Here is a 57671-nt window from a genome sequence, read left to right as displayed (position 1 = left end):
AATATAACGAGATTGGAGCTTCCATCGCATCATATGTTTTTTGCTGTAATGCAGTGTAAAGTTCACCAAATGCAAATGGTGATGCGTTTGCTCCGAATGATGAAAATGTATCTGTATGAACTGGGTTTTCTAAAGTTCTAAATTTCAAGCCTTTTAAGTCTGCAGGTGATTCAATCGGTCCATTATTATTTGACATATGGCGGAAGCCGTTTTCAGCAAAAACAAGACCTTTTAAATCATTTTTCTCTAAATCACTTAGTAATTCTTGTCCAAGTTCCCCATCAAGAGCTTTGTAGGCAGCTTCATGATCATTGAATAGGAATGGCAGGTCAAACACTAAGAATTTTTTGTTAAATGAAGCAAGTGGTGCTAGAGCAGGGATGGTCATTTCGATATTTCCAAGCTGTACAGCTTCAATAGCTTCACGATCTGATCCATAAAGTTGTCCATTTGGAAACAGTTCTACTTTCAAACGGCCGTTTGATTCCTTCTCAAGTTTTTCTTTAAACGTAACAGCAGCAAGATGTGTGGATTGTTCTTCGGATACTAAGTAAGCAATACGGATTGTGTGAACTTTATCATCTCCACTCTCACTTGAGGAGCTTTCCTTCGGACGTCCACAGCCTGAGATGACTAGCAAGCTGATGAGTAGTAGTGCGAGCAATTTTTTCATTTATTTTCCTCCTTTTGGAAATAGCTTAAGAATCGTTTTTCAACGTTTTGCAAATGTTCAAGCATTTTCTCTTTTGCAGACGATACATTTTTAGCTTCAAGAGCCTCGGTTAGCTTTACATGTTCTTGGTATGCATCGTACGCGCTTACGTGCAGTGTGTTCGATAGTACGAGGAATGCACGGTTGACTCCAGTGTTCATCTGATGGATCATTTCTTTGAATTTCTTATTTCCGTTTCTCGATGCAAGAATCAAGTGGAATTCGCGGTCTAATTCGATGAATTCATGGTAATTATTATTTGATATCGCTTCCAATTGACGTGTTAAGTTTTTCTTTAATTCACTCAATAAGTCCTCGTCTGATTTAGAAATAATTTTCCCAATATTATGAATTTCGAGCACGCGCCGCAATTCCATATATTCAAGTGAATCTTCCTTAGTGAAGGTGGCGACGATAGCTGGACGTCCTTTTTGCAGAACGATGAGGCCTTCCATTGCTAACCGTCTTAGTGCTTCCCGAAGAGGAGTACGGCTAATGCCGAGATCAGTTGCCAGCCTTTCCTCCGGTAATTCTTCCTCTGGTGCAAGTTCAGCCGAGGTAATTGCTTTCTTTAATAAGTTATAAGCTTGATCAGCTAATGAAACATTTTGAGTAATTTTTTTCAAAATCACTCCTCCTAACATTTTTCAGTATACTGTATACAGGAATATTAAATTATGTTAATCTATTTGTAAATAGGAATATTCAAATAATTAATTAATTTCAAAAAACAGAAGGTGTTTATCGTGTTTATTCAACAACTAATAAAGCTTCTTGGAAGTGATAAAGTTAGCCAAAGTGAAACTGAATTGTTCCGTCATAGCCATGATGAATCGTTTCATAAGGCAGTTGAGCCGGATGTAGTTTGTTTTCCTGAGAGTCGGAAAGATGTTGAAATGATTATGGATGTAGCACGTGAGTATAAAGTTCCTGTAACTCCCTTTGGTGCCGGATCAGGCTTAGAAGGACAAGCTATTCCTGTTAAAAAAGGGATTTCCATTAATTTTGAAAAAATGAATAATGTAGTTAATTTTTTACCAGAAGATTTAATGATTACTGTGCAGCCGGGAATGACACGCTTACAATTGAATAAACTGGTCAATCGGCACGGTTTGATGTTCCCAATTGACCCAGGAGCGGATGCAACGATTGGCGGGATGGTAGCAACGAATGCGAGCGGTACGACAGCAGTTCGCTACGGATCAACACGAGATCAGCTGCTTGATTTAGAAGTTGTATTAGCTAATGGAACAGTCATTCACTCAGGGTCTCATGCAAAAAAATCATCCTCTGGCTACCATTTGACAGGGCTGTTTGCTGGTTCAGAAGGTACGTTAGGCATCATTACTGAAATAACATTAAGACTTCATGGGATTCCTGAACATACGGTGGCGGCGCGATGCACGTTTGACACGCCAGAAGCATGTGCAGAAGCAGCTAAGACGGTTTTACTTAGCGGTATTCCGGTGATGCGAATGGAGCTAGTTGATGCAGAGAGTATTTCACAAGTGAATGCATATGGAGGCTATCATTTTCCGATTCGTCATTCTTTGTTTTTTGAATTCGCAGGCACGAGGACAGCTGCCCTGGAAGAGGTAAAAATAGTAGAGCAATTAATGTGCGAGCTTGGTTGTGGGAATTGGGAAGTCGCAGGTGGATCGAAGGAACGGATGGAGCTGTGGAAAGCCCGTCATGAAATGGCGTACGCTTACCGCCATATTAAAGGAATGGCCAATACAGGAGCGGATGTGTGTGTCCCAATATCGCGACTGCCAGAGCTTGTCGTATATGCAAGAAAGTTAATTGATGAAAGTGGTTTGACCGGTGGTGTTTTGGGGCATGTCGGCGATGGGAATTTTCATACAATTGTCCTTTATGATCCAAACGTAGCAGGTGAAATAGAAAAGGCTGAGTATACGAATGAAGCACTCGCATTAAGAGCGATTGAAGTAGGCGGCACATGCACAGGTGAACATGGAGTCGGGCTTGGAAAAATGAAATTCCAAGAGATTGAGCACGGAGAAGCGACAATTATTATGAAGCAAGTGAAGAAAATGTTCGATCCAGAAGGCTTGTTAAATCCAGGGAAAATATTCAACTTGGATTAATGTAAAGGTATTTTGGTTGCATATTGAAGTTAATATATTGTTAAAAGGATTAAATATTGTTTATTTGGTAAAAAGAGATTATTTAGGAGAGGCTTTCATTAATAAATAACGATGTTTATTCACTCTCCTAGGTTCATTCATTTACCAATAATCCCTTCTTTTTGTTTAAAAAGGAGGGATTGTTTTGGTTCAATTATTTTTCTTATAGTACTACAATACATATCATTCATTTGTCGAATATTCAACAAGCGTCTCTTTATATCCCTTTGTTATCACGCAATTCCACAATTGTACCTTCTGGAGCTTTTATTTTACAAAGGGAACCATTTTCAACACGGTAAATAATCTCTCCCTCTTTTCGAATAAAATTCGCATTCATCTCTTGTAAGCGTTTCACTTCCTGGACGAGGTTTTCAACCCATATGCAAAAGTGAACAATCCCTTGGCTGTTAGGATTATTATCAGCAAGAACTTCATTATTTTTACCAGTTTGCAGCTCGATATAAAAATGATCTAGTTTTAGCCAACTATTAAACTCTCTTCCATGAAAGTCGGGAGATTCTTGAACGATTTCAAATCCAAAAGCTTCCGTATAAAACTTTAATGTTTCCAGATACGTATTGGTTTGTATACATATATGATGAACGTATTTTTTTACCTTCATGTTCTTAGCCCCTTCTTAATTAATCAGCTGGTTAAAAAACTTTCCCCTTATTCTCTTTTGTTGACTTAGCATCTCGAATGGCTTCCTTTACCTTTAACAAGTCATATTGAGAAGCAGCTGCCATGAGTGTTAATTTTTGTTCTTTTATGAGTGTAATCAAATGATGAAATGCTTCTTGCTAAGTTTGCACAGATACTTGTTGATTCCAATGGCGTAGATGAAATAACTTAACATTTTCTTTTATCTTAAGTGAAATGTTTTTCCAATCAACTGGTACTCTTGATAATAAACCAATTGTTAAAAAATCCCCATTAGGTCGAACAGAAAATGCTAATTCAGTACCATCTGCACCTCCTATGGAATCAATTGCTGCCGTTGCACCGCATCCATTTGTTAATTCCATAACAGTACTTTGTAATGATGTATCTGACGTATTGATTACATTGGAAGCACCTAATTGTGGTAGCTCTTTTGTATAAAGATGATTTCTCGTTACAGCAATCAGCCGAAAACCGAGAATATTAGATAATTGTGCAAAAATACGACCAATAGAAGATCCGCAAGCATTTACCAATAATACATCCCCTGGTCCTAAGCTCAGTATCTCTGTACAAATAATCCAGACAGTTAACGGATTTATGTATAATTGCGAAGCGGTGTAATCATCAATTGTAGCGTACTTTGTGTTAAATGGTTTCGTTTTGGAACACCTGATAGCTTCTTACTATTTTCTAATTTCATGGCTTGGTCATTCTTTTCAACGCGAGTACTTGGGGCGATCATGAAGGGGCAAATGCAAAGGATGAATTGGATGCAAAAATCGGTCTCATGAAAGCCTTATGAGACCACTCATCAAAGAAAATGAACAAAAATCGGTCTCATGAAAGCCTTATGAGACCACTCATCAAAGGAAATGAGCAAAAATCGGTCTCATGAAAGTCTCATGAGACCACTCCTCAAAGGAAATGAACAAAAATCGGTCTCATGAAAGCACTATGAGACCACTCATCAAAGGAAATGAACAAAAATCGGTCTCATGAAAGCTTTATGAGACCACTCATCAAAGGAAATGAACAAAAATCGGTCTCATGAAAGCCTTATGAGACCACCCCTGTTTATCTTTTAGAATATACCGGCCTTGTTTGGATGAAATATGAGAAGCATCGCAGGTTACTGCCCTTAATTATTATTTTTTATGGGGAATAGTTAAGCTCGTCCATCCCTCTGATTTTAACTGTTTAGCTATATAAATGATTTGACCTACATGATAGGAATAGTGATACATTTGTCTCTCAATTGCCTCAATGAGAGTGTGAGGTTCATTCCGAATAAATATCTTCCGAAGCAGCTGCTCCTCTTCGATAGATTCAAGTGCATTTAGGAATACATTCCATCCTTTTTCCCAGACCTCATATAACTCATTACGATTTGAAATAGTATGCTCAAATTCTCCATCTCGGTCCCGGTCAGGTTTTTCACCATCAGAATTTAAAAAATCTGTCCAACGAGAAACCATATTACCGCTCATATGCTTCACAATGATTGAAATGCTATTGGAGTTATCATTCGGAAACCAGAACAGCATTTCTTCATCAAGTTGTTCGAATGTCTTTTCAGCCGTATTTTTCATCTCTCTAAACCGTAATTTAATAACCCTTAAATATTCGGAAGATATTTCATTATGAGTATTTGTCATATTAAATCACTCCTTTGCTATTTTTTTATTAATATAAATGAATTCTTTATTAAATCCCTTTGTCCTGCTTTTCGAACTTCGAAAAACAGATTAAATGCTAAAAAGCGGGAAAATTGATAAAATTGGTTTAATGCTATAATAATGACAAATTTATGATAAAAAGGACTATTCTTCGGAGGTGCAGATGATGGAAATAGATCAGTTAAAAAAGGTTATCGAAGAACTGCCAGAAGGAGAAGTAAAGTCATTATTGTTCCATATTCTCCTAAGAGTAAATCATATAGGGGAGAAGGGTTATTCAGAAACAGAGTTTGTGGATGATGTGAAAAGTATATATAAAACGATTTTGGATATAACGAAAGAAAGGTCGGAATCGAAGCAAGCCAGTACTTGTCAAAGGATTCATATTCTTTTTGGTGGATCTCCTGAGGGTAGTTTAAAGGTAGCATTAAAGGAAATGGGTGTGTTTGAAAAGGAAAGAGTTATCTCCTTTTGGAATTTATTTTCGGTTGGACCTATCTGGCAGCTGCATGAAGAGGTTGGAAAAGAAGCCAGATTTGCTTGGATGAAAGAAGCATTGAATGATAAACATGAGGAGTTTCAAGAGTATTTACTGAGATTTCATCAGACAGTTCATCAAATTATGTCCATTCCAGCAGATGTCCCTATTTCCCTATGGACTGCTGAAAACGCGCATGAGCAGACAGGCCTGCGCTTTGTTTTGCATTTATTAAAGGATAAGCCTAATGATATTAAAGTGATTAATACCACTTTGGCATATACAGAACATTTTAAGCAAGCCGATATAAAATACGTAGTATTGCATTCAGGGGAAATACCACCTGAAAAACTCCAAACCATTTATGAGCACAGTAAGCAGAAGTATTCCTTGTCGAATCTTGAAAGACAGCAATATGAACAAGAATGGCTTCATCTCTCAGATAATCGGGAATCATTACGAATATGGCGAAACGGAAAAATTCAGAGTGTATGTATTGACTATTATGACCAATACATCATCAATTTGGCGAAAAAGCTTCGACGCGAACGAGAGTCAGAGGAGTTTATGAAATCAGCGAGATTAATTGGAGAAGCGTTAGGACATTTAGATCAATATATAGGTGACGATTTCTTGGAATATCGGGTGAGAAAGCTGATAGAAAATGGCGTTTTTGAGATGGAAGGAAGCTTAAAAGCCATGAGATACTACGGAGTTAAATTGAGTTAGAAAAAGGTGTAATATGATATATACGATAATGATATTCATTTTTGCAGGAATTGCTGAAATCGGCGGAGGATATTTAGTCTGGCTATGGCTACGTGAAGGCAAGCCATATTGGTACGGCATAATTGGCGGGATCATTTTGGTCCTATATGGGATTATTCCTACTTTGCAAAACTTTCCTACATTCGGAAGAGTGTATGCGGCCTATGGTGGCGTATTTATTATTCTTTCGGTTTTGTGGGGATGGGGAGTCGATAAAAAAACACCTGATACGTTCGATTGGATTGGAGCGGTCATATGTTTAATTGGAGTATCCATCATGCTTTGGAGTCCAAGGCAGTAGACAAAAATAAAAGTCGTGGCTTATTTTTTGGCTGTGTTAAAGCACAGTGTTGATAATGCTATTTTGTTGTTGATTTTCTCTGTAGGCGCGAGACCTCGAAAATGCATTCGCATTTCCTTCGTACGATGTTTAATGGGGGGAGATTATTCAACGTCCTGCGGGAAAAGCGAGTCAAAGGGAGACCCCGCAGGAGCGATAGCGACGAGGAGGCTTCCGGACCGACCACTATGCTTTAGTGCCTGCAGCGGAAATCAACAAGGAAGTTTAACATAGCCATTTTTTAAAAGATTCATAAAGTTTTCAAAAATGAGTATATAGAACCATTTATTCGAAGTTATAATAATAAAAAAGTAATGGGAAGCATAGAATGTTCATCTGTAATTTGGGCGCTTGGGTGGATATTGAGCGAGTAGCGCAACCGACCCTATAATTTGGAGGTTAATATGGCTATTCTCTGGAAGAAAAAACCCAGGCAATACTTCTTAGAAAACATAAATCATACAGATGGAAAAATTGAAGTAACAGTTCCTCATATTCTTTTAAAAATAAAAATGATTGATCTAACTATTGAAGATTTACAAATTATTAATCGGATGCAAGGACTTATAAAAGAAAATATAGACCGATTGGTCAGTGATTTTTATAAAACCATTTTACAAGTTGAGGAATTGAAAAAAATTATTGAAAAGCATAGCAGTGTTGAAAGGTTAAGAACTACTTTAAAAACTCACTTAATTGAGCTGTTTGATGGTAAAATTGACGAGGATTTTATCGAGAAAAGATTAAAGGTAGCAAAAATGCATTATTATATTGGCTTAAAGCCTGCTTGGTATATGGGAGCTTTTCAAAACCTTCAAAAAAAATTGTTTGACATCATATTTGAGAATGTCCCTGACGGGATGGAAATAAAAACCATTTTAATGGCCGTTACAAAAATCTTTAGCTTAGAACAGCAAATTGTACTAGAGTCATATGAGCAAGAAAGAGCGAACGTAAGAGAACAAGAACACCAGCAAGTCAGGAATGAGATAAAAAATAAAATCATTGAAGTGAGCACAGATCTCGTTGCGACAGTAGAACAAACTACTGCATCAGTAGGAAGTTTATTAGGTAGCAGTAAAAAGGTAAACGAGCTAGTGACACATACGGAAAATCAATCGTTATTAACGGAGAAATATATCACTGAAGGTCAAAAGGAAATAACACATTTAGTAGGCCAAATTCAATCGATTAATAATGATATTGAGAATATGAATGAAATGGTTAAGAATCTTTTGTCCTCCTCTCAGCAAATAAAAGATGTCATAAATATTGTTCAAGCCATTGCAGACCAGACTAATTTGCTTGCCTTAAACTCTGCCATTGAAGCGGCTAGGGCAGGCGAACAAGGGAAGGGATTTGCTGTAGTAGCAGATGAGGTTAGAAAGCTTGCAGTTAGAACGAAAGAATCGATAGGTACGATTGAGGAGCTAATTTCACTGTCTAATACCTATACAAATCAGGTCGATACGGCGCTTAGAAATGTAAATGTCGCGGCAGTAGAAGGACGAAGTAAATCAGCGAAGACAAGGGAAGCCTTTGATCAAATTACAACGTCAATGAAAAATAGTGTAAAACAAGTTTCGGATGTAAAGGTTCAAATCAATTATATTGTAGAAACGATTCATGAATTTGGTCAAGCGATGTCTACTGTGTCTTCATCAGCTGAAAATCTAAACAATACAGCAAGCCTTGCATAAGGATTTTATCGCAGATTAACGGGCAGTAAGACCCCCACTACAAGATTGCGAGAGAATCAAAGAAACCTAAGTGGGGGATCAACTGCCCGTAAATGCCCGACGACGGACACGATGTCCTAGTCAGGCGAAAGCCACAGGACGTGGCGTTTTGAGCGTGATTGGTTCAACTAACCATCAGTGGGGGATGAAAGCCGACTAAGAACGCCACATCCTGTGGCAACGTCGGCACTAGCACGTCCTGTGCGTCGAAAAACCCCCACTGATGGAAGTTTCACTTTATCCCTTGACTTTCCTTTATTTCTATCCTATAATGCAAAAAAACAATTATTTTCCAAATGAAATGAATAAGGCTTAGATAAGGACATGAATCATTCTTACTTTTCTTTCCAGAGATCAGGGGCATGGGCTGAAACCCTTGAAGAAAGAGATTGATTTACCACCTTGGAGCTATTATGGGGAAAAGCGAATCCTTAGTATCCATAATCGGGAAGACCGTTATCTATTTGAGCGTAAAGTCTATTTGTGCTTTACGGAATTAGGGTGGCACCACGACCGCACTCGTCCCTTGTTTTGGGATGGGTGCGTTTTTTATTTTAGCTTTGTAAATGTTACCGTAAAACAGAAAAAAGGCATGAAAAGGTAACGAATAAAGCCTAATCGTTACCGCGAAACAGGAAAAAGGCATGAAAAGGTAACGAATAAAGCCTAATCGTTACCGTGAAACAGGAAAAGGGCATGAAAAGGTAACGAATAAAGCCTAATCGTTACCGCGAAACAGAAAAAGACAGGAAAAAGGTAACAAAAAAAGCTTCAAAGTTACCATCAAACAAAATAAGCCGTCAAACGTTTCAAAGGAAGCCTTTTACTAAAAAAATACTATGCGACGAAAAGGACACGAATCTTTCTTACTTTTCTTTCCAGAGAACAGGGTCATCGGCTGGAAGCCCTAAAGAAAAGAGATTGGTTTACCACCTTGGAGCAATTATGGGGAACAGTAAATCCTTAGTAACCATAATCGGGAAGACCGTTATCTATTCGAGCGTAAAGCCAATTTTGTGCTTTACGGAATTAGGGTGGTACCACGACCGCATTCGTCCCTTGCTATGGGATGAGTGCGGTTTTTTTATTTTGGATTTAGGAATTTATCCCTCATCGTGGCCGTGGTACTGAAAAAGTAAGGGAAAGATGACAAAGAAAGGTTCATTGTTCCTGAAAAAGAGAAAAGAAGGAGAAAGCGGTTACAAAGAAAGAGTCAATGAACCCGGAAAGCAGTGAAAGACCCTAAAGCGGTCACAAAGAAAGAGTCAATGAACCCGGAAAGCAATGAAAGACCCTAAAGCGGTCACAAAGAAAGAGTCAATGAACCCGGAAAGCAATGAAAGACCCTAAAGCGGTCACAAAGAAAGAGTCAATGAACCCGGAAAGCAGTGAAAGACCCTAAAGCGGTTACAAAGAAAGAGTCAATGAACCCGGAAAGCAATGAAAGACCCTAAAGCGGTCACAAAGAAAGAGTCAATGAACCCGGAAAGCAGTGAAAGACCCTAAAGCGGTCACAAAGAAAGAGTCAATGAACCCGGAAAGCAGTGAAAGACCCTAAAGCGGTCACAAAGAAAGAGTCAATGAATCCGGAAAGCAGTGAAGGATCCTAAAACGGTCACAAAGAAAGAGTCAATGAACACGGAAAGCAGTGAAGGATCATAAAACGGTCACAAAGAAATCCATTGTTTCCGGAAAACAAAAATAGTGCTATACCAACGATACAAATCCTGCGAAGCCTTTTATTTAAAAGTCAATATTATGCATTGAAAAGGACACGAACCTTTCTTCACTTTCTTAAACAGAGAACAGGGTCATCGGCTGGAAGCCCTGAAGAAAAGAGATTGGTTTACCACCTTGGAGCTATTATGGGGAACAGCAAATCCTTAGTATCCATAATCGGGAAGACCGTTATCTATTTGAGTGTAAAGTCTATTTTTGTGCTTTACGGAATTAGGGTGGCACCACGACCGCATTCGTCCCTTGCTATGGGATGAGTGCGGTTTTTTTATATAAAAAAATTAATTAGGAGGCATATATGTCAATGGAAATGGAAGTAGAAAAGCGTAATCATCGAAAATTAGGGCAGCAGCTGGAGCTGTTTATGTCAATGGAGGAAGCACCAGGAATGCCCTTCTTCTTACCAAAAGGAATGGTCATTCGGAATGAGCTTGAACATTTATGGAAACAAAGGCATCAACAGGTTGGGTATCAAGAAATAAAGACACCGATTATGATGAAGCAAGAGCTTTGGGAACAGTCAGGCCATTGGGAGCATTACCACGAAAATATGTATTTTTCCCATGTTGATGAGCAGAATTATGCGATTAGACCAATGAATTGTCCAGGTTCTGTACTCATTTTCAATAGTAAGAGAAGGAGCTATCGAGAACTTCCTATTCGTTTTGCGGAACTTGGGTTAGTTCATCGGCATGAGCTTTCAGGTTCTTTAAATGGTCTGCTAAGAGTTCGCTCCTTCACTCAAGATGATGCACATCTATTTGTTCGAGAAGACCAGATTGAGTCTGAAATTGAGAAAGTGCTGGATTTAATTGATGAATTCTATTCGACATTTGGTTTTAGTTATAAGATAGAGCTTTCTACTCGGCCAGAAGATTTTATGGGTTCAGTAGAAATATGGGACAGGGCTGAATCAGCTCTGGAAAAAGTATTAAAGAAAAAAGAATTGCCTTATCAAATCAATCATGGTGATGGAGCTTTTTATGGTCCTAAGATCGATTTTCATATTCTAGATTCACTAGGAAGAAGCTGGCAGTGTGGTACAGTTCAGCTTGATTTCCAAATGCCTGAAAAGTTTCATTGCCAATATATCGGCGAGGTTAATAAACCTCATCGCCCCATCATGATTCATAGAGCGATTTATGGTTCGATCGAACGGTTTATGGCGATATTAATTGAACATTTTGCTGGTGATTTTCCGTTTTGGCTATCTCCAGTGCAAGCGAAGATTTTGCCGATTTCAGATGCCCATTTATCATACGCCTATCAAATTAAACAAGATTTGGAACTAGCGGGATTTCGAATTGAAGTCGATGATAGGGTAGAAAAGGTTGGGCTAAAAATAAGAGAAGCCGAAAAACAAAAAGTTCCTTATATGATCATTATTGGCGATCAAGAAGTAGAGAATGAATCCATAGCCTTAAGAAAGCATAAAGATGGGAATATTGGACAAATGAGTATCCAAGACATTATTGCAAGGTTCAGCGAAGAAAAAGTTAACAGACAATAGAATGTTAAAAGATCCTAAGAGGCATTGAGTCTCTTAGGATCTCTAATAAAAGGTTTTCGTTTAAGGTGCAACTAATTTCTACCTTAATCCTATCCGGGTCTTCAAAGTAGACGGCGTAGTGCTCCTTACTGCCAGCAAAGGGATGCTTATCAGTATAAAGGATGTTTATGTTCTTTTCTTTTAACTTGGATGTGATATCGTCAACCTGTTTGCGTGAACTTGCATGAAAAGCTAGATGGTTAAGACCTACTCGACGTCTATGATAGGGGATGTCAAGAAACCTTTCCTCCGTCTGAACGAAAATAATGTAAGTTTCGCCTAATTTCCAGCTTCGACCTTTTTCCCATTCCTGATAGAGGCTATATCCTAAATCTTCTAGAAACCAACTCCAAAAATCAATCGTGCTCTTTAAATTAGAAACATATATTTCAATATGATGAATGAGCCCTTGTGACAACTGACAACCTCCTGAATATGCCTATAATAAATTGCTCTTATTAATTCGCTTAAACAACAAGAATTCCCTTTAATCGAAGTAATTAATCTTCACTATCTAACCAAACATCCTCTACATGCTTTTTCTTTTGCTGCTTATTGATTTTCCGGTATTCCTTCGATTTAAAGATGATATCAAAGTCATAGTTGTCAGGGTACAGCTCTTTGCCTTTAATATATAGCTTTAATCGCTTATGATTGATTGTCCGCTTTTCATTTTGTATTTGAACGATATAGTTTCCTTGTGAGTCTGGCCCTTTATAAATAATCCCCATTTCATTGGTTTCAGTAACAAGAACATTATCTCCCTGTTCAAAAAGAGCAAATGGTTCTGTACCCGTAGGAAGGGGCTGCTTTTTCGCAGATTTCCTTGCGTATTTATTAACTGCAATCTGTTTTTGATAATCCGGAGCCTTCAGAATGATTTCATCGATTTCTTCCCGATAGCTTCTGATATTTTTATAGGTAATTTGGTGGGCTTTCTCGATCAATTCCGGATGCATGCCGAGCTTGATGGCAATGTCAAAAGCCTGACTGTTGCCGCTTTGCCCGAGCAGAAGCCTATATGTTGGCTTTAGTGTACCGATATCGAATTCCATCATTCCATTGAGAAAACCGCTTGTTTTTTCAGCAAAGTCCTTCATTTCGCTATAGTGCGTCGTAGCAAACAAAGTCGCTCCTTTTTGGTAAAGCTGCTCAAGAATAACGATCGCCAGCGCCATGCCTTCGCTTGGATCTGTCCCTGATCCTAGTTCATCAAGAAGGACTAGCGAGCGGTCATTCGTGATTCGAAGGATGTCGATGATATTAACAAGTCTTGAGATGAATGTACTTAAGTTCTGTTCAATGCTTTGACCATCGCCAATGTCGACGAAAATATGCTGAAAAATGGCGAGCTCACTTCCAGGATTTGCTGGAATAGGCAGTCCTGTTTGCGCCATCATGGTAAGTAAACCAACTGTCTTCAATGTGACCGTCTTTCCTCCTGTATTAGGTCCAGTTACCACTAATGCCCGATGATCTTCACCAAACTGAATGGATAGAGGAACAGCCTTCTCACCAAGCATCGGATGCCGAGCTTCTTTTAAATCAATGATATAATCCTCGTTTAATAATGGTGTTGTTCCTCCGATTTTTCGGCTATAGGCAGCCTTGGCAAACAGGACATCATAATGATGCATCGTTTCCATGGCGATAGCAATCTTGTGCTCATGCTGTAGCACCTCGTCGGTTAATTCGTATAAAATTCTTTCTGTTTCCTGCTCTTCTGCCATACGTAATAGCTCAATCTCTTCCTGAATGGAACTGAGTTCTGTCGGTTCCATATACAAGGTAGAGCCTGAAGCAGAGGAGTCAAGAACCGTTCCCTGCACCTTTGCCCGATATTCCCTTTTCACCGAAAGGGCAATCCGGCCATTTCGTTCAACGACAATTGTATCCTGCAGAAATGAGGCATACCTCTTTGATTTTACTAGCTGCTGTGCCTTTTCCTTCAGCTTATCTGATTGAATCGAAAGCTGTCTTCGCAAATAGGCTAAATCGCTTGAGGCATGATGATCCACTTGTCCGTGCCGTATACAGCGGCTAATTTCTTCTTCCAACTGTCGCACATCCCCAATCGATTCCGCATACAAGCTCACATTAGGTGCTGCAAACTGTTTATCCTTCATGAATTGCTTCAGTTTTGAACAATGCTGCAAAAACGATAGGACATACGTAAACTGATCAGCACGAATATAGATTCCTTTTCGCGCCTGATTCAAATAAAGCTCCATTTCATCCAGTGTGTGGATTGGGACACTGCTGCTGATTTTTATAATTTCTTCCGCCTCAGCGACCTCCCTTAAAGCTTGCTCCATCCGTCGCATATCCGGCAATGGGCGGAGTGCAAGAATAGTCTTCTTTCCCCGGTTTGTCTTCGCAAAATGAGTGATCTCCTCTAGAATTTCCTGATATCCTAAAACATCAATTGTTTGTTGATTCATCCTGAATCCTCCTTTTTATTTAAAAAAATGAAACTTTTTCAGCGCAAAAGCTTTTCCTATAAAAAAAACCGCCATGAACGAATCGCTCATGACGGCTAGAAGAAATGTAAACATGTATTGGCACCCGAACTTGAGTACAGCAAAAAAGGACGAAAATGACACGATTTCCGATTTCTTTGTACACAAAAAAGCTATGACAAAACATGCCATAGCTGGTTTACCAATCTTCTATGCTATGATGCGTGTTCTTAACCTTCCTTGAAAAAGCCCATACTTAATAAACCAGTGATTAGACCAGTTTTTTGCTTCATTCAAGGCCGTATTAAAATAACGTTTAGTTAAGAACATTCACACTCATAAAACAAACTCCTCTGCTGAGTTTACATTTTTATACAAATTAAGTATACCTCGGTTGTGTTTGAGAGGTCAATACAAGATTGACGAATTAAATGAAAGGTAATGTTCCGGTAATGTTTGAGTTATTTGGAGGTTATTTCCTAATTGTAAAATAAAATTAGATTCTTAATGGTGACAGGATGGCTGGGCTTCGGACTAGGGAGCAGCCTTAGTGAGATTAATAGGGGGAGTTTAAATGGAAGATAAAAGTTCAGGACAAGGAAAGGACTTTACTGATTCATGGTGGTTTCTTTTCATATGTGTAAGTATTACAGGGTTGATTGTGATGCTTGGTCGTTAATCATATGAAAGCCTATACACAAAAAACCCATTTGATAGTGATAGAGTATTTCACCATCAAATGCTTTTTTTTATTATTTTCAAATATAAAATTATCCGGTAGATTTCTGGATAGGAGCAGTTTCCTTGTTAGTTTGTAAAGCTTTGAGTTTCCTCAAAATAAATACAAGTACAAAGATTCCTAACAAGCATGTAGCTGTTCCTGCACCGATCATGACAACTGAAACACTCGTTAATTTTGCTAAAAGTGCTCCGATTGCTGGAGCAATTAGCATCGAAAAGGTTTGCATGGACATAGCTGCTGCTGATACTCTGCCCATCATCTGTTTTGGTGTTTCTGATTGCAGTACATAGCCGTATGGAACTGCTTCGCCTGATCCAAGCAAACCAAGAAAAAATGCTCCGATTATCCAGACTAAATGTGGCAGATTTAGAATCCCCATACTACCGAGTCCAACGGAGATTATTAAAGTTCCACTAAATAGGGCGGATATGGACATCAGATGAATTGGGTTGTTTTTCCAACTTGTCCACTGTCCTAATAAAAGTGAGCCGACTACACTTCCGAGCCCAACACTGCTGATGAGAAGGCCAAAATTTTCTTTTGTAAAACCGAGGTCCTGAGCAAGGAAAACAAAAAGACCATCATATAGAAAAATAATAAAGAAAGCAACCGAGGATAGAATAATTGAAATCTTTAATAATGGTGTTTTTGCTATATGTATAAGGCCATCAAATAAATCTTTCCAATAGCTGCTTTTTTGTGGGTTATCATTCGTTGTTTCCATTTCTTCGACATAAGCTTTTTCATCTAGCTTCGGCATCATCATTAAGAATATGATAGCGATCAGAAATCCAGCTGCTTCAAACAGAAAAGGACTTTTAACACCAAAGAAGGCAATGATAGCTCCTCCAAGAGCAGGTCCTAAAATTTTCATAGTATTAACAGAAAGCTGACTAAGTGTGACTGCTTCTGGCAGCTGCTCATCGGGCACTGTCATTCGTATCGTACTCTGTCTTGCTGGGTCGTAAAGTGCTGCAGCAGTACCTTTTAAAAATACAAATAATAATAAATAGTAGAGATTAGGTGCAAAGAAGAGACCACCTACAAAAATAATTCTTAAAATTAGGCAGACAATCATGACTATCTTTTTAGGAAGCCGGTCAACAAATACACTAGCAAATGGACCAATGATTACCCACGGCAGGCCAAGAGCAATAATGACAGATGCAACGGCAGTTTCGTCCAGTCCCCAGTGATAGGCGACAATTACCTGTAAAGCAACAAAGTCAAACCAATTACCTAAGTCAGAAAAGACTTGTGCCCCAAATAATGAGCGATAAGCACGAATTTTAAGCGGTTTAAACATGCCTGCTCCCATAAATTATGTCTCCTTTTCTCCATTAATGGCCTTTCTTCTTCTTTCCAAAAGCTTTTCAGTGTTTTGGTTCGGGTCTTGCCCATTTGGCAGGTCATCATTTTCAAGTGCATAAATCGATTCCTCAATCCATCTCAACTCAGCTTCCAAACGAATTTCTGCATAACGGATAGAAAGCATTGCGGTCCTGCTGACATAAGAATAGCCGTTGGTTGGCCAATCCTGGACAAAATTTAAAAGATCTTCAGTTTCTTCTTTTCTTTTTTGCAGGTGGCCAATTAATATAGAGAAATCCATGTCGTCGTGCCAAGTGGCCATTTTCATAAACAGCTCATCCTTAATGACAGGATAAGCTGGAGGGAGCTGCAGCCAATTTTCAAATTCCTCCCATCCTTTTGGTGTAAGTTCGTAAAGTTTCTTTTTTCGGCCATCTTCATCCTGTTCAATAGGGTAGATGAATCCTTCTTCCTCGAGCTTTTTCAATTTAGGATAAATACTGCCATAGCTCATTCCCCAAAAAAGTCCTGCAGCTTTATGTTCAAATTCAGACTTAATATCGTACCCTGTGCTCGGCCAAAAGCTTAAAATAGCAAGTATTGTATGTTCAACTGACAATGGTTTGTCTCCTTTCAATGTATCATATTGATATATCATCGCGATATATCAATATGATACATCGAAAGTGAATAGGAGTGCAACAAAAAAAAGCTGAATTCAAAAAAAGGCAAAATGCTTTTGAAGTAAACTAAATTTTTTAGGTTCATTCATGCCTGTCATCACTCGAATGCTAGTTGATTACATAGAAAAGCCGACATTAATGATCGTTTGGGTATATAGGTTAAAAGTTTCCTCAAACGAAAAAAAAAGACAGAGCTTAAATGAATAAGGCTCTGTCTTTCATCCTTCAAGAAATCATTCAGAAAAATATTATGAAGGTAAAATAGGTTCAACGAAGTCACATACATTACCTGCATAGTTAAATCTTGCGATTACTTTTTCATTTCAGCTCCAACAAAAGTTGCTAATTGGCTCGTACTAAATACTACGGCTCCATTTACGTGTTGAGCAGCAATCATTTGAGGCTGTTTTGAATCTTTCTTCATGGAAAGCACCATCAATTTTTTATCATTGACAATAGTTTTTATTACAGGCAACTGAATTTCTACAGCAGCATTTACTTGATTTACAACAGTAGATGCTCCTTTTGTTTCAGTTACAAAGCTAAATCCGTACATATCAGTAACGATAGTAGCATCTTTACCTACTGGCACGGCCTCACCTTTCATTAGGTTTATGCTAAAGCGAGTCTTATCTGGAGCGGATTGTGTTAATTGGCTCATAACTTCTGTCGGAACTTTCGCTTTTACATCCCCTGTTTGGAAGACAACGGATTTCTTAGACTGCTCTAAGGTTGTCAAAATAGCATTTGACATTTCTGCTTGAACGATTTCGGCAGAAGCAGTAATTGCAGGAAGTGTAATGACGACTTCCGTTGTATTAGGATCATTCACTTGGTCTGCGATATCCTCTTCTGTCACAACAATAATCGTAGGGTCGATTGGTGGTTCGGTTGAAGTACCGTCCTTCACTTTAAGAGTAACTGTTTGTTCAGCAGCGTTTTGAGCGATGTCGTTTACATTTAGTTTCAACGTATTTTCGCCAGCAGTTAGTCCAGTTAATGAGAACGCGAATGAACCATCTTGATTTAATGTAACTGGTTTCGTGTCAACAACATTACCAGTTTTATCTTTTAGTTCATAGTTGACTGTTAAATGATCGTTTACGTCATAGTCGTCTCCAAATACACTTTCAACGAGCAATTTGAAATCAATAAATTTATCCTTAATGGAACCTGTTACTTCGTAAGTTGATCCTTCTAACTCTCCATTAACTGGAGTTATATTGATTTTAGGAGCAGATGTTTTCACATAAATAGGGCCTGCCCAATCAGAGCTAATGCCTCCTAATGGATTAAGTGCAGCGAGATCGAGTGTGTATACTCCTTCAGGTGCTTGCTTTTTAATAAAAGTTCCCCATTCTGTATAGGAGCCGTCAAAAGTAACGCTCTTTGGTCCTACCGTTGTTCTATTTACACCTAAGATGTATCCTACTGTGCCATCCCCATAATAACCGCCGTCTTGATTCGATGCATCCCATAATGCAATTTGCGTGGTGCTATGTTCATTATGGAATTCATATCTAACAGTAGTGGAATCAAGTTTACCATCTCTATTTGGAGAGATAGCATTATGATCTACGGAATAATGCTTTATTCCAGAAAGAATATTAGGTGAAAAATCAGCAGCAAATGGCAGAATTAAGTTTGTAGTACCATTTGTAATATGAATGTAACCTTGAATTTCTGCACCTGAAACAGTTGCAGTTGCTGGTACATGAAGGGTAACGTTTAGCACTTGTTCACCAGATAAGGTGAAGGATTCTTGATCAAGTGAAACTTGTGCCTCAGACAATGGGCCAGATGGTAATTTTGTCACTTCAACAGAAGCTTCATAGTTACTAGATCCACTTGTAAGATTTTTAACTTTGATTTGTTTTGTTACTGTTGTCGCTTGGTTAGGATTAGGTGGTACTTTACCAAAAGTAACAGTTCCTTTAATATTATCAATTGTTGCATTGTTCGATACAGTTGTGTCTAAGGAGTATGCTAAAGCTTCTGCTTGAACGGCTTTTAATGGCTGTACAAGCCCTGGACCTTGTGCAAACACATCAAAGCTTCCAGTGTCCAGTAATTTTGCAGTATTTGAGATTGCAACTTTAATATCAGCTGGTGTCCAATCAGGGTTCTTTGATTTTAACAATGCTGCAATTCCAGCTACATGAGGTGTAGCCATGCTTGTACCAGATGAACGGTCATAAGATTTTGAATAGTCTGCATCCGGGTTTTCTTTTCCGTATGCTGGCACTGAGGACATAATATTTGTTCCTGGCGCAACTACATCTGGCTTGATATCAAAAACTGGATTGGCTGGTCCGCGAGAACTGGAATTATTTATTGCGTCGCCTTCTGTTGAGCCATTCGTATAGTTGCTAAACGTAACTTTACCTGGTGAGCTTGCTAATGCTTGTCTAAATGCCTTACCTTCTCCAGTTGCCATATCAAACGAAGGAATAAATTCGAAAGAAGTACTTAAGTAAACATTAGCGGGTCCTGCACCATCTACGTTATTATGAATGATAGTAGCAATCGCACCTGCTTTTTTAGCAGCTGCAATTTTATCAACGAATGCAATTTCACCACGTGAAATTAAAGCCACTTTCCCTTTCACATCAATGCCAACAAAATCAGATTCTCTACCAACACCTGGAATTGCAACGACGTCATATGTTCCAGATAATGTAGATTGTGGATCTTCACCGTATGTCCAACCCATTAAATTAATGTTGGAATCAGCCTTGTAAGCACCAGCTTCTGTTGATACTTTTGCTTGCATTGTTTTCTCAGGAAGTGTTGAGTTTCCAACCGAAATTGCAAGAGCAGATGTGGCGGGGTTTCCGATCGTTCCCCTATTCGGACCGCTATTACCTGTCGCAATGACAGCTGTTACACCAGCAAGTGTGGCATTATTGATTGCGATTGCATCAGAAGCAGTCTGGCTGTTTTGGCTTCCTCCTAAAGATAAGTTAATGATATCCATGTCTTCTACAACAGACTTATCTATTGCCGCAATGATTCCAGAAGTAGAACCGCTTCCGTATGCACCAAGTACTCGATAAGCATATAGTTCAACCTTTGGAGCAAGCCCTTTAATACCATATGCATTCTTACCTTGAGCAGCAATCGTACCAGCTACATGAGTTCCATGAGATGTGTAGAAAGCTCGTCCATCCTGATTAAATTCAGGTTTGTTTGATGGTCGTTCTGAAGGTGAAGTTTCGTAAGGATCATTATCTGCGCGTGTGCCTACATAGTCATTTGGATTATGTTTAACGAAGTTATAGCCGCCTTTATAAACACCTTCAAACTCTGGATGATGATAATCGATACCTGTATCAAGAACGGCTACTTTTACATTTTGCCCTTCGATTCCCATATTCCAAAGCTCTGGAACTTGCAGATGAGGAGCGCTGTCCGTCATCATAATCCCTACTTGATCATCTTGATCAGCATCTCCGAGAGCGTGGACTTCTAAATCGGGTTCTATTGTAAGAACGCCTTTAAGATTAAGGAGGGCTTTTACTTTATCCCCTCTTAATTTAAGTGACATTCCATTGAAAGCTTCGCTATATTCAAAACCTTTTTTATAATTAATCTTGAATTCTCCTAATTGCTGTTCAAATTTTCTATGCTGCGCCTTAACTTTATTTCTAATTTGATCTTTTTTAGATTCAGAAATGCTATTTTTACCTTGAGTCTTATTTTTCCCAATTTCAAGTGCAACAGATGGTTCTGATAATTGAACAATTACTGATATTTCTTCGCTGTCACTAATGTTTTCTAATAGTGGGTGAAGAGTCGGCTCTTGTTTTCGCAGTGCCTCTTGATCAGCAATAACTCCTCTCATCTCCAAAATGCTTTCGTCTACATTAACAGACTTTTTAGCATTCTTTTCTTCAGCAGATGCAAAAATAGGGTTTAATAGAGAAATAATGAGGGTAAAGACTAGTAAACTACTAAATAGTTTTAAAAACCTTTTCTGCTTCAAAACAATTCCCCTTTGCCTTTTATTTTTTTTAAGCTATAACTAGCTTTCTATCCTCCTTCCAAAAAATGATCGAACTTATCTGAATAGTTCGAAACTTATAATAGCATAGTCTGTTTGGTGAAATGTCGGGAAAAATGTCGTAGAATCCAAATTTTTTCTATATAACGTACGAATATGGTTATTTTGTTCTGTGTGAAGAATTGTTAAAATAGGTATTTAGTATCGTAAACATAAAAAAACACCATCTTCAGTTTTTATTCCAATCTGAAGCAATGGTGTTTTTTCCGATTCTTAAATTAACTATTTTGCCTTTGTTCGACAAAACGGACTAGATTGAATACGAAGCTATAAAAACTTCTTCAATTATCATATTTTCATAGAAGCTATTTATGTCATTTAAGGTTAAATCTGCATAAATGAAATGGCTTTAACCAAGTAAGTGCTATAAAAGCAGTTATCTGATAAAATCATTCATTTTATCTGGAAATTTCCCCTTAATTAGAAAGAGATTGTACTACTGCAACAAAATTTTTTACTCCTTCACTTACTCCTATTCAAGACCGGTAAGTTGCTTTGTGCATCTATTCGGTCACGATTAACACATTTTCGTGACCAGTTAGGTGCTTATTTCATCTTTACGGTCACGATTAACTCCTATTCGTGACCAGTTAAGTGCTTATTTCATCATTACGGTCACGATTAACTCCTATTCGTGACCAGTTAAGTGCTTATTTCATCATTACGGTCACGATTAACTCCTATTCGTGACCGGTTAAGTGCTTATTTCATCATTACGGTCACGATTAACTCCTATTCGTGACCGGTTAGGTGCTTATTTCATCTTTACGATCACGATTAACACTTTTTCGTGACCGGTTAAGTGCTTATTTCATCATTACGGTCACGATTAACTCCTTTTTATGACCGGTTAGTTGTGTTTTTCATCTTGTATGATTTATCCTGTTTTTAAAAATAATCCCTGTTAGAAAAGCCGTTGAGATAATCATTCGTTTTTTCACTCTGATGGTATCAGGATTTAATAATGAAAAAATACGGGAACAGCTTGGGGAGATTTTAGAGAAGGAAAATAATGCATTGTTCAATCATTTAAAAAGAATGTGGACTCAATCACCGATAAAAGGAATTTCTTTTGAAACTTGGGGAGTATTATTTAATGCAATGATTGATGGATTAGCAATACAGGCACTATTAATCAAGGATTTCCCTGTTGAAAAGGTTTATGATGGACTTGAACAACTAGTTAAATCATTAACCAGGCAACCGACTCAGGAGGAGATCAAATGAAAATCTAACCACCACTATATCTTTCCCCAATTGAGTGAATCACAAATAATAGCCTTTACTGTCTGGATGTCATTTGCTTACGCATTTTACTTAATCATTCTAAATATAATAAATGAGTTGAAGAAGAGAAGGAGAATGGTGGTCTAAGAGAGTATTTAAATAGAAGAACCATTTTGAAGTGGAATTATAATAGAAAATAAAAGGATGTGTGTGTCATTAAGGCAATTATTTTTGACTTTGATGGAACTTTAGCGAATACACTGCCAATATGTTATTTTGCTTTTCAGAATGTCTTCATGGATTTTGATAAAAAAGATCTATCCGCGGATCAAATAAGGGCAATGTTTGGACCTTCAGAAACTGGCATTATCAGAGAAAATCTTAGTAATCCAAATAAGGAGCAAGCAATTGAATTGTATTATGAGAGGTATTTACAATATCATGATCAATTAGTTGATCCAAATAAAGAAGTTGATGATTTATTAAGGTATTTAAAGGATCAAGGTATTAAATTAGGGATTGTCACTGGAAAAGCAAAAAGGAGTTTGGATATTTCTTTAAAAGCTCTTCAAATGGAAAGTTTCTTTGATGCTGTGATAACTGGTGATGACGTTATTAATCCTAAACCACATCCAGAAGGTGTAATAAAAGCTTTGTCTCTTTTAGGTGTGGAACGAAATGAAGCCATTTTCATCGGAGATAGTGATGCTGATATACTTGCAGGGGTTCAAGCGAATGTTTATACAGTAGGAGTTCAATGGCTGCCTGAATATCAAACATCGAATTTTACTGTGGAACCTAATTCCGTTTTCACATGTGTTGCTGAATTCACTGAATCTATAAAATTAGGTTTTCCTATTAGTAATAAATGAGAAAAAAAAAAGACAGAGGCATACTTATGAAAAGCTCCAAAACGATAATGTAATGTTGTTTTAAAAAAGGAAAATATATCTTAATTTTTAGCTAGATATAAACGGCAAGGCTATCTTGCCGTTTTTTTCTGTGTCAAAAAGGAATATGCGGACCCAAAAGTTTTTTATCCGACTAAGTAAAACTTTCGACATATTTCCTGGGAAACAACAATATAATAATAATTTGATAGGATTGATATCCCTTAAATGCTAAAATTTGTATCAAAAGGAGGTATTTTTCCGAAATATAGGTAGTTTAGGATAATTTCGTAGAATAGATGTGAGGAATGGATAATGAAAAGAATTTCTTTGCGTATGAAAATGTTTATCTTTTCTTTTATTCTAGTTGTTTTCTCCGTTGTTACAAGTGGATGGATGATGATTTTAAATATATCTACAGCTTTTGAGAAGGAGCTTGGGGCACGGGCAATTGCGATTGCAAGAACAGTAGCACAATTACCTGAAATTAAAAGTTATGTGGGCAAGGAGGGGGGATCAGAAATCATTCAACCAATTGCAGAGAGAGTTCGATTAGCAACGGATGTCGACTATATCGTCATTTTTGATATGGAGAGAATTCGGTATTCCCATCCTTCTGAAAGTAAGCTAGGGACGCCTTTTGAAGGAGGAGATGAGCGGGCTGCATTATCTGAGCACGAATACATATCCAAAGCACAAGGGGTGTTAGGGTTTGCTATTCGAGCATTTGTACCAATTATGAATGATGAAGGAGTGAAGCAGGTTGGCGTTGTGACGGTCGGTATTTTGTCTCCAACTATTCAAAGTTTAATTGTCGAATATCGTAATGACATGCTTTTATCTTTGTTTTGGGGATTATTTATTGGTCTTATTGGTTCAATTTTTATAGCCAATCATCTAAAGAAACAAACCTTAAATCTTGAGCCTTATGAAATTGCCCGTTTAGTTGAAGAACGCTCAAGTATGATGCAGGCGATGGATTTAGGTATCCTAGCGACAGATGAGCAGGCAAGGATTATCTTTATGAATCGTTTAGCGAAGCAGTACACGAACTTTTATGGTCATTCAATCATGCTAAGGGAACTGTTTCCTGATACTTGGCTGGCTAAGGAATCTCAAAAAAGTAATGAAGTAATTTACCGTCCTTTACTTTGCCATGGCGTTATGTATTTAGTAAGGATTTATCCAATTAAGGTTAAAGACCGTCCAGTCGGTTCCTTAATTATGATGACTGATAGAAAAGAAGCTCATTTTCTTGCAGAAGAGCTAACTGGTATAAAAACCCTTGTTGAAGCATTGCGTGCTCAAAACCATGAATATATGAATAAATTACACAGTATTGCCGGATTAATTCAGTTAGAACGGACAGAAGATGCTTTAAACATGATTGTTGATGAAATTTCTGATGAACAGAATGTGGTTCAGTATTTGAAAGATAATATTTCTGATTATTCAGTTCTTGGGCTTTTGCTTGGGAAAAGATCTCGTGCAAAAGAACTTGGTGTCTCACTAATTATAGATCAAGAATCCTTTTTATTAGAGATCATGAATGGACTTTCAAGTGGTGATATGGTAACGATTTTAGGAAATCTATTAGATAATGCAATGGAAGCTTGTTTAAATTTAGAAGAAAAGACTATAACCCTATATCTGCAGAGTAATACGACATTTCTATTTATTGAAGTTCAGGACAATGGAATTGGATTGCCAGACGAAGCAGAGAGAATCTTTGAATATGGGTTCAGTACGAAGCAGAAGGAAGGAAGAGGGATCGGATTAGCTTTAGTTAAACAGATTGTAGATTCCAACAAAGGTAGAATTTTCGTAAGGTCACAAATTGATTCTGGAACGATTATTACTGTAAAAGTGGGGATGGAAGAAAAAGATGACTAAGATTTCAGTATATATTGTTGAGGACGATCCTATGGTTTTAGAAGTAAATAAGGGATTTCTAGAGAAGATGACTGGCTTCAATCTTATTGGAACGGCAACGAATGGCAAAGATGCTGTGGCAGAAATAAAAATACTAAAGCCAAATCTTGTGTTATTAGACATGTTTTTGCCGGATATTTCAGGTATGGAGATATTAGTTGAGCTTAGAACTGAAAGAATTCCTTGTGACATTATCATGATTACAGCCGCACGGGATGCAATCACAATACGTGAGGTGATGCGGTTAGGTGCGGTTGATTATATGGTAAAGCCTTTTCGTTTTGAAAGATTTCAAAAATCTCTTCAAGACTATTACAAAATGGCAAAAAAGATTACTGGTCTAAATTTGTTAAAACAAGAAGATATTGATGAATGGCTGGGGAGTTCTGAAAATGAAGTGGAACTGCCAAAAGGATTAAATGAATTAACGATGAAACAAATTCTTCTCGGGTTAGGAGGAGAGACAATACCTGTTACAGCTGAACAGTTAGGACAAAACCTGGGAATGGCAAGAGTGACGGTAAGAAAATATTTAGACTTTCTAGCTATTAATGAAAAGGTTGATATTGAAATGCAATATGGTAATGTAGGCAGACCAACAAAATATTATTCATTGAAATAACATCATTAAGGAATGTTTTTTTATCTAAAAACATGGAATCTCAGAGACCATAAAAACCAAAATGTCCAATATTTTCTTAATATTACATTAGTTTAAATAGTGTGTAATATTATAATGATCAGATTATTGAGTAGCTTGGAGGAAGCAATTGTCCCTAATTAACAATTTCAAATGGCGTGCTTTATTAATTGGAGCAGTACTTTTATTAGTACTTTTTGGCTGTCAATCTACTGCTTATCCAATAGACTTTGAACAGTTAAGTGAAGATGAACGAATTGTTATTCGCTTCTCCCATGTAGTGGGGGAGGATACTCCAAAAGGTTTGGCAGCCCGAAAGTTCGCTCAGCTTGTGAAGGAAAGGAGTAATGGACTTGTAGAGGTGCAGGTATTTCCAAATGGTTTTTTATATAAAGACGGCGAAGAAATGGAAGCGCTTTTACAGGGAGATGTTCAAATGATTGCCCCAGCGACGTCGAAAGTGACATCACTTATTCCAGAATGGTCGGTCATAGATCTTCCTTTCGCTTTCGATCGTTATGAAGAGGTCCATGATTATTTGGCCAGTCCAGCTGGGCAGGTTCTTATCTCTAAATTTGATAGCCAAGGACTTCATATGCTAGGAGTCTGGGATAACGGGTTTAAACAAATAAGCAATCGTGACTATCCAATCTATCATCCCGAAAATCTTCAACATTTAAAAATGAGAATCATGCCAAGTGATATTATTTATAAGCAATTTTCTAGTCTGGGAGCGATCCCACAGGAGATTGATTTCAATATTCTCTTTCATTACTTAGAAAGAGGGGAAATTGACGGTCAGGAAAATACACTGTCCAATATAACGAGTAAAAATCTATATTTACTACAAAACTATTTAACTATAAGTAATCATGGCTATTTAGGGTATGTGCTATTAATGAATAAACAGTTTTGGGAGGACCTACCTGAACATGTTCAGGTACTTATCACGGATACGTTAAAGGAAGTAAGCGAATGGGAGAGAGAAACTGCACGTAATTTAAATGCCGAAAAATTGGAGGAATTGGAAGCTTGTCAATGCATTGATATTTATCACCTTTCACCAGAAGAGAGGCAAGCTTGGGAAAAGGAGTTTAAACCCGTATATGACTATTATATAGCGCAGTTTGGAACCAAGTATATTGAATCACTTCCAAAGTATCGTAAAAAATAGGCTATTTCTTTAGTTAAAAGCTTTAGTAATAAAGTTAAGAACTTTTTGCTATAGAGACTGACAATAAAAAAGTGAAGGGGAAAAGGAATGAAAAAATTATTAATGGTAGCTCTCGTTAGTCTACTTGTACTAGTTACTGCAGCATGTTCGGGTGGCTCAGGTGGACAAAAAACAGTATCAGAAAGTGACCCAATTGTAATTAAATTTTCACATGTAACATCAATTGATAGTGTTAAGGGCAAGGCAGCCAATCGCTTTGCCGAACTAGTAGAGGAAAAGACAGGTGGAAAAGCCAAGGTAGAAGTTTATCCTTCCTCCCAGTTGTATGGAGATAATGATGAATTAGATGCACTTGTTTCCGGGAATGTTCATATGATTGCTCCTTCTGTAACAAAAATGGTTAAATTAGATCCACGCTGGCAGTATGTTGACATGCCTTTCTTATTTAATGACCAAGAGCATACACGTAAATTTTTTGAAAGTGATATAGCGAAGACTTTATTAAATAGTGATAAATTAGCGAGCAACGATATTATGGGCTTAGCTTTCTGGGAAAATGGATTTAAGCATTTTACAAATAATAAGCATCCATTACAAGAGCCTGAAGATTTTGCAGGTCTTAAATTTCGTGCACAGGCAGGAAAGGTTTTAGAAGCACAATTTAAAGCACTTGATGCTGGAAGTGCAACGATTTCATTTGGTGAAACATACGCTGCATTGCAACAAGGAACGGTAGACGGACAAGAAAATACATACAATAATATTGACACACAAAAGTATCAAGAAGTCCAAAAATATATGACATTAAGTGAACACGGACGTTTAGATTATGCCGTTTTTGTAAATAAATCCTTCTGGGAAAAAATGCCTGACGATATTCGTGCACAAGTAGAAGAAGCATTGAAGGAGGCTACTGAGCTTGAATGGAAACTTGCAGCAGAAGAAAATGCTGCGAGCTTAGAGAATATTAAAAACTCTGGTAAGGTTGAAGTACTGTCTTTGACTGATGGAGAACGTGCAGCTTTAGAAGAAGCTTTACAACCTGTATATGATGAGTTCAGTGAAGTAATTACAACCGAGCTTATCGATGGCATTCGCAATCTAAAGTAAAGAAGCATGGGTGTCGATCTACTATCTTGATCGACACCCATGCATTTTACTATCACTTTGCTGATTATAGGCGGAAGAAGGTGTGCTTTAGTGAAGAAATTAAAGAAAGCTTGGAGTTTATTTGAGGAAGTTTCAGCGGGGACATTTTTTTTCGCAGGCATTACGCTCATCTTTTATGGGGTAATCATGCGCTACATTTTTAACGAACCAAAGGCGTGGGTTGAAGAGGTTGTTAGATACTTCATCATTTGGGGGACCTTTTTAGGGTTCGCAGTTGCTTTGCGGCACAACCAGCATATTCAGGTTGATATTGTATACGATAAATTATCTAAACGGGCTAAACGAATGGTTGATATTTTTGCGACATCCGTAAGCATTTTATTCTGTATTGTTTTTACATATTACGGTTATGTTCTCGTTGAGAGCAGATATCATTCAGGGATGGTATCCCTAGATGTTGGAATTCCAATGTGGATTGTCTATTTAATTTTACCTATATCCGGAATGTTATTATTAATCCGTTTTGTTGAACGTCTTGTTCATTTGTTGCGTGGAAAGGAAGTGAACTATGATAATCCTATTACTTAGTATTTTCTTAGTTTTAATGATTTTAAGAGTACCGATTGCCATCAGTCTCGCGATGTCGACGATAGTTGTACTGATGCTAAGCGATTTTAATATGACCATGGTTCCGCAAAGAGTGTTCACAGCCCTCGATTCGTATCCAATGATGGCGATTCCAGGTTTTGTGCTTGCGGGTGTACTGCTAGCTCGCGGGGGGATATCTAAATACTTAATCGAAGCATTGAAAACATGGGTAGGACATTTACCCGGAGGCTTATCAGTCGTTACCATTCTTGCTTGTATGATTTTTGCGGCAATTTCTGGCTCAAGCCCAGCCACAGCTGCAGCAATTGGTTCGATTATGATTCCGGCAATGGTTAACGCAGGTTATGATAAGAAATATTCTATGGGGCTTGTTGCTGCTGGTGGTACCTTAGGGATTCTTATTCCTCCTAGCATTCCTTTAATTATTTATGGAATTACAGCAGAAGAATCAATTGGAAAGCTCTTTATGGCTGGTGTAATTCCTGGTCTGCTGTTAGGAGGAGTTCTCGTCTCGTCAGCCATATTTTATGCTAAGAGAAAAGGGTATGGAAAAGGTGTGAAAGCAACCTGGGAAGAGAGGAGAAGAAGTTCACTGAAGGCCATCTGGGGAGCATTTCTACCTGTGCTTATTCTTGGCAGTATTTATAGTGGAGTTGTTACACCAACAGAATCTGCAGTTATCGCCGTTTTTTATGGAATTATTGTATCTGCATTTATATACCGTGAACTTCACTGGAAAGATGTTCGGCCGATTATTGTTGAATCCATTAATATAACAGCTATGATTTTCTTAATAATTGGGGCGGCGAGCTTGTTCGGTTTGTATCTGACGAATGCACAAATACCACAGGAAATAGGCGCATGGATAGCAGAAAGTAACTTAAATAAATGGGTATTTATCATTATTGTTAATATATTATTCTTTATCATGGGAATGTTTTTGGAGGCTGTTTCAATCATCCTTATTACATTACCGATATTGCTTCCAATGCTGATTCATTTTGATATCAACTTAATTCACTTTGCCATTATTATGACTATTAACATGGAATTAGGGATGATCACTCCTCCAGTAGGACTCAATCTATTTGTTGTAAGCGGCATTGCGAAAGAAAAGCTTGGAAAAGTAGTAAGTGGTGTTATTCCTTTTATCGCATTAATGATATTCGTGCTCATCATCGTTGTCATCTTTCCTCAGCTTTCACTTTGGCTTCCTGAGAAAATGCAATAACCTACTCTTGATTATTAAAGGTAAAAACAAAAACGGCGACGATATTTTGCCGTTTTTTTTAGCTAAAAGGAAAGTTTAAGTCTATTAACGTGCTAAAGTAAAGAGTGAGTTCAATTAAATATCTGCTAATAAGATCGCATAATAAAAACTAAGGCATTCGCCAAAAAGGACTTGGCGAATGCTAATTTTTTCTAATATTTAGAGGGTATTTCGAGAATATCAGTTACTAATTTTCAAAAATGAGTTGTCAGAAACTAATCACATTAGTTAAAATGATAATATGATTAGTTTTGGTGGGAGGACATAATAAATTATGAAGGTAACGAAGGTTCATACTGTTTTTCAATTAGCTTTTATGCCACGATTGTTTCCGGTGAATTGTTATTTAGTAGAAGAGGAGAATGGGCTTACCCTTATTGATGCGGCCTTACCTTATAGCGCAAAAGGGCATTTTCGATGCCGCAAGAAAAATTGGAAAGCCCATGGGAAAATGATTGAAAGTCCATTTTCATCATGAAACAAACCATTAATCAAGCTGAGGTACCATTAGAACAAGAAGGCAGGAGGTGAGCAAGAGTTGTCTCGTAGGATGAAAATAGATTTATCTACTATATTGCTTAAAGCGACACATCTAATCGACAATCATGGATTAGAACAGCTTACCCTTGGCATGTTGGCTGAAGAATTACAAGTTCGTCCGCCTTCTTTATACAACCATGTGAACGGATTAAATGAATTAAAGCAAAAGCTAGCCATCCATGGAACAGAAAAGCTCTACGAGGCCATGCTACAGGCTGCCGTAGGACGTTCAGGTGATGACGCCATTAGGGCTCTTGGTGAGGCATATATTCAATTTGTAAGAAGTCACCCTGGGCTTTATCATGCCACAACAAGATTCCCTAATGCTGAGGATGAAGATTTACAGAAGGTACAGCAGTCCGTTGTCCAGCTTACAATTCAAGTTCTGAAAGTGTATGAGCTTGAAGAGGAGCAAGCCATTCATATGGTTAGAGGCTTTAGAAGTATTTTGCATGGATTTGCTTCTATTGAACAAATGGGTGGTTTTGGGCTACCGATTGATACGGATAAGAGTCTAACCATTCTTATTGACACATTTATTAAAGGTCTCCATTCCATTCGTGAAAGGGGAACGATGAATGCTTCTATCCAGCTTTAAATTAGCAAATTTAAGCCTTCGATTTATCCTGGAGCTTTGTGTGCTTACTGTATATGGTTATTGGGGTTTTAAAATAGGTGGTCCAAGGGTAATGATGTGGATTCTTGCATTCTTGATTCCTTTCGTTATCGCAATAATATGGGGATTATTCGGATCTCCGAAGGCAAGTATTCAGCTCTCGGGCTCTGCACATTTCTTGCTTGAAATGTTCATCTTTCTAACTCCTGTCGTTTTGCTCTTAAGTCAAGGAAAGGTGAAATTAGCTTGGATTTATGGAATCATTGTAGTGATAAACAAAATCCTTTTGTATGTGTGGGAACAATAATATGCTTATGAAGGAGAATGAACAATGGATAAAGCTTATGAAGAAATAGAAACACTTTATCGCCAGCTTATTACTGCATGGAATAATCGTAACGCCTCTGAAATGTCGGAGCTATTTGCAGAGAATGGAGAAATGATAGGTTTTGATGGAAGTCTAGCTGCTAGTCGTGAGGAAATATTTTCGCATTTAAAGCCGATTTTTGAAAATCATCCAACTGCCCCATTTATTTGTAAGGTGAAGAATGTAATTTTTCTTGATTCTAGGACTGCTCTATTGCGGGCAATCGCTGGCATGGTCCCAATTGGAAAAACAGAAATTAATCCAAGCGTTAATGCGCATCAAACGCTTGTTGCTGTCAAACCCGAAGAAAAATGGCAAATTCAGCTTTTTCAAAATACACCAGCCCAATTTCATGGAAGACCAGAGCTTGTTGAGCAAATGACAGAGGAGTTAAGCGAGCTGTTGTCATAACTGGTATGTAAAATAAGATAGTATTTTAGTGTGAGGAGAGAGATGAGTGGAAATTTATAAAGCGACGCTGCATGATCTTGATGGCATTTCTAAATTATTTGATCAATATAGAGTATTTTATAATCAGCCATCTAATATCCATGCGGCCAAGGGTTTCATTCACGAGCGATTTAAAAAAGAGGATTCGGTTATTTTTGTAGCTGTGGAAAATGAAAAATATGTCGGATTTACACAGTTATATCCTTCCTTTTCTTCAGTCTCTATGAAACGACTCTGGATTTTAAATGATTTATTTGTCGATGGAGAAAGCAGAAAATTAGGAGTAGGCGGAGAGCTGCTTGCGGCTGCGAAGCAATTAGCAATGGATACACAAGCAAAAGGGCTGTTGCTACAGACTGCAGTTGATAATTTTACAGCGCAACGCCTTTATGAAGCAGATGGATGGGAAAAAGATACTAATTCTTTTTATTATGAATTTATTTTTTAAATCGCGGCTGAGGAGTATTTATGGAAATAGTCTCGAAAGCGCGTATTCAATTAAGTTTTAGGTATTTTAAAAACATGTAATTGATTTTGACCGAAAAGATGAAAAAAGCTCCAAACCGGTCACGAAAAAGAAGTAATCGTGACCGAAAAGATGAAAAAAGCAGCAAACCGGTCACGAAAAAGAGTTAATCTTGAATTTGCAATTTTGAAATGCAACAGATATAAATTTAGTAAAAAGCAGAGAATCTTGAATTCGAGAATGTTTAATTTGAGATTAAATTTTGCCTGTAGTATGATATGAGAGTGTAAAAATCATCTAAGAAAAAGGAGAATAACAATTACTATGGCAATTAAAGTAAAAGCAATTATTGGCAGCACGAGCTCAGCATCATTCAACTTAAAACTAGTTGAATTTATGAAGAATCGCTATGCTGATCAATTAGATATTACTCCAGTTCGTATCAATGATGTTGAAATGTATTCAATTGATATAGAGAATAATCCTCCGGAAAATGCGAAGAAATTTAAAGAAGATATAAAGGATTCAGATGCAGTATTATTTGCTGTCCCTGAATATAACTTCTCCATTCCTGGTTCCTTGAAAAATGCAATTGATTGGTTATCTCGCGGAGGAGATTTCGTAATCAAAGGAAAACCTGCATTCATCATCGGTTCATCTGTGGGTGTATTGGGAAGTGTACGTGCCCAAATTCACTTAAGAGAAATTCTATCAAACCCAGGTTTATCACCTTCCTTACTTCCGGGTAATGAAGTATACATCGGTTCTGTTCATGAGAAAATCAATGACACTGGTGAATTAACGGACCAAGGTACAGTTGCATTCTTGGACTCAGTTGTTAAAAACTTTGTTGAATTCTATAACAAAACGAAGCAACTAGAATTAGTTTAAGAATAAAGTGAAACTTCCATCAGTGGGGGGCTTACTGCCCGTTAATCTGCGATAAGGTAAAGGATCAAGTGAAGTCAGACGCATCAAGCGTTAGGGACTTCCTTGATCCTTTTTTGACTAAAAGGTTTCGATAGCACGATATATCAGCCACTTTCTCACTTATATCGGTCAGAATTACGATATATCGGCCACTTTCTCACTTATATCGGTCAGAATTACAATATATCGGTCACTGTACCAAAACAGCTTTTTAATCCTCTACTTCATTTTCCTCTTTTCTGCTAAAAGCTTCTGAAACTCCCTTTCCAGCTCCTCAGATGGCTCGATACTAAGGCGGCTTAGCACTTCTGTTATTTTAGTCTCTAAAATGAGCCTTTCATCTTCTCGAACATTCCGTTTTTCCTGCGGAACATAATGTTTATATTCATCATACGTTCCTTCAAAAAGGTGAATTTCTGAATTTTTAATTTCTAAAATACGGGTAGAAATGTTTTTGATAAATCGCCTGTCATGGGAAACAAAGATGATGGTTCCTGGATATGCTTGCAAAAGGGATTCCAATGCTTCAACCGCTTCTATATCAAGGTAATTTGTTGGTTCGTCTAAAATTAAAGTGTTCAAATCACTAACAAATAATTTAGCTAATGCAACCTTGACCCGCTCTCCACCGCTTAATACACCTACAAGTTTATAGACGTCCTCCCTGAAAAAGTGCAGCCTTGACAGGACAGTGCGAATGAAGGTTTCCGTTTGCTTTGAAGTGGAGCCAACGTTTTCTAATATTGTTTTTTTCGTATTTAGAATATCAATATTTTGACTAAAATAGCCTATTTTCATTGAAGGGGAAATGAAGATGCCCTCTTTTTGATCCAAAATTTTTTTAAGTAGCGTTGTTTTGCCGCTGCCGTTTGGACCAATAATGGCGAGTTTATCTCCTCCTTGAATGTTAAAGCTTGCGGTGTTCCATAGGGTGCGGTTCCCGATGGCGCCCTGTACATCCTCTGCACGAAGAATGATCTTCCCTCTAATGGTTTCTTCATTTGGCAAGTTCATTTGAATGGCAGGTGTTTCTTTCAGTTTATCTACTTTTTCGAGCTTTTCTAATCGCGTTTCAATGGCCTTTGCTGTCTTTTGCAGCTTCTTTTGTTTTTTGGCAAAGTAGGGCTTGGTTTTAGTCGCTTCTAAAGAGCTGACCTTTTTCGGTGTTTTCGTTGCTCTTTCCGCTTTTTTCTCTTTTAATAGTAATGCTTCTTCCAGCTGCTTTTTCTTTTTCTCATACTTTTCATAAGCCAGCTCATGTTGACGGTGTTCTAGTTCCTTTTGTTCCGCATACTCCGAGTAGTTTCCCTTGTACTCTTTTACTTGCCCTTCATTGACTTCCCAAATCGTGGTACATAGAGCATCTAAAAATGCTCGGTCATGTGAGACGAGGACAAATGCTCCTTGCCATTTTGCCAGTTTCTTTTCAAGCCATTCGATGTGCTCGGTATCGAGATGTGTTGTTGGTTCGTCTGCTAGCAAAATACCCGGGTTGTTTGCAAACGCTTCGTTAATGTATTCCTGTGTTACCTCGCCACCGCTCTTTACTGTGTCGGTCTTTTTTAGCTGTGGCAAAAGCTCGCATGTGCTATAAGTGATGACTGAGCCAATATCAGGAGATTTCTTGCCAGCAAGTACTTCCAACAAAGTAGTTTTGCCGCTGCCATTTCTTCCGACTAAGCCTATTCGGTCATTTTTATGGATTTGTAATTTTTCTATATTCACTAACAATCGATCTTTTATATAGAGCTCTAAATGATTAGCTTCCAATAATAACATACGATCATCCCCGTTCTCGTTTTAATATGGAGACAAAAAAGCCTCCTATTCTACATTCAGAATAGGAGGCATAGGTGCACAACAAAAAGAGACTACTCCCTTTATGTCCAACTACAATCAGCCAATCCTATTCTGAAAACGTCGATTGAGGGCATCTCAAAGCAAGCAGAAATATAAGCTGCTTAACAAAATTGCCTTCAATCCATTGTCTTCGAAAAATAGGATTAGAACTTCATGTAATTGGGTCACCCTTCCGTATTTTTATTACTATCAGAATAAATGATGTGACAATATCTGTCAATGGATATAGTTGAGTCATTTAATATGTAATTTCCCATTTTTATCTAACTCATAAACACTTCCGATATCTGGTAAATATCGAGTTCCGGTATGCCCCTTAAGCTTTTCAGGGAAAAAGCTGTGCAGCGGTACAAGATACGGTGGATCGATTTCATTTACAAGCCATTGGAGATGATTGGCTGTTGCATGGCCAGAGCAGGAAATTAAGATTTTTTCGAATGAAAGCTTTTCAATGAATCGTTCCATTTTAGTATAGTTTGGATCGAAGGAGCCAAGAGGAACGCCATTAGAGTGAATATATATCCCTTTTTTTCCTTTAAAATCAAGCAGCTCAAGAATTCTTGAATAACTATTTTGAATAAAATATAGATGGCTGTTTTGAGTAAGCTCATGTTTACTAATCCAAGAAATAGAATTCAAGCGATTTTCCCACTCTTCTTTCTTGCTCTCTAAATCCTCTGGCAAAAGAGTGAGGAAATCTCGTTCACATAAATGCTTACTTGCTAAGTAAGCTGTTTCCGGTTCAAGAACTGCTGTTCTTCCAGTGGCAATAGCTGCTCTTATCATTATTTGAATCCGAGAAATATCACGGTGATAAAGGTTGAAAAAAGCACATCCATTTGTTTTCGTTAGATAGCTATTTATTTTAAGCTGAAGATCGGCCTCCTGATTAATTTCTATCGTTGAATCTAAAGTGGGAATGGGCTCTGAATCCTCTTGAAGTGATGTACCTTCCGTAATTAACAATCGCGGTGCTGACTGTTTTACTTCTTTTACAAAAAGATGAGACTTCTCCGACTGAGCACCGTGAAAACGAAGATCTCCTGTATAAGCAATTTTTCCATTTGGTGTTGTAATGATCATTCCGGCTGCACCCGGAACATCATGATCGACAGGGATCAGCTTCACATGGATGGACGCGCCAATTGTGATTTCATGAAATGGCTTTATACCAATAATAAACTCTGGTTTTCTACCGTTTTCTTCTTCTTCTAATTCATATAAGCTTGAATATAGCTTTTTGCTCTCTTCCGTCATATAGACTGGAATATTTGGCGAAATGTATTTTAATCCGCCAACATGATCTAAATGGAGGTGTGAGATAAAAATCGCGGTATTTTTTTCTGACATTTCTTCAGGAATAACCGGATAGTTGTTAAGACTTTTCGCTTCATAAATCTCATCGATCTCTGGGAGAAAGCCAAGCTCCAATAGATCAGAAGTTTCCCGAGACTTTCTCATCCGAACCTTCCCATCCAATATATGTCCTTGTGGCTTAAAAATCTCACCAAAGTCGAAAATAACACGATCTCCCTGATGTTCAACAGAAATAATAGTTCCGCCAATTGTTCGTAAGCCGCTCCAAAAGGTTATCCTTGTTTGATTATCCATTGTTTTCTTCCTTTCATATGACTCTGCTGAATGAAAAAGGGAAACCATTGGAAAAGGCTTCCCTTTATATTATTTATAAAGACAATGCATCACTTTTTTGTTCCAAAGTGCTTACTCTTTTCTTACTTCACCTTATCAAGTTCGGCCTGTGCTGCTTTTTCTGCATCAGCCAGTCCTTGTTCAACTGTCTTTTGCCCTAACAAAACAAGCTCTACTTCTTTATTTATCGCATTCTTTATGCCGTATGCACCGACCATACGCGGATCAAAGAAGCCACTGTCTAATTGCTGCTGGCCAACACCGTAGACAGGGACTTCCTCAATATATTTTTTCCAGTCTTCGCTCTCAAGAGCGGAATATCTTACAGGCAGATATCCTGTTTCCTTTGCCCAGTAGGTAGTATTTTCTGTATTAATTAGAAATTTAATATATTCCCATGCAGCTGTTTTTTGCTCGTCTGTTGCGCTTTGGAAAATATTAATGTTCGTTCCCATAAAGGCATTGGCAGCTTCTTTTCCTTTTGGAATTGGGGCTGCAGACCATTCGATATTGCCCTCGGCATCCTTTGCCACATAGGAAATCCCTGCGCTAGATCCGATATACATCGCGACATCGCCACGTGTAAATGGGCCTGACATGTAGCCATCCTCACCAGCTAAGCGGGCCGTACCATCTTGAATCATTGAATTGATAAAAGAAAGAGCTTCAATTCCTTCTGGAGAATTGAACAATACCTTTCCTTCTTTTTCATCAATGAATTCCCCGCCTGCTTGTTTCACCCATGCGGGTAATTCATGACCGACTCCATTTTCAAAGCCCATGCCGACAATATTCTTTCCGTCCTTTGAACCTGTAAGTTTTTTCGCAGCTGCTTCTAATTCATCCCATGTTGTTGGAGGTTCAACATTTGCCTCCTCTAATAAACCTTTATTATAAAATAGGATTCTCGTACTTTTGTTAAATGGCATGGAGTAGTATTTTCCGTCCCACATATTGGCATCACGGAAAACATCGACAATATCATTTAATTCTTCTTCTGTGAAGCCATTTTCTTTATCGTTAATATAAGGGGTTAAATCAGCAACTAAATTGTTTTGGATATATTCTGTTGTCCAATCCTCATAAGCTTGTGAAATGGTAGGCAGCGTATTTGCTTTCGCTGCAGCCATAATTTTTTGCGATAAATCGCCATATCCGCCTTGGTTGACAAGCTTTACATTAATAGAATCATTCTGGCTATTAAAATCATCGGTAATTTTCGTCAGTGCTGTTTCAAGATTTCCGCTCATAGCATGCCAAAATTCGATTTCAACAGGTTCTTGAACTTTTCCTGTAGTTTCCTTCGTTTCTTGTTGCTTTTCTTCTTTTTCCTCTGTGCTTGAGCTTGAATTACATGCAGCTAATAATAGGACAAATAAAATAGAAATAAGTATTGAACTCCACTTTTTCATTGATATTCCCTCCTCATATTGATTCATTCAATTTGCAAACTATTTTTTAAACTAGTCTTTCGGATAAAGTGAATCTTTCATCAGTGGGGGGCTTACTGCCCGTTAATCTGCGATAAATCACCCCTTTCAATGAAGGTAAAGATATTTGCTTGTATAATCACCCTTTGATGCCTGCTTTTGCAATTCCTTGAATGATGTACTTCTGCAAAATAATATACAAAATAATCATTGGCAAAATAATCATAGTTGAGGCGGCCATCAATAATTCATACACAGTGCCTGCTTCTGTACTAAAGGCTGTTAAACCGACAGGCAATGTACGCATTTCCTTCGAGCTAGTGACAATTAAAGGCCATAGAAATGCGTTCCAGGATCCAATTGCTTTTAGAAGAGCGATTGTAAACAATGCTGGTTTTGCTAATGGCACCATGATTGTCCATAAGAAACGAAAGTCACTGCAGCCATCAATCTTTGCCGCATAGCTTAAATCTTTAGGAACACTAAGAAAAAATTGTCTCAATAGAAAAATAGCGAACACACTTGCAGTCCAAGGAATAATTAAGGCTTCATATTGATCAATCCATCCGAGATCGGACAACAATACGAAGTTTGGAATAAGCAGCACCTCTCCCGGTACCATCATCGTTCCTAGCAAAATTGCAAAAAGTACATCTCGTCCCCAAAAGTTCATTTTTGAAAAAGCATACGCAGCAAGTATTGTTGTAATCAGCTCACCAATGGTTGAGAGAACGGTTACGGTAATACTATTGAATAAATAACGTCCAAATGGCGCCATCTCCCAAGCTTCTTTGTAATTTTCGAAGTGGAACTTTTCAGGAAACCATACTGGTGGCATAATCATTACTTCATTTCCCGCTTTAAAGGAGGTTAATAGCATCCAAATGAAAGGAAGGAGCATTAGTACCCCGCCGAGACTGAGAGTAATATAGATCGTTGCTTTTGAAAGCGCATCACGAATCACAGTGTTTTCTCCCTTCAATACGTCACTTTACGCTTGCCAATGTAGAGTTGGATTAACGTTAAGATAAAGATGATAATGAATAAACAATAGGCAGCGGCAGAAGCGACACCAAAATTCCATTCGCCGTAAAACTTCTCAAATATGTAATAGACAACGGTTAATGCACTAGAGGCAGGTCCTGGCTGTCCGCCAAATAAGGCATAAATTTCATCAAACACCTTAAAAGATCCAATAATGGAAACGACTGAAACGAAAAAGGTAGTAGGTGATAAGAGCGGTACGGTAATAAAAAAGAAACGTTTAATCGCAGAAGCTCCATCTATTTTTGCTGCTAAATAATACTGATCATTAATATTTTGCAAGCCTGCTAAAAAAATAATGATGTTATAGCCAAGCCCTTTCCAAATACTCAAAATGATAAGGGAGGGCATGGCCCATTTTGGATCAGTCAGCCAGGCAATTGGATCAACACCGAAGAGTCCAAGAAAATAATTAAGCACACCATATTCAGTATGGAAAATCCAGCGCCAAACGATGGAAACTGCGACTACCGACGTTACAAATGGGATAAAATAGACCGTCCGGAATAAAGCACGGAGCTTAATATTTGTATTTAACAGAATAGCAATTAATAGAGAGAGAATGATGGAGCAAGGTACAACTCCAATGACAAAAATAAATGTATTTTTTAAGGCAAGATGAAAGTTAGGATCATTCCAGAGATAAATATAACTATCTATCCCGCGTTCATAGACAATATCCTGGAAAAAATCATAATCATTGTAAAAGCTGATTAATAACGACTTGATTATGGGATATATCGTGAACACTGTAATAATAAGTAAAGCAGGGAGTAAATAGAGAAATGCTGTAAATGTTGACTTCAGTGTTGGTCTACCCATTGCAATCCCTCCTTAATTTTTGTGCCCATCCCATGCAGGGCGAATAGGCAGATTTTGCTCATTTGCCGAAGAAAAAACATGGAAGCCAGTTTTGCGAATACCTAGCTTAATTGTTTCATCTTGTTGGATTTGATCTTCTCTTGCTAAAAATGCACGTAAGGTGGCTTGGCCAATTGTCACAATCGCCATAATGTCTCGCCCGACTTGCTCGATAAATTCAACCTTTGCTGTGAGGGAAAAATCATCACCCTCAGCTATGTAAAATGCCTCTGGCCTAATGGCAATCGTGCAATCCTCATTTGCTATTTCAGTTTCTATGGGGATGGATTGCTCCGTTTCCATTAAATGAATCCTCTTTCCAAATATCTTTCCTTTTAATTGATTAATAGGAGGGCTGCCTAGAAAGCTAGCTACAAATAAATTTTTGGGCTGGTCATACATTTCTTGTGGCGGCGAGTATTGCTGGACGATTCCTTCATTCATCAGCAGTACTTCATCAGAGATACTCATCGCCTCTTCTTGGTCATGAGTGACAAATATTGTTGTAATCGCCAGCTCCTTTTGAATACGGCGAATCTCTTCGCGCATTTCTATCCGAAGACGTGCATCTAAGTTTGAGAGCGGCTCATCGAATAGCAACAGTTTTGGTTTTCGAACGAGTGCTCTAGCAATGGCTGTCCGCTGCTGCTGACCGCCTGATAGTTGGCTCGGCTTTCGATCAAGCAAATGGCCTATTTGAACAAGATCAGCCATCTCCTTTGCTCGAAGTAAAGCCCCTCTTTTCGGAACCTTTTGCATTTTGAGCGGGAACATAATATTTTGTAATACTGTCATATGAGGGTAAAGTGCGTAATTTTGGAAGACCATCCCGATTTCCCGATGCTCTGGCTCAAGTCCATTCATTAATTTTTCATTGAAAAATAACTCGCCATCCGTTGGTTTATAAATACCTGCGATCATATATAGGGTTGTACTCTTACCACAGCCACTTGGGCCAAGAATGGAGACAAGTTTTCCTTTGTCGATTGATAGATTTAATTCCTTTACAGCAACAACATCTTGAAATTTCATCGAAAGATTGTTTAATTTCACCTTCACGACAGTTTCCTCCTGAACTAAACATTTTGTTCAACTTTATTTTGTCCCCCATTAACGGGCAGTAAGACCCACACCTCAAGATTGAGAGAGAAGCGAGGAAGATAGGTGGGGGACAACTGCCCGTAAAAGCCCGTAAAATGAACACAGACTAAAAGCGCCACATCGTGTGGCAACGTCTGCGTGACCCACTTCCTGTGGGCCGCAACTAACCATCAGTGGGGGATGGAAAAAACCCCCACTGATGGAAGTTTCACTTTATTCCATTACTGCATGATGTGCAGTATTTCATTGTATCGCCCTTCTATTAAAAGAACTTGAAGTGAGAGTAAAGATTCATTAAGATTGTGAAAATTTATGGAAAAAGTCATATAAAATGGCTATTATTCGAGGATATTCTGTTTGATTTATAGTAATTTATTATTAAAAGGAAACAGGTAGGGGAGAATATGCAATTTTTTATAAAAAATATGTGTGAAGATTTTGCTATACAAATACTTAAATGGAATTACAATGCACCATATGACTTTTATAATAATGAAGTAAATTCTGATTCTATTAAGGAAATGTTAGAAAACCCATATTACGTGGTAGAAGATAACTATAAGAAATTAGTAGGCTTTTTTTGCACAGGTGCTTCAGCGCAAGTACCGATTGGTTCTCAGTTTGGAGCATACTCTGAGGATTTCATTGATATTGGGATTGGAATGAAACCGGAATTAACGGGTCAAGGTCTTGGTTACATGTTCTTTTCGTTTGTTCTTCACCATATTCAAGAAACAAATAAAGACGTCCCGATTCGCTTAACAGTAGCAAAATTCAATAAAAGAGCCATCCATCTTTACGAAAAGATTGGATTCAAAGAAGTAATGGAATTTTCAAATGAAAAAGCGAACTTTCAAACAATGGTTAAAATCTGACTCTAATAGGGAGAAAAAGATGATGCGATTACCAAAGGAATTTGTAAAAACATTAAAAAACGTCCATAAGGAAAAAGCTGAAAAGTGGCTGGAGGATTTTGATAGACTTATAGATGAATGTGAACAGCGCTGGCAAATGAACATTTTGTCCCCGTATGAGTTATCGTATCATTTTGTTGCTCCAGCACTACGCAGAGATGGAGCTGAAGTTGTCATAAAGCTGGCCATTCCGAGTAAAGAATTTTATGCAGAAGTAGAGGCACTGCAGGTCTTTAACGGGAATGGCATGGTCAAAGTAATGGATGTTGATTATGAAAAAGGCATTCTTATTTTAGAACGATTAGTTCCAGGCATCACACTAGCTACATTAACGAATGATGAAGAAGCTACTTACATTGCTGCGCAGATTATGAAGAAATTATGGAGGCCGGTGCAAAGCTCTGATCTTTTTCAAACGACAATGGATAGGGAAACAGAACTAAAAAGGATTTATCATGAATATCCGGAAGGTGTAGGCCCTGTAACGAAAGAAACACTACGAGAAGCAACGGAGATTTTTACTGAAATGAATCATACGCTAGGCACACCGTTCATGCTCCATGGTGACCTGCATCATTACAATATTTTATTTAATGGAGAAACTTGGCTGGCTATTGATCCTAAAGGACTGATAGGAGATAGAGAATACGATGTTATCCAATTTTTATTAAATAAATTGCCAAAAGAAAATTTAGCAGAAATACTTGAAAAGCGGATAAATATTTTGGTGAAGGAACTTCATTTAAATAAGCATAGAGTATTATCTTGGGGATTTTCGCATGCTGTGCTCACGACATGCTGGTCGTTTGAGGAAAGTGGCAGCTATAATGAGGTTTTTTTAAAATCAATTAATGTATTTAAGTGTTTTTTGGCTTAGTGACAGGGTTACTACTCTAGACCGAAATTAGTACTTACTTTAAGATTAGGGGAAGAGGAAACGAAATTGGAATGAAGATGAGCTACTGGAACACTTTGTAGTATTACCAATTAGAAAGAAAACTGATTGGTAATAAAACAGGCGCAAGTCGTTTAGGATTTGCAGTATTATTAAAGTACTTTCAACAAGACGATACTGACTATTTAAAAAGTCAAGCATACAGTCTGTTTCGCAAGTGGAAAGTCGAACCTCCTTCAAATGGAAGTTTAAAGCGAATGATCGATTCAGCAATTGATACTTTTGAAAGGAATTTGTATAAATCGACTTATCAGCAGCTGTCACCTAAGACTTGTTCACGATTAGATGCGCTGCATGTGCTTCAGATTCAAAACATTTTGGCTCTTGGGATCAGAACCTGCTTTCCGAATGGCATCCTCGTTATAAGAAACATGGAGTCATGATCTATTGGCATACAGATCGTAAGTCAGCTTGTATTTATTCTCAGCTTAAGTCCTGCGTTTCTTCGGAGGTGGCAGCAATGATGGAAGGGGTTCTTCGTCACTGAACGAACATGGAGGTTGACAGAAATTATGTCGATACACACGGACAAAGTGTTGTTGCTTTTGCTTTTTGTCATCTACTTGGTTTTAAACTGATGCCACGTTTTAAAAATATGGGATCTCAAAAGCTATATCGTCCAGAAGCCGGCATGAATGAGGAATATCCTCACCTGCAACAGGCTTTAAGTAGACCGATTAACTGGGATCTTATTCGGCAACAGTATGAACAAATCATTAAGTTTGCAACTGCTCTACGATTGGGTACTGCTTTTGCCGAATCCATATTAAAGCGATTTACAAGGGATACTAAACATCCAACCTATCAGGCTTTATGTGAATTAGGAAAAGCGATTAAAACAATCTTTTTATGTGATTATTTACACTATGAAGAGATTCGAAGGAAGATCCATGAAGGATTAAATACAGTGGACCAATGGAACTCAGTGAATACTTATATTTTCTATGGGAAAAACAGTGAGATTCGTCCCAATTCGATAGAAGACCAAGAGGTGTCCGTCTTATCACTTCAATTGCTGCAAAATTGCTTAGTCTATATGAATACCTTAATGGTACAAGAAGTGCTTTATGACAACAACCAATATTGGTTGAAGAAAATGACTCCAGAAGATTTTAGGGGATTAACACCTTTATTTTATCATCATGTCAATCCATATGGAACTTTTGAACTCGATATGGATCAGCGAATAACTATTAAGTTGAAAGTGTCGTAGTTTTCATTTTTGATCAGTTACAAAACCCAGCTAATGTCCCGTCATGATATTAGCTGGGTTTAGCAATGAACACTGAAAAGAGTGCATTCCTTCTACGGAAAAGCGCTTTTTTCTTGAATAAGGGGTCCTGCCGCATACCCATCAAGCTAACAAGAACGAGTTACCCCGAAACGAAAAAAATGAGCTGAATTCCCATGGACAACTATGAAGGGATAAAATTTTCATTTTGGGGGTATTTCTAGCTTGATGGGCATGTGGTACTACCCCTTTACGGCAAGATTTTGGGTGCTTTGCGTACGGAACAATAGAGCCTGAAGGCTGAATTGAGTGAGCTACGGCTGCAAAATACTAAGGACTTTGGCGAAATCAAAGACCAATTGAGAAATACGGAAGTCATTGTGGAAATTTTGAAAGAAGAAACTTGGAAGAATCAAAAAGACATTCGCAGAATCCAGAAAACGATGGGCATAAAATAAAGGCTTCTACAGAACGTATTCCTCATTACTTTCTTCTTAAAATTTTTCGCCTCTGACTTTTCTTTTCCCCAGCTAAATCCCAATATTTTTGAGAAAGGGATAAACTATAACGTAGCATCTAAAGCGAAAGTGGGGTGTACCATTGGAAACGAATCAGCTTTATCCCTCCGATATGACTCACCTGTTTAAAAAACAGTATGTTGAAGAATGGATGGGAAGAAGAAAACATTATTTTAAAAAGGGAGAGCAGATTTATTTTCCCAAAAAATTAACCAATGAAATCTATCTACTGGTCGACGGTACGGCAAGAATGTTTCATGTGCACCACCATGGAAAGGAATGTGTCCTGGGGCTGTTATCGCAAGGGGATTTTATTGATTTGACGAGTGTGTTTACCGACAAATCAAGTAATGTTTTTGCAATGGCATTGACAGATGTTGCCGCTGTGCAGGTCCGGAAACAGGAAATCAGGGAGCAAGTGATGAATACACCGGAGCTTTCGATGGCTTTGCTTCATTATTTTTCGAATAAACTGCATGAAACAGTTCATATTTTGGAGCAGGTTGCTTATGAAAAAGTGGAAGAGCGATTGATGAATATGCTGAGGAAATTGGCCGATCCGAAAGAGGAGCTGGACGGCTGGTACCCGCTGCCCCATTTTTTGACCCATAAAGATATTGCCGGAATGATTGCGTCCACAAGAGAAACCGTGACATTCTTACTGAATAAATACATTCAAAACGGAGTAATTCGCCAGCAGCAAAATCGGCTCTGGATCCATGCAGATCCATTTACTTAACAAATGGATCGCTGGCGCCGTCATGTAAGGACGCTTACATACAGGCTTCCAATCTCCCTGTTATGGTTATGGTGTAGCCATCCTACAAAAAATCAGGGAGGAGATAAAGATGAATAATATCAATTTCAGGGCAGTCCAACAGATGATGGAGGCCATTCAATCTGATCCGGCGTTAAAAATGAGAAAATGGCATGCTTCAATCAAATGGCAAGACGGTGTCCGGAACGAAGTAAAAATACGTGATTTCGAGCCATTTATGATGGATGAGCCACAGCCATTGGGAGGCACAGACCAGGCTCCCAACCCGGTTGAAATGCTGATTGCTGCCGCGGGAAGCTGCTTTGCGATCACTTTTGAAGTGTTGGCAAGCCAAAAAGGAATTACCTTGGAAGATGTTACGGTGAATATTGAAGCAGACTTGAATGCTGCAGTATTTTTGGGATTGGAAGAAGGGGATGGCGGCATCTTGAATCCCGTACTGATTATCAAGGCAAAGACCTCCGCTTCCAAAGAAGAGATTGACACACTCGTTGCCGAGTCTTTAAGCAAATCAGTGGTCTTGGCCAGTTTAAAAACAGACGTAAACGTAACTGTTTCATAAAAAACTGCACCTTCAATTGTTAGACTGTGTCTAACAATTGGGGTACAGTTCATTAGGTGTGTGATAGTCAAGAGTTGAATGAATTCGCTTTGAATTATAGAAGAATTCGATATATTCAAAGATCGATTTTCTGGCTTCATTTCTTGTTCTGTATCTAGTTTGATAAACGAGTTCACGTTTAAGAATACCGTGAAAGGACTCGATACAAGCGTTGTCGTAACAGTTTCCTTTGCGGCTCATGCTGCCAATCATCTGATATTGTTTTAATAGTTTCTGATATTCAGTTGATGCATACTGGACGCCACGATCGGAGTGATGAATAAGCCCATTACCAGGCTTCTGGCGATGGTACGCCATTTTTAAAGCATTCATCACTAGCTCCTTTGTCATCGTTTTATCCATAGACCATCCGACAATTTTGCGGGAATACAAATCCATGACACTTGCCAAATAAAGCCACCCCTCATTTGTCGGGATGTACGTAATATCTGTAACCCACGACTGGTTGGGCTTGTCCGCCTTAAATTGTCTATTTAACACATTTTCACTTATTGGATGATGGTGCTTGGAATTGGTCGTAGCTTTATATTTTTTGGTTGTGCAAGATTTCCAATTATTCTTTGTCATGATGCGTGAAACTGTACGCTGGCTTACTTTTATTCCTCGCTTGTTTAGCATTTTTGTAATTTTTATGCTTCCATAGCGTTGCTTGAATTCAATGTGAGTTTTCAAGACCTGTTGAGACAGTTCCTCATGCTTTTTCTGTCGGCTACTCTTTGGTCGTTTTATCCATTTGAAATAGCCGCTTTTAGAAACTCCCAGGACTTTGCACATCTTCTCCACTCGGTATTGGGAGTGATGATGATGAATAAAATCATACTTTACCGAGGGCTTTTCGCGAAGTAGTGCATCGCCTTTTTTAAAATTTCGTTTTCCTCCTCCAGATCACGCAATTGTTTTTGTAATGCTTTTAGTTCGGCTTCTGGAGATGAAAATGTTTGTACAGCCTTTACCTCGGGCTGTTCACCATATTTCTTGACCCATCCATGTAAAGTATTTGTATTGATTCCAGTTTCTCTCGCCACTTGTGCGACTGGTTTATTGTTCTCAAGAATATACTTCACTGTTTCTTTTTTGAATGTTTCATCATAACGTTTACCAGTACCTTTGGTCATGTAGACACCCCATTATTGTTGTTTATTTTATTATAACAATCTGTGTCTACTTTTTAGTCTAGCATCAGTCCTTTCATCACCCTACTAACCTTTGATTTTATTAAGATTAGCAGTTACCAAAAGTATTACCAAATACCTTTACAATAAGTGTCCCTCTAGTAAAATAAAAATATACAAGTTTACCGGAGGTTAAAAATGATAATTGGCTATGCTCGAGTATCTACTATTGACCAAAACTTAGATCGGCAAATTAATATTCTTACTGAATATGGTTGTGAAAAAATAATTAAAGAGAAGTTTTCTGGTACGATTAAAGATCGAAAAGGACTTCACCAACTGTTTGATGTAATCAGACAGGGAGAGATTCAGTTGTAGTGGAGAGCATCTCTCGTTTGGGACGTAAAACATTGGATATCCTCAACATTATTCAGCAATTGGAAGAGATGGGGGTGCAATTCATTTCTTTAAAAGTAAATATGGATACAAGAACCTCTACAGGCAAAGCCATGTTCCAGATGATGTGCGTCATTGCTGAACTAGAAAGAAACCTTATTGCCGAGAGAGTAAAGGAAGGACTCGAAGCAAGTAAAAGGCGTGGGAAAACATTAGGTAGACCTAAGTTGGATAAAGAAAAGCTTACTGTTGCGCTAAGGATGTATGATAGTAAAGAATATTCTATAAAGGAGATCGTCTCGGCAACTGGAAAATCTCAAGGTTCCTTATATAGGGCGGTCAATAGAAGAAAGCTTGAAGAAGTAAAAAAATAGGGTGCCAGTTTAATTAATTCTCCAAGTTTACTTTGCGGTCTACAGCAAGAATCCTGTCACTAGGCCTTTTTTGGAAGGAGAACAATAATTAAGCGATGGAGTACAAGCTCCATCGCTTTTATTAATTTCTATACAATTTTCTTCCGGATATATCCTGATAATAGATCAATAAAGGTAACCATAACAATAATGCCAAGAAGAATAATTCCTACTCTTTCCCAATCTCTTGAGCTTAAGGCAAAAATTAGTAGTGTTCCAATTCCGCCAGCTCCAATTACGCCTAGAATCGATGCTGAGCGAACATTAATTTCAAAACGATATAGCGTATAGGACAAGAAGCCCGGCAATACTTGTGGCAGGATGGCAAACCATATGATTTGTAAACGGTTTGCCCCTGTGGCGGTTAACGCTTCTGCAGGACCTGGATCCACGCTTTCAATTTCCTCCGTGAATAGCTTTCCGAGCATGCCGATCGAGTGTAAGCCTAATGCAAGCACACCAGCAAATGATCCTGGACCAACGGCTTTAATGAACATGATGGCCATTACGATCTCTGGAAATGTGCGTATAAGGCTCAGGATAAATTTACCGGTATTTGAAAGGGATCTGCCTTTGCTCATATTTGATGCTGCCAAGAAAGAAAAGGGTACGCATAGGAAGGCGGAAATGAATGTTCCCAGAATCGCAATCGCTAATGTATCTAGGAGTCCCCGCAATAAATCCTCACCATCAGGTAAATACACATAATCCCAATCAGGGCTAAAGATACCTGAGAAAATCGCTTTTGACACTTGTGCAGCCGTTTCTTTTACATCAGGAAGAGGCATCCCGGAGAAAGCCCAAATATAGATAAGTGCTAATGTTATGTATATCAACCAAATACGGGTTTTATTTTTTTTAGGCTTGATCAAAGGTCTCGTCGTATTACTCATATTAACTTCTCCCGTAATTTTGTACTAATAAAGTCGATGATCAAGACAACGACTAATGTAAAAATAATGATGGAGCTTGTTTTGTCGTATTCAAAGAATCCAAGGGTACGGTCATAATAAAGACCAATTCCGCCTGCACCAACTAATCCTAAAACAGCTGCAGCCCGAATATTGACCTCAAATGTATAAAGTACATACGAAATATAATGCGGCAATACTTGCGGAATGACGCCAAAAAAAATCCATTGGATTTTATTGGCTCCAACTGAAGTCATCGCCTCCATTGGTCCTGGATCGATTGCTTCGATCGCTTCATAAGTCAATTTTGCTACTAATCCAATTGAGAAAATCGTTAATGCAAGTATTCCTGGCAGTGGTCCTAAGCCAAAAATCGAAACAAAAATAGCAGCTAAAAGTAAATCAGGAATGGTCCGTATTAAGTTCAAAATAAATCTTACCGGATAAAATACCCAAGTGTTTTTGACGATATTACTAGCGGAAAAAAGGGCAATTGGGATTGCGATGATCGCACCAAATGTCGTTCCTAATAAGGCCATCCGAATCGTTTCAAGCATGGCTGGAACAATTTTTCCGAAATAGGACCAGTTCGGCGGTACCATTTGTACGAGCAAATCCATCATATTCGGAAAGCCGGCAATTAGTTCGGTTATAGATGTATTTGTTTGGATTGCACTGCCAAAGATGAGCAGTAAAATTATGAAAAATGTAAAATAGGTTTTTAGTTTACTAGGAGGTTCGGGAATAACCCTTTTTTGCGGCTGGGTGCTCATCATACTTCTACCTCTAGCAGCTCATCCTTCTTAATCGGGCGTCCATAAATTTCTGAGAATTTCTCATCCGTCGCTTCTGAAACAGGTCCATCAAAAACAACCTCACCTGCTCGCAGTCCGATAATTCTTGTCGCATATTCTCTAGCCAAATCAATAAAATGAAGATTAACAATCGTTGTTATTCCTAATTCCTGATTAATTCTCTTAAGATCATTCATCACTTGCTTCGTAGTTAACGGGTCTAGCGAGGCAACAGGTTCATCGGCCAAAATGATTTTTGCCTCCTGTGCTAAAGCGCGGGCAATCGAGACACGCTGCTGTTGTCCGCCTGAAAGCTCTGTTGCACGAGAGTATGCCTTTTCAAGAATATTGACTCTATCTAAAGCATCAAAGGCTAAGTCTACATCTTCTTTCGGAAAAAGCCCTAGAATCGTGCGCAGCGTAGAGTGATAGCCGACACGGCCAGATAGAACATTTCTTAGAACAGAAGAACGCTTTACTAAATTAAAGCTTTGAAAAATCATCCCGATATCTCGACGAATCCTTCTTAGTTCGCTGCCTTTCGCCTTTGTAATGGATTTACCCTCAATCAAAATCTCACCATCAGAGATTTCAATCAAACGATTGATTGAACGTAAAAGCGTTGATTTTCCAGCGCCGGACAATCCGACGATGACGACAAACTCTCCTTCTTCAATTTTTAGATTAATATTACTCAAACCTTTTACTCCATTTGGATAGGTTTTGGAGACATTGTTAAATTCAATCAATCACATTCCAACTTTCATCTGTAATTAGTTTTTCTCATAATTAAAAAAGCCAAGCCAGTTCATAACCCTTAACTGGCTGGCGTTTTAAAAAGAAAGAATAAATTTTCTCGAGTTAGAAAAATGTCTAGCTCCAGCGCCTACCCCCTCGCCGACTAAAGACGCCACGTCCTGTGGCAACGTCGGCACTAGTACGTCCTGTACGTCGGAGGTCACAAGCCGATCCTCCCAGAAAGGTAAAGGACACCTTTCCGTGAGGCTCGTCTTGTGCTTGTCGGGGGTGAGCACTACGGAAAGCTCCATAGAGTAATCACCTCAGGAACAATCTGTACTTTGATTGTTCCGAAGGCGCTTGCGTTTTTCTACTCTGTTTTTACTTTTTTCGCGTAATCACGAACGATATCGAACACCTTATCTTCTGAAGGTGTATACCCTTCATGAGAGTAAATATCTTTAATGATCTCGTGTCCTTTTTCATCTTTTCCGATGGCTATAAATGCATCTTGAATCTTTTTCGTCCATTCCTCGCTCATATCAGAGCGGATGGAAATTGTATCGTTTGGAATAGGTTCAGTAAAATGAAGAACTCTTGTATCTTCAAACACGGACGGATAGTCTCCTTTAACAATATTCCGTGCATCTTGGAAAGTGACGGCAGCATCCACATCACCGTTTAATAAGGCAATCACTGCTTGGTCGTGTCCTTTTACTGTTATTCCCTCAACATCTGTAAGCGGGTCAATTTTTTCATCCATTAAAGCTGCCGCCGGCCATACATAGCCTGCTGATGATGTTACATCTTGGAAAGCAATTTTCTTCCCTTTTAAATCTTTAATGCTTTTAATATCTGAATCTGCTTTGACAATAAACATAGATTTATAGAAATCAACTAATTGATCATTTGGAGCGCCTGTTTCATCGTTAACCCCAAAGCGTTGTGCTTGAAGAATGACGTTCGCTGCGCCTTTTTCATGAGCCTGTACGTATGCTGTTGGAGGCAAGAAACCAACATCAACCTTTTTAGAAGCCATTGCTTCAACAATGGTGTTGTAGTTTGTTGATACACTAACAGTCACCGGTATACCAAGCTCTTCTTTAAGCAAACCTTCTAAAGGCTTTGCCTTCGCTTCTAAAGTGTCCGCGTTTTGTGATGGTACGAATTGAACGGTTAAGCTTTCTGGTACATAATCTCCGCCTGAAGCTTTGTTCGAGCCACATGCACCCAAAATGCTAGTCGTCAAAGCTAGAGAAAGTCCGATAGTCGCTATTTTCTTAAACATTCGTTTACCTCCAAATAAATAGAAAATTTAAATTTCAATTACGAAACGAATTATAGCAAAGGAAATAGATAATTCTGTAAAATGGGTGTTAAATTATGTAAAGGTTTGATGTTGTTTACTGTCAATTGTGTTTACATATAAGGATTGCGATTATAATCAAAGACGAGAGAAAAAAGAGGGATGTGAGTTTAGTGAAGCATGAACAATGTGAGCTAATTATTTTGGAAACAAGTGATCTTCATGGGCATGTTTTTCCAATAAATTATCGTAATAATGAAGAAGCAAATGAGGGATTGGCGAAAATTGCTTCAATGATTAAGAGGGAGAAGGAAAAATATAACTATTCCTTATTAATTGATAACGGCGATGTTATCCAAGGGACCCCTTTAACATATTATTATGCAAAATTCCTTCGAGATAAAAGCAATCCTCTTGTGAATCTTTTGAATGAACTGCAATATGATTGTGCCGTGATTGGGAATCATGAATTTAATTATGGAATGGACGTTTTGCAAGCGGCGGTGAATGAGTCGGAATTTCCTTGGTTATCGGCCAATATTTTACTTGAAGAAACAAAGGATTGTGCATTTGGCACTCCTTATTTTATCAAGGAATTCGACAATGGGCTGCGGGTTGCTGTGTTAGGCATAACCACTCATTATATTCCAAATTGGGAAAATCCCAATCATATTGTGGGGCTAACCTTTGAGGATGCATTAGCAGCTGCGAAAAAATGGGTTAAGTTTATTCAAGTAAATGAAAAATATGATCTTTTGATTGTTTCGTATCATGGTGGATTTGAACGGAATTTATCTACCGGAGAACCAGAAGAGGATTTAACTGGCGAAAATCAAGCATATGAAATGTGCCAGCAATTAGAGGGAATGGATATTTTGCTAACAGGTCATCAGCATCGAATGATTGCTGATACTGTGAATGGCGTGACGGTAGTTCAACCTGGGTTTAATGGGCAGGCATTAGGGAAAGTTGAGGTTCAATTTGAAAAGATTGACGGGAAATGGGCTGTTTGCAACCGGGCTGCAGAGCTTTTGAAGGTAAATGATTTAGTTATAGCAGACAATCGAATTTTAAAGAAGGTAGGAGTGTATGAAAAAGCTACACAAGTATGGCTAGATCAGCCAATTGGCTCCATTGTGGGAGATATGACGATTCACGATGCTAGAGAAATTAGATTAGGTGATCATCCACTCATTGAATTTATCAATCATGTGCAGATGGACGCATCAGGAGCTGAGATTTCTAATACTGCACTTTTTGATAACCATTCAGTTGGCTTTCGGGAACAGGTAACAATGAGAGACATTGTATCCAATTATATTTACCCGAATACGTTAAAGGTGATTCGGATAACAGGTCAGGATATGAAGGATGCCCTCGAGAAATGCGCATCGTATTTCATGCTGAACGAAAATGGCGACATTCAAGTTAATCCTATTTTTATGGAACCTAAACCGCAGCATTATAACTACGATATGTGGGAAGGGATCGAATATGAATTGGATATAAGAAGGCCGATAGGTGAACGGGTTGTAAAATTAAATAGGCAGGGAACATCGATTCAAATGGACCACGAGTATGAGGTTGTCATGAACAGCTACCGTGCTGGCGGCGGGGGCAATTATAATATGTACAAAAATAAACCTGTTGTGAAAGAAATCCAAATCGACATGACAGAACTCATTGCCAATTACATTTTACAAAGAAAGACTATTTATGCAACTTGCGATCATAATTGGAAGGTTATTTGGTAAAGGAGATAGAATCTACAATAGAAATTCTTTTCAGAGGGGTAGATGCACATGCTTATAAGGAAAGCGGCGATTACTGATGCTGCAGGAATTGCAACGGTACATGTGGATTGCTGGAGAACTACATATAAAGACATGATCTCAGAAGAATTTTTAAGAAATCTATCGTATGAGAAAAGAACTGAGCTATGGACAAATAATATATCTAGAGAGGATAGTTCAATATTTGTTGCAGTGGATGAAGAGGGGAGGATTATTGGCTTTACGAGCGGAAGCGGAGTGAAGCCTGGAGAATACCAGGAATTTGATGGAGACGTAACGAGTATATATATTTTAGAAAAGTGTCAAGGTCAAGGAATTGGAAGGAAGTTATTAAGCAGACTCTTTGAGGAATTTAGAAGCTTAGGATTCCGAGCCGCTATTGTAAAAGTGTTAGAGGAAAATAACTCTCGCCGGTTCTATGAAGCAATGGGAGCTCGATTAGTCGATAGTACGATAGTGAAAATTGCTGAAGATCAATTGACACTGTTAGTTTATGGCTGGGAAGATATCAGGATATAAAGGGGAAGTAATATAAAAAGGCGTTTTTACTAGGCGAAATTGTACTAGATTCTGGCTTCCTCAAAAGACTTATTTCTATACGAGATGTAGTGATTACTACTCAAAAACTGGCAAAATTAATAGGAAAGTGAATATAATAGTAGAAAAACTTATAAAGGAACGCAGAAATGAAGAAACGACATATTTGGCTCACGGCAGCTCTTTTGTATTGTGCCGCTATTTTTATCACAACGGCCTCCCCTTCATCAACAGGTGGAAACACGTTAATGCTGCTTCAAGATTTTTTCCATTTATCGAAAAGTCAGGCGGAGGTTGCTAATTTAGTATTTCGAAAGTTTGTGCATTTATCAGCCTTTGGCGTGCTGGCACTTTTGTTATACAATTGCTTTGAAAAACGACGATTTTTATATGCATGGCTTTGCACAACTATTTATGCAGCGACAGATGAAATCCATCAAGCATTTCTTCCAGACCGAACTGGAACCATTATCGATGTCGGGATCGATTCAATAGGAGCGCTTCTTGCGTTATTGATATTAAAAATACTGCTTTCATGGTATTCGGGAATACGGGCGAGAAATATATAAGAAGAAATCGGCAAATAAACCGATTTCTTCTTAATTAATATAGGGAATTTTTCTAAATAATCCTCTGACCTAGGTTTCAGTACTACTGACTAGTATTTGGCTCTTTTGATACCGAAGAACGCTGTGGTGAATGTCTTCTTATGGAAAAAAACAGCTCAGCGAAGAAGTACAGCATGATGATGGGACTGAGCCAAATCCAATAAGAATCAATGAATTCATATCCGCTAGTTAATAATGGATGAATCCATTTTACACAAATGACTGAAAGAAAAACCCAACAGGCTGAGAATGATAAGCAAATATGCCCTTGGAGCTGCATAGGGATTTTTGAATAATCCCACCAGCGGCGATGGAAAAAGGTATACAGCAAAAAGCCGCTCACATACTCCACAGTTGTCGGGATGATCAGACAGAGGAGGAGAATGATTGACCAATGAGTACTTGGTCCAATAAACCAAACGAGTAGGACAGGTGCAAACCCATGCATGGGTTTAAACGGTCCCCGAAAGAAGCCCTCTTTAAAGAATTTCCTCGTTGTAGCTAGGCTATAGCTATTTTCTAAGACCCAACCCAAAAATGAATAAACAAAAAAATAAAAGACAATAGCGGCAAAACCATATAAATCAAAAGCACTTACCATCAGATAACTCCTTTCATAGATATTAGAACTTACGATTATAGGTTTTGATTTATTTTCTAAAATATACCAATTTAAAACAAGAATTGTTTACTTTATAAAAAAACAGCCTTAAAGGGTAAACAGAACCCTCAGAACGGGACAAAGGAAAATACCTTAAATATTAATAGAAAGACTATATTGCAAATCGAATCTCAAGGAACGAGCAAGGCATCTGATGAGAGACAAATGTCTGGTTTTTTTTATTCAACTTTAGTGGTATAGAAAAAATGGATAATAACGGTGATATTCAGTATTAAAACTATTTTTATTTAATATTATTAAAGTCTAAATTATTGTATAAATAGGTATTGACTTTTTTAAAAAATATAGTAATATAATAAATCTAGCTAACAAAATTAGCGAAAGAAAAATTTCATTTAAAAAAATATTTGCAGAGGGTTGACTTTTGTGAGTGTTTTTGATAAAGTATTAACTTGTCAGCTGTGTTTTTAAAGATATTTTAAAAAAGCATTTGACACTTTGAAGATGAGATGGTATATTATTATCCTATCCTCAAAAAATAGTTCTTTGAAAACTAAACAAAGCAGAAACGTCAACGTTAATTCTATTATTATATTAAGAGCTAATCTTACTCTTTATTGGAGAGTTTGATCCTGGCTCAGGACGAACGCTGGCGGCGTGCCTAATACATGCAAGTCGAGCGGACTTGTGAGAGCTTGCTCTCGCAAGTTAGCGGCGGACGGGTGAGTAACACGTGGGCAACCTGCCTGTAAGACTGGGATAACTTCGGGAAACCGGAGCTAATACCGGATAATTCTTTTCTACACATGTAGGAAAGCTGAAAGATGGCTTCGGCTATCACTTACAGATGGGCCCGCGGCGCATTAGCTAGTTGGTGAGGTAACGGCTCACCAAGGCAACGATGCGTAGCCGACCTGAGAGGGTGATCGGCCACACTGGGACTGAGACACGGCCCAGACTCCTACGGGAGGCAGCAGTAGGGAATCTTCCGCAATGGACGAAAGTCTGACGGAGCAACGCCGCGTGAGTGATGAAGGTTTTCGGATCGTAAAACTCTGTTGTTAGGGAAGAACAAGTACCGTTCGAATAGGGCGGTACCTTGACGGTACCTAACCAGAAAGCCACGGCTAACTACGTGCCAGCAGCCGCGGTAATACGTAGGTGGCAAGCGTTGTCCGGAATTATTGGGCGTAAAGCGCGCGCAGGTGGTTCCTTAAGTCTGATGTGAAAGCCCACGGCTCAACCGTGGAGGGTCATTGGAAACTGGGGAACTTGAGTGCAGAAGAGGAAAGTGGAATTCCACGTGTAGCGGTGAAATGCGTAGAGATGTGGAGGAACACCAGTGGCGAAGGCGACTTTCTGGTCTGTAACTGACACTGAGGCGCGAAAGCGTGGGGAGCGAACAGGATTAGATACCCTGGTAGTCCACGCCGTAAACGATGAGTGCTAAGTGTTAGGGGGTTTCCGCCCCTTAGTGCTGCAGCTAACGCATTAAGCACTCCGCCTGGGGAGTACGGCCGCAAGGCTGAAACTCAAAGGAATTGACGGGGGCCCGCACAAGCGGTGGAGCATGTGGTTTAATTCGAAGCAACGCGAAGAACCTTACCAGGTCTTGACATCCTCTGCCAACCCTAGAGATAGGGCGTTCCCCTTCGGGGGACAGAGTGACAGGTGGTGCATGGTTGTCGTCAGCTCGTGTCGTGAGATGTTGGGTTAAGTCCCGCAACGAGCGCAACCCTTGATCTTAGTTGCCAGCATTCAGTTGGGCACTCTAAGGTGACTGCCGGTGACAAACCGGAGGAAGGTGGGGATGACGTCAAATCATCATGCCCCTTATGACCTGGGCTACACACGTGCTACAATGGATGGTACAAAGGGCTGCGAGACCGCGAGGTTAAGCGAATCCCATAAAACCATTCTCAGTTCGGATTGCAGGCTGCAACTCGCCTGCATGAAGCCGGAATCGCTAGTAATCGCGGATCAGCATGCCGCGGTGAATACGTTCCCGGGCCTTGTACACACCGCCCGTCACACCACGAGAGTTTGTAACACCCGAAGTCGGTGGGGTAACCGTAAGGAGCCAGCCGCCTAAGGTGGGACAGATGATTGGGGTGAAGTCGTAACAAGGTAGCCGTATCGGAAGGTGCGGCTGGATCACCTCCTTTCTAAGGATATATAGAAGTATT

At 38.5% G+C, this 57671-nt stretch carries 47 protein-coding genes, 1 rRNA gene, 4 pseudogenes, 1 riboswitch and 2 other annotated features (1 of these 55 running past the window's edge); of the genes and pseudogenes, 30 read left to right on the top strand and 22 right to left on the bottom strand.

Going from position 1 to position 57671, the window contains the following annotated elements:
• Together KHA94_RS23480 and KHA94_RS23475 are read right to left on the bottom strand one after the other, a co-directional pair.
• On the bottom strand, positions 1–673 hold the 5' portion of the coding sequence (locus KHA94_RS23480) for a TRAP transporter substrate-binding protein (RefSeq protein WP_213104514.1). 344 nt of this gene lie to the left of the window's left edge; the window shows 673 of its 1017 coding nt (coding positions 1–673); its start codon is at positions 671–673; its stop codon lies beyond the left edge, outside the window.
• Entirely contained in the window at positions 670–1338 is a 669-nt protein-coding gene (locus KHA94_RS23475) for a GntR family transcriptional regulator (protein ID WP_213104513.1), read from the bottom strand. Before KHA94_RS23475 ends, KHA94_RS23480 begins: the two co-directional genes overlap by 4 nt.
• A gap of 120 nt (positions 1339–1458) precedes the next feature.
• Between KHA94_RS23475 and KHA94_RS23470 the strand changes: the two genes are divergently transcribed.
• Entirely contained in the window at positions 1459–2820 is a 1362-nt protein-coding gene (locus KHA94_RS23470) for an FAD-binding oxidoreductase (protein WP_213104512.1), read from the top strand.
• A 256-nt stretch (positions 2821–3076) separates the two neighbouring features.
• Here the strand turns inward: KHA94_RS23470 and KHA94_RS23465 are convergent, their stop codons facing one another.
• The 3 genes and pseudogenes from KHA94_RS23465 to KHA94_RS23455 form a co-directional block, all read right to left on the bottom strand.
• A complete protein-coding gene (locus KHA94_RS23465; RefSeq protein WP_213104511.1) occupies positions 3077–3484 on the bottom strand; it encodes a VOC family protein in 408 nt (135 codons plus the stop codon).
• A gap of 31 nt (positions 3485–3515) precedes the next feature.
• Positions 3516–4157 (bottom strand): annotated as a pseudogene (locus KHA94_RS23460) (zinc-binding dehydrogenase); the annotation flags it as partial.
• 513 nt (positions 4158–4670) lie between these two features.
• Positions 4671–5180: a DUF1572 family protein gene (locus tag KHA94_RS23455; protein ID WP_213104510.1), complete on the bottom strand. Its 510-nt coding sequence runs from the start codon at positions 5178–5180 to the stop codon at positions 4671–4673.
• Positions 5181–5364: 184 nt separating this feature from the next.
• On the opposite strand from KHA94_RS23455, the gene KHA94_RS23450 reads away from it, so the two are divergent.
• The 4 genes from KHA94_RS23450 (at position 5365) to thrS (ending at position 11773) form a co-directional block, all read left to right on the top strand.
• Positions 5365–6408, top strand: a complete 1044-nt coding sequence (locus KHA94_RS23450) for a DUF1835 domain-containing protein (RefSeq protein ID WP_249365714.1) — start codon at positions 5365–5367, stop codon at positions 6406–6408.
• 13 nt (positions 6409–6421) lie between these two features.
• Positions 6422–6748 (top strand): YnfA family protein, encoded by a 327-nt coding sequence (locus tag KHA94_RS23445; protein ID WP_213104509.1) that lies wholly within the window; start codon positions 6422–6424, stop codon positions 6746–6748.
• Between the two features lie 347 nt (positions 6749–7095).
• Positions 7096–7181: riboswitch (cyclic di-GMP riboswitch) on the top strand.
• Between the two features lie 10 nt (positions 7182–7191).
• A complete protein-coding gene (locus tag KHA94_RS23440) occupies positions 7192–8487 on the top strand; it encodes a globin-coupled sensor protein (RefSeq protein ID WP_213104508.1) in 1296 nt (431 codons plus the stop codon).
• A 343-nt stretch (positions 8488–8830) separates the two neighbouring features.
• Positions 8831–9056 (top strand) — a binding site (T-box leader).
• Between the two features lie 1224 nt (positions 9057–10280).
• Positions 10281–10510, top strand: a binding site (T-box leader).
• 51 nt (positions 10511–10561) lie between these two features.
• A complete protein-coding gene (gene thrS, locus KHA94_RS23435; protein ID WP_213104507.1) occupies positions 10562–11773 on the top strand; it encodes a threonine--tRNA ligase in 1212 nt (403 codons plus the stop codon).
• 4 nt (positions 11774–11777) lie between these two features.
• Here the strand turns inward: thrS and KHA94_RS23430 are convergent, their stop codons facing one another.
• The 5 genes from KHA94_RS23430 to KHA94_RS26385 form a co-directional block, all read right to left on the bottom strand.
• Complete coding sequence (locus KHA94_RS23430) at positions 11778–12230, bottom strand: VOC family protein (protein WP_213104506.1); 453 nt, start codon at positions 12228–12230, stop codon at positions 11778–11780.
• An 82-nt stretch (positions 12231–12312) separates the two neighbouring features.
• Positions 12313–14253, bottom strand: coding sequence for an endonuclease MutS2 (locus KHA94_RS23425; RefSeq protein ID WP_213104505.1), 1941 nt, complete (start codon positions 14251–14253; stop codon positions 12313–12315).
• A 788-nt stretch (positions 14254–15041) separates the two neighbouring features.
• Positions 15042–16331 (bottom strand): MFS transporter, encoded by a 1290-nt coding sequence (locus KHA94_RS23420; protein ID WP_213104504.1) that lies wholly within the window; start codon positions 16329–16331, stop codon positions 15042–15044.
• 3 nt (positions 16332–16334) lie between these two features.
• A complete protein-coding gene (locus KHA94_RS23415) occupies positions 16335–16943 on the bottom strand; it encodes a PadR family transcriptional regulator (RefSeq protein ID WP_213104503.1) in 609 nt (202 codons plus the stop codon).
• A 374-nt stretch (positions 16944–17317) separates the two neighbouring features.
• Positions 17318–20992, bottom strand: a complete 3675-nt coding sequence (locus tag KHA94_RS26385; RefSeq protein WP_213104502.1) for a S8 family serine peptidase — start codon at positions 20990–20992, stop codon at positions 17318–17320.
• 1095 nt (positions 20993–22087) lie between these two features.
• Between KHA94_RS26385 and KHA94_RS23405 the strand changes: the two genes are divergently transcribed.
• The 14 genes and pseudogenes from KHA94_RS23405 to KHA94_RS23340 all read left to right on the top strand — a co-directional run bounded on the left by KHA94_RS23405 (position 22088) and on the right by KHA94_RS23340 (position 33252).
• Positions 22088–22297: a hypothetical protein gene (locus tag KHA94_RS23405; protein WP_213104501.1), complete on the top strand. Its 210-nt coding sequence runs from the start codon at positions 22088–22090 to the stop codon at positions 22295–22297.
• Between the two features lie 215 nt (positions 22298–22512).
• The gene (locus tag KHA94_RS23400) at positions 22513–23169 is read left to right on the top strand and encodes an HAD family hydrolase (protein WP_213104582.1); all 657 of its coding nucleotides are present in this window, start codon (positions 22513–22515) and stop codon (positions 23167–23169) included.
• Between the two features lie 333 nt (positions 23170–23502).
• Positions 23503–25080: an ATP-binding protein gene (locus tag KHA94_RS23395; RefSeq protein ID WP_249365713.1), complete on the top strand. Its 1578-nt coding sequence runs from the start codon at positions 23503–23505 to the stop codon at positions 25078–25080.
• On the top strand, positions 25073–25741 hold the full coding sequence (locus tag KHA94_RS23390) for a response regulator (protein WP_213104500.1): 669 nt from the start codon (positions 25073–25075) through the stop codon (positions 25739–25741). Before KHA94_RS23395 ends, KHA94_RS23390 begins: the two co-directional genes overlap by 8 nt.
• A 148-nt stretch (positions 25742–25889) precedes the next feature.
• Positions 25890–26933 carry a DctP family TRAP transporter solute-binding subunit gene (locus KHA94_RS23385; protein ID WP_249365712.1) on the top strand — a complete coding sequence of 348 codons (1044 nt, stop codon included), beginning with the start codon at positions 25890–25892 and terminating at the stop codon, positions 26931–26933.
• Between the two features lie 87 nt (positions 26934–27020).
• Positions 27021–28043, top strand: coding sequence for a TRAP transporter substrate-binding protein (locus KHA94_RS23380; RefSeq protein WP_213104499.1), 1023 nt, complete (start codon positions 27021–27023; stop codon positions 28041–28043).
• Between the two features lie 90 nt (positions 28044–28133).
• On the top strand, positions 28134–28631 hold the full coding sequence (locus tag KHA94_RS23375) for a TRAP transporter small permease (RefSeq protein WP_338030866.1): 498 nt from the start codon (positions 28134–28136) through the stop codon (positions 28629–28631).
• On the top strand, positions 28612–29883 hold the full coding sequence (locus KHA94_RS23370) for a TRAP transporter large permease (protein ID WP_213104497.1): 1272 nt from the start codon (positions 28612–28614) through the stop codon (positions 29881–29883). The genes KHA94_RS23375 and KHA94_RS23370 overlap by 20 nt, the downstream gene beginning before the upstream one ends.
• Before the next feature lie 313 nt (positions 29884–30196).
• Positions 30197–30368: pseudogene (locus KHA94_RS23365) on the top strand (MBL fold metallo-hydrolase); the annotation flags it as partial.
• 92 nt (positions 30369–30460) lie between these two features.
• Positions 30461–31060, top strand: coding sequence for a TetR/AcrR family transcriptional regulator (locus KHA94_RS23360; protein WP_213104496.1), 600 nt, complete (start codon positions 30461–30463; stop codon positions 31058–31060).
• Complete coding sequence (locus KHA94_RS23355) at positions 31041–31385, top strand: YrdB family protein (RefSeq protein WP_213104495.1); 345 nt, start codon at positions 31041–31043, stop codon at positions 31383–31385. Before KHA94_RS23360 ends, KHA94_RS23355 begins: the two co-directional genes overlap by 20 nt.
• Positions 31386–31409: 24 nt before the next feature.
• The gene (locus KHA94_RS23350; RefSeq protein WP_213104494.1) at positions 31410–31856 is read left to right on the top strand and encodes an SgcJ/EcaC family oxidoreductase; all 447 of its coding nucleotides are present in this window, start codon (positions 31410–31412) and stop codon (positions 31854–31856) included.
• A gap of 46 nt (positions 31857–31902) precedes the next feature.
• A complete protein-coding gene (locus KHA94_RS23345; protein WP_213104493.1) occupies positions 31903–32343 on the top strand; it encodes a GNAT family N-acetyltransferase in 441 nt (146 codons plus the stop codon).
• Positions 32344–32685: 342 nt separating this feature from the next.
• A complete protein-coding gene (locus KHA94_RS23340) occupies positions 32686–33252 on the top strand; it encodes an NADPH-dependent FMN reductase (protein WP_213104492.1) in 567 nt (188 codons plus the stop codon).
• A 258-nt stretch (positions 33253–33510) separates the two neighbouring features.
• Here the strand turns inward: KHA94_RS23340 and KHA94_RS23335 are convergent, their stop codons facing one another.
• The 6 genes from KHA94_RS23335 to KHA94_RS23310 all read right to left on the bottom strand — a co-directional run bounded on the left by KHA94_RS23335 (position 33511) and on the right by KHA94_RS23310 (position 41195).
• Positions 33511–35070, bottom strand: a complete 1560-nt coding sequence (locus KHA94_RS23335) for a Vga family ABC-F type ribosomal protection protein (RefSeq protein ID WP_213104491.1) — start codon at positions 35068–35070, stop codon at positions 33511–33513.
• Positions 35071–35385: 315 nt separating this feature from the next.
• Positions 35386–36762, bottom strand: a complete 1377-nt coding sequence (locus KHA94_RS23330; protein WP_213104490.1) for an MBL fold metallo-hydrolase — start codon at positions 36760–36762, stop codon at positions 35386–35388.
• A 122-nt stretch (positions 36763–36884) separates the two neighbouring features.
• A complete protein-coding gene (locus tag KHA94_RS23325) occupies positions 36885–38213 on the bottom strand; it encodes an ABC transporter substrate-binding protein (RefSeq protein WP_213104489.1) in 1329 nt (442 codons plus the stop codon).
• A 157-nt stretch (positions 38214–38370) separates the two neighbouring features.
• Entirely contained in the window at positions 38371–39195 is an 825-nt protein-coding gene (locus KHA94_RS23320; protein ID WP_338030865.1) for a carbohydrate ABC transporter permease, read from the bottom strand.
• Positions 39196–39209: 14 nt separating this feature from the next.
• The gene (locus KHA94_RS23315) at positions 39210–40097 is read right to left on the bottom strand and encodes a carbohydrate ABC transporter permease (RefSeq protein WP_213104488.1); all 888 of its coding nucleotides are present in this window, start codon (positions 40095–40097) and stop codon (positions 39210–39212) included.
• Positions 40098–40109: 12 nt separating this feature from the next.
• Positions 40110–41195 (bottom strand): ABC transporter ATP-binding protein, encoded by a 1086-nt coding sequence (locus KHA94_RS23310; RefSeq protein WP_213104487.1) that lies wholly within the window; start codon positions 41193–41195, stop codon positions 40110–40112.
• 446 nt (positions 41196–41641) lie between these two features.
• On the opposite strand from KHA94_RS23310, the gene KHA94_RS23305 reads away from it, so the two are divergent.
• From KHA94_RS23305 to KHA94_RS23280, 6 genes and pseudogenes are all read left to right on the top strand, one after another.
• On the top strand, positions 41642–42112 hold the full coding sequence (locus tag KHA94_RS23305) for a GNAT family N-acetyltransferase (protein ID WP_213104486.1): 471 nt from the start codon (positions 41642–41644) through the stop codon (positions 42110–42112).
• A 19-nt stretch (positions 42113–42131) separates the two neighbouring features.
• A complete protein-coding gene (locus KHA94_RS23300) occupies positions 42132–43028 on the top strand; it encodes an aminoglycoside phosphotransferase family protein (protein WP_213104485.1) in 897 nt (298 codons plus the stop codon).
• A gap of 370 nt (positions 43029–43398) precedes the next feature.
• Positions 43399–44319 (top strand): annotated as a pseudogene (locus tag KHA94_RS23295) (transposase); the annotation flags it as partial.
• A 323-nt stretch (positions 44320–44642) separates the two neighbouring features.
• On the top strand, positions 44643–44795 hold the full coding sequence (locus KHA94_RS23290; RefSeq protein ID WP_213103703.1) for a hypothetical protein: 153 nt from the start codon (positions 44643–44645) through the stop codon (positions 44793–44795).
• Between the two features lie 142 nt (positions 44796–44937).
• Positions 44938–45594, top strand: a complete 657-nt coding sequence (locus KHA94_RS23285; RefSeq protein ID WP_213103702.1) for a Crp/Fnr family transcriptional regulator — start codon at positions 44938–44940, stop codon at positions 45592–45594.
• Between the two features lie 109 nt (positions 45595–45703).
• Positions 45704–46195 (top strand): OsmC family protein, encoded by a 492-nt coding sequence (locus KHA94_RS23280; RefSeq protein ID WP_213103701.1) that lies wholly within the window; start codon positions 45704–45706, stop codon positions 46193–46195.
• 30 nt (positions 46196–46225) lie between these two features.
• Here KHA94_RS23280 and KHA94_RS23275 read toward each other — a convergent pair.
• Positions 46226–47370, bottom strand: a protein-coding gene (locus KHA94_RS23275) for an IS3 family transposase (protein ID WP_249365710.1) whose coding sequence is annotated in 2 segments (ribosomal slippage) — positions 46226–47109 and positions 47109–47370 — 1146 coding nt in all. Because the reading frame shifts where the segments join, the coding sequence is not laid out codon by codon here.
• A gap of 195 nt (positions 47371–47565) precedes the next feature.
• Between KHA94_RS23275 and KHA94_RS23270 the strand changes: the two are divergent.
• Positions 47566–48137 (top strand): annotated as a pseudogene (locus KHA94_RS23270) (recombinase family protein).
• A 128-nt stretch (positions 48138–48265) separates the two neighbouring features.
• Here KHA94_RS23270 and phnE (KHA94_RS23265) read toward each other — a convergent pair.
• The 4 genes from phnE (KHA94_RS23265) to KHA94_RS23250 form a co-directional block, all read right to left on the bottom strand.
• On the bottom strand, positions 48266–49069 hold the full coding sequence (gene phnE / locus KHA94_RS23265) for a phosphonate ABC transporter, permease protein PhnE (RefSeq protein ID WP_213104484.1): 804 nt from the start codon (positions 49067–49069) through the stop codon (positions 48266–48268).
• The gene (phnE, locus tag KHA94_RS23260) at positions 49066–49863 is read right to left on the bottom strand and encodes a phosphonate ABC transporter, permease protein PhnE (RefSeq protein ID WP_213104483.1); all 798 of its coding nucleotides are present in this window, start codon (positions 49861–49863) and stop codon (positions 49066–49068) included. Before phnE (KHA94_RS23260) ends, phnE (KHA94_RS23265) begins: the two co-directional genes overlap by 4 nt.
• Positions 49860–50630, bottom strand: a complete 771-nt coding sequence (gene phnC, locus KHA94_RS23255) for a phosphonate ABC transporter ATP-binding protein (RefSeq protein WP_213104482.1) — start codon at positions 50628–50630, stop codon at positions 49860–49862. The genes phnE (KHA94_RS23260) and phnC overlap by 4 nt, the downstream gene beginning before the upstream one ends.
• A gap of 359 nt (positions 50631–50989) precedes the next feature.
• Positions 50990–51907, bottom strand: a complete 918-nt coding sequence (locus KHA94_RS23250) for a phosphate/phosphite/phosphonate ABC transporter substrate-binding protein (RefSeq protein ID WP_213104481.1) — start codon at positions 51905–51907, stop codon at positions 50990–50992.
• 191 nt (positions 51908–52098) lie between these two features.
• Between KHA94_RS23250 and KHA94_RS23245 the strand changes: the two genes are divergently transcribed.
• The 3 genes from KHA94_RS23245 to KHA94_RS23235 all read left to right on the top strand — a co-directional run bounded on the left by KHA94_RS23245 (position 52099) and on the right by KHA94_RS23235 (position 54824).
• Positions 52099–53679 carry a bifunctional metallophosphatase/5'-nucleotidase gene (locus tag KHA94_RS23245; protein WP_213104480.1) on the top strand — a complete coding sequence of 527 codons (1581 nt, stop codon included), beginning with the start codon at positions 52099–52101 and terminating at the stop codon, positions 53677–53679.
• A 48-nt stretch (positions 53680–53727) separates the two neighbouring features.
• Positions 53728–54237 (top strand): GNAT family N-acetyltransferase, encoded by a 510-nt coding sequence (locus KHA94_RS23240; protein ID WP_213104479.1) that lies wholly within the window; start codon positions 53728–53730, stop codon positions 54235–54237.
• Between the two features lie 167 nt (positions 54238–54404).
• Entirely contained in the window at positions 54405–54824 is a 420-nt protein-coding gene (locus KHA94_RS23235) for a VanZ family protein (RefSeq protein ID WP_213104478.1), read from the top strand.
• Between the two features lie 82 nt (positions 54825–54906).
• Here KHA94_RS23235 and KHA94_RS23230 read toward each other — a convergent pair whose 3' ends face one another.
• On the bottom strand, positions 54907–55464 hold the full coding sequence (locus KHA94_RS23230) for a putative ABC transporter permease (RefSeq protein ID WP_213104477.1): 558 nt from the start codon (positions 55462–55464) through the stop codon (positions 54907–54909).
• A 635-nt stretch (positions 55465–56099) separates the two neighbouring features.
• Here KHA94_RS23230 and KHA94_RS23225 point away from each other — a divergent pair.
• Positions 56100–57650 (top strand): 16S ribosomal RNA (locus KHA94_RS23225).
• Positions 57651–57671: the final 21 nt, after the last annotated feature.

This window comes from Cytobacillus citreus (genome assembly GCF_018343665.1).
Taxonomy (GTDB): Bacteria; Bacillota; Bacilli; order Bacillales; family Cytobacillaceae; genus Cytobacillus; species Cytobacillus citreus.
Note: the sequence above shows the minus strand (reverse complement) of the source record. Positions and strands in the feature narration are given on the sequence as shown.

Bases quoted from the DNA above. Each gene is read 5' to 3' on its own strand.
- KHA94_RS23465 (WP_213104511.1), bottom strand. From the start codon at position 3,484: ATGAAGGTAAAAAAATACGTTCATCATATATGTATACAAACCAATACG.
- KHA94_RS23455 (WP_213104510.1), bottom strand. From the start codon at position 5,180: ATGACAAATACTCATAATGAAATATCTTCCGAATATTTAAGGGTTATT.
- KHA94_RS23450 (WP_249365714.1), top strand. From the start codon at position 5,365: ATGATGGAAATAGATCAGTTAAAAAAGGTTATCGAAGAACTGCCAGAA.
- KHA94_RS23445 (WP_213104509.1), top strand. From the start codon at position 6,422: ATGATATATACGATAATGATATTCATTTTTGCAGGAATTGCTGAAATC.
- KHA94_RS23440 (WP_213104508.1), top strand. From the start codon at position 7,192: ATGGCTATTCTCTGGAAGAAAAAACCCAGGCAATACTTCTTAGAAAAC.
- thrS (WP_213104507.1), top strand. From the start codon at position 10,562: ATGTCAATGGAAATGGAAGTAGAAAAGCGTAATCATCGAAAATTAGGG.
- KHA94_RS23425 (WP_213104505.1), bottom strand. From the start codon at position 14,253: ATGAATCAACAAACAATTGATGTTTTAGGATATCAGGAAATTCTAGAG.
- KHA94_RS23420 (WP_213104504.1), bottom strand. From the start codon at position 16,331: ATGGGAGCAGGCATGTTTAAACCGCTTAAAATTCGTGCTTATCGCTCA.
- KHA94_RS23395 (WP_249365713.1), top strand. From the start codon at position 23,503: ATGAAAAGAATTTCTTTGCGTATGAAAATGTTTATCTTTTCTTTTATT.
- KHA94_RS23390 (WP_213104500.1), top strand. From the start codon at position 25,073: ATGACTAAGATTTCAGTATATATTGTTGAGGACGATCCTATGGTTTTA.
- KHA94_RS23380 (WP_213104499.1), top strand. From the start codon at position 27,021: ATGAAAAAATTATTAATGGTAGCTCTCGTTAGTCTACTTGTACTAGTT.
- KHA94_RS23370 (WP_213104497.1), top strand. From the start codon at position 28,612: ATGATAATCCTATTACTTAGTATTTTCTTAGTTTTAATGATTTTAAGA.
- KHA94_RS23355 (WP_213104495.1), top strand. From the start codon at position 31,041: ATGCTTCTATCCAGCTTTAAATTAGCAAATTTAAGCCTTCGATTTATC.
- KHA94_RS23350 (WP_213104494.1), top strand. From the start codon at position 31,410: ATGGATAAAGCTTATGAAGAAATAGAAACACTTTATCGCCAGCTTATT.
- KHA94_RS23340 (WP_213104492.1), top strand. From the start codon at position 32,686: ATGGCAATTAAAGTAAAAGCAATTATTGGCAGCACGAGCTCAGCATCA.
- KHA94_RS23335 (WP_213104491.1), bottom strand. From the start codon at position 35,070: ATGTTATTATTGGAAGCTAATCATTTAGAGCTCTATATAAAAGATCGA.
- KHA94_RS23330 (WP_213104490.1), bottom strand. From the start codon at position 36,762: ATGGATAATCAAACAAGGATAACCTTTTGGAGCGGCTTACGAACAATT.
- KHA94_RS23325 (WP_213104489.1), bottom strand. From the start codon at position 38,213: ATGAAAAAGTGGAGTTCAATACTTATTTCTATTTTATTTGTCCTATTA.
- KHA94_RS23315 (WP_213104488.1), bottom strand. From the start codon at position 40,097: ATGGGTAGACCAACACTGAAGTCAACATTTACAGCATTTCTCTATTTA.
- KHA94_RS23305 (WP_213104486.1), top strand. From the start codon at position 41,642: ATGCAATTTTTTATAAAAAATATGTGTGAAGATTTTGCTATACAAATA.
- KHA94_RS23300 (WP_213104485.1), top strand. From the start codon at position 42,132: ATGATGCGATTACCAAAGGAATTTGTAAAAACATTAAAAAACGTCCAT.
- KHA94_RS23280 (WP_213103701.1), top strand. From the start codon at position 45,704: ATGAATAATATCAATTTCAGGGCAGTCCAACAGATGATGGAGGCCATT.
- phnE (WP_213104484.1), bottom strand. From the start codon at position 49,069: ATGAGTAATACGACGAGACCTTTGATCAAGCCTAAAAAAAATAAAACC.
- phnE (WP_213104483.1), bottom strand. From the start codon at position 49,863: ATGATGAGCACCCAGCCGCAAAAAAGGGTTATTCCCGAACCTCCTAGT.
- KHA94_RS23250 (WP_213104481.1), bottom strand. From the start codon at position 51,907: ATGTTTAAGAAAATAGCGACTATCGGACTTTCTCTAGCTTTGACGACT.
- KHA94_RS23240 (WP_213104479.1), top strand. From the start codon at position 53,728: ATGCTTATAAGGAAAGCGGCGATTACTGATGCTGCAGGAATTGCAACG.
- KHA94_RS23235 (WP_213104478.1), top strand. From the start codon at position 54,405: ATGAAGAAACGACATATTTGGCTCACGGCAGCTCTTTTGTATTGTGCC.
- KHA94_RS23230 (WP_213104477.1), bottom strand. From the start codon at position 55,464: ATGGTAAGTGCTTTTGATTTATATGGTTTTGCCGCTATTGTCTTTTAT.